General features: G+C 41.7%; 46 protein-coding genes and 7 tRNA genes (1 of these 53 running past the window's edge). 23 read left to right on the top strand and 30 right to left on the bottom strand.

Features of this window, described 5'->3' with window-relative positions; genetic code table 11:
• Together G6R09_RS13700 and rhtB are read right to left on the bottom strand one after the other, a co-directional pair.
• Positions 1-1,025: the 5' portion of an EAL and HDOD domain-containing protein gene (locus G6R09_RS13700; RefSeq protein WP_163923078.1), read on the bottom strand. The gene continues 202 nt to the left of window position 1, outside the view; the window shows 1,025 of its 1,227 coding nt (coding positions 1-1,025); its start codon is at positions 1,023-1,025; its stop codon lies beyond the left edge, outside the window.
• A gap of 76 nt (positions 1,026-1,101) precedes the next feature.
• On the bottom strand, positions 1,102-1,719 hold the full coding sequence (gene rhtB, locus G6R09_RS13695; RefSeq protein ID WP_065169223.1) for a homoserine/homoserine lactone efflux protein: 618 nt from the start codon (positions 1,717-1,719) through the stop codon (positions 1,102-1,104).
• Positions 1,720-1,918: 199 nt separating this feature from the next.
• On the opposite strand from rhtB, the gene G6R09_RS13690 reads away from it, so the two are divergent.
• The gene (locus G6R09_RS13690) at positions 1,919-2,887 is read left to right on the top strand and encodes an alpha/beta fold hydrolase (protein WP_065169222.1); all 969 of its coding nucleotides are present in this window, start codon (positions 1,919-1,921) and stop codon (positions 2,885-2,887) included.
• Positions 2,888-3,052: 165 nt separating this feature from the next.
• Positions 3,053-3,856, top strand: coding sequence for a Cof-type HAD-IIB family hydrolase (locus tag G6R09_RS13685; protein WP_163923075.1), 804 nt, complete (start codon positions 3,053-3,055; stop codon positions 3,854-3,856).
• A 76-nt stretch (positions 3,857-3,932) separates the two neighbouring features.
• Here the strand turns inward: G6R09_RS13685 and G6R09_RS13680 are convergent, their stop codons facing one another.
• Complete coding sequence (locus G6R09_RS13680) at positions 3,933-4,391, bottom strand: EVE domain-containing protein (protein ID WP_065169220.1); 459 nt, start codon at positions 4,389-4,391, stop codon at positions 3,933-3,935.
• A gap of 61 nt (positions 4,392-4,452) precedes the next feature.
• Here G6R09_RS13680 and G6R09_RS13675 point away from each other — a divergent pair, with 61 nt between their 5' ends.
• The 5 genes from G6R09_RS13675 to adiA all read left to right on the top strand — a co-directional run bounded on the left by G6R09_RS13675 (position 4,453) and on the right by adiA (position 10,698).
• The gene (locus G6R09_RS13675) at positions 4,453-4,872 is read left to right on the top strand and encodes a hypothetical protein (RefSeq protein ID WP_065169219.1); all 420 of its coding nucleotides are present in this window, start codon (positions 4,453-4,455) and stop codon (positions 4,870-4,872) included.
• A gap of 81 nt (positions 4,873-4,953) precedes the next feature.
• Positions 4,954-5,535: a tRNA-uridine aminocarboxypropyltransferase gene (locus G6R09_RS13670; protein ID WP_065169218.1), complete on the top strand. Its 582-nt coding sequence runs from the start codon at positions 4,954-4,956 to the stop codon at positions 5,533-5,535.
• A gap of 131 nt (positions 5,536-5,666) precedes the next feature.
• Positions 5,667-6,134, top strand: coding sequence for a glycine zipper 2TM domain-containing protein (locus G6R09_RS13665; RefSeq protein WP_065169217.1), 468 nt, complete (start codon positions 5,667-5,669; stop codon positions 6,132-6,134).
• 719 nt (positions 6,135-6,853) lie between these two features.
• The gene (potE, locus tag G6R09_RS13660; protein ID WP_107204551.1) at positions 6,854-8,179 is read left to right on the top strand and encodes a putrescine-ornithine antiporter; all 1,326 of its coding nucleotides are present in this window, start codon (positions 6,854-6,856) and stop codon (positions 8,177-8,179) included.
• 218 nt (positions 8,180-8,397) lie between these two features.
• Positions 8,398-10,698, top strand: a complete 2,301-nt coding sequence (adiA, locus tag G6R09_RS13655) for an arginine decarboxylase (protein WP_163923073.1) — start codon at positions 8,398-8,400, stop codon at positions 10,696-10,698.
• A 355-nt stretch (positions 10,699-11,053) separates the two neighbouring features.
• Here the strand turns inward: adiA and G6R09_RS13650 are convergent, their stop codons facing one another.
• The 6 genes from G6R09_RS13650 to ftnA all read right to left on the bottom strand — a co-directional run bounded on the left by G6R09_RS13650 (position 11,054) and on the right by ftnA (position 15,710).
• Positions 11,054-11,263 carry a hypothetical protein gene (locus G6R09_RS13650; RefSeq protein ID WP_065167986.1) on the bottom strand — a complete coding sequence of 70 codons (210 nt, stop codon included), beginning with the start codon at positions 11,261-11,263 and terminating at the stop codon, positions 11,054-11,056.
• Between the two features lie 347 nt (positions 11,264-11,610).
• Entirely contained in the window at positions 11,611-11,817 is a 207-nt protein-coding gene (locus G6R09_RS13645) for a cold-shock protein (RefSeq protein WP_036789206.1), read from the bottom strand.
• Between the two features lie 381 nt (positions 11,818-12,198).
• The gene (locus G6R09_RS13640) at positions 12,199-13,386 is read right to left on the bottom strand and encodes an NAD(P)/FAD-dependent oxidoreductase (RefSeq protein WP_065167987.1); all 1,188 of its coding nucleotides are present in this window, start codon (positions 13,384-13,386) and stop codon (positions 12,199-12,201) included.
• Positions 13,387-13,532: 146 nt separating this feature from the next.
• On the bottom strand, positions 13,533-14,642 hold the full coding sequence (locus G6R09_RS13635) for a mechanosensitive ion channel family protein (protein WP_163923070.1): 1,110 nt from the start codon (positions 14,640-14,642) through the stop codon (positions 13,533-13,535).
• A gap of 125 nt (positions 14,643-14,767) precedes the next feature.
• The gene (gene uspB / locus G6R09_RS13630; protein ID WP_065167989.1) at positions 14,768-15,106 is read right to left on the bottom strand and encodes a universal stress protein UspB; all 339 of its coding nucleotides are present in this window, start codon (positions 15,104-15,106) and stop codon (positions 14,768-14,770) included.
• A gap of 73 nt (positions 15,107-15,179) precedes the next feature.
• Positions 15,180-15,710, bottom strand: a complete 531-nt coding sequence (gene ftnA, locus G6R09_RS13625; RefSeq protein ID WP_163923068.1) for a non-heme ferritin — start codon at positions 15,708-15,710, stop codon at positions 15,180-15,182.
• Positions 15,711-15,964: 254 nt separating this feature from the next.
• Here ftnA and G6R09_RS13620 point away from each other — a divergent pair, with 254 nt between their 5' ends.
• Positions 15,965-16,387, top strand: coding sequence for a universal stress protein (locus G6R09_RS13620; RefSeq protein WP_065167991.1), 423 nt, complete (start codon positions 15,965-15,967; stop codon positions 16,385-16,387).
• A 136-nt stretch (positions 16,388-16,523) separates the two neighbouring features.
• Positions 16,524-17,414 (top strand): carboxylate/amino acid/amine transporter, encoded by an 891-nt coding sequence (locus G6R09_RS13615; RefSeq protein ID WP_065167992.1) that lies wholly within the window; start codon positions 16,524-16,526, stop codon positions 17,412-17,414.
• Between the two features lie 60 nt (positions 17,415-17,474).
• On the opposite strand, the gene fre is transcribed toward G6R09_RS13615, so the two are convergent.
• The 5 genes from fre to trxA all read right to left on the bottom strand — a co-directional run bounded on the left by fre (position 17,475) and on the right by trxA (position 22,436).
• Positions 17,475-18,185 (bottom strand): NAD(P)H-flavin reductase, encoded by a 711-nt coding sequence (gene fre, locus G6R09_RS13610; protein ID WP_163923066.1) that lies wholly within the window; start codon positions 18,183-18,185, stop codon positions 17,475-17,477.
• A gap of 9 nt (positions 18,186-18,194) precedes the next feature.
• Positions 18,195-18,458: a 2Fe-2S iron-sulfur cluster-binding protein gene (locus tag G6R09_RS13605; protein WP_163923064.1), complete on the bottom strand. Its 264-nt coding sequence runs from the start codon at positions 18,456-18,458 to the stop codon at positions 18,195-18,197.
• An 88-nt stretch (positions 18,459-18,546) separates the two neighbouring features.
• Positions 18,547-20,412, bottom strand: coding sequence for a 4-hydroxy-3-polyprenylbenzoate decarboxylase (gene ubiD / locus G6R09_RS13600; protein ID WP_163923224.1), 1,866 nt, complete (start codon positions 20,410-20,412; stop codon positions 18,547-18,549).
• Positions 20,413-20,645: 233 nt separating this feature from the next.
• Complete coding sequence (gene rho / locus G6R09_RS13595; RefSeq protein ID WP_060999724.1) at positions 20,646-21,911, bottom strand: transcription termination factor Rho; 1,266 nt, start codon at positions 21,909-21,911, stop codon at positions 20,646-20,648.
• A 198-nt stretch (positions 21,912-22,109) separates the two neighbouring features.
• Positions 22,110-22,436 (bottom strand): thioredoxin TrxA, encoded by a 327-nt coding sequence (gene trxA, locus G6R09_RS13590; protein WP_060999723.1) that lies wholly within the window; start codon positions 22,434-22,436, stop codon positions 22,110-22,112.
• Between the two features lie 112 nt (positions 22,437-22,548).
• Here trxA and rhlB point away from each other — a divergent pair, with 112 nt between their 5' ends.
• Together rhlB and gppA are read left to right on the top strand one after the other, a co-directional pair.
• On the top strand, positions 22,549-23,859 hold the full coding sequence (rhlB, locus tag G6R09_RS13585; protein WP_060999721.1) for an ATP-dependent RNA helicase RhlB: 1,311 nt from the start codon (positions 22,549-22,551) through the stop codon (positions 23,857-23,859).
• A gap of 19 nt (positions 23,860-23,878) precedes the next feature.
• A complete protein-coding gene (gene gppA / locus G6R09_RS13580; RefSeq protein WP_163923062.1) occupies positions 23,879-25,369 on the top strand; it encodes a guanosine-5'-triphosphate,3'-diphosphate diphosphatase in 1,491 nt (496 codons plus the stop codon).
• 108 nt (positions 25,370-25,477) lie between these two features.
• Here the strand turns inward: gppA and prlC are convergent, their stop codons facing one another.
• Entirely contained in the window at positions 25,478-27,520 is a 2,043-nt protein-coding gene (gene prlC, locus G6R09_RS13575) for an oligopeptidase A (protein WP_163923060.1), read from the bottom strand.
• Between the two features lie 213 nt (positions 27,521-27,733).
• Here prlC and G6R09_RS13570 point away from each other — a divergent pair, with 213 nt between their 5' ends.
• Together G6R09_RS13570 and gorA are read left to right on the top strand one after the other, a co-directional pair.
• Positions 27,734-28,573, top strand: a complete 840-nt coding sequence (locus tag G6R09_RS13570) for a 23S rRNA (adenine(2030)-N(6))-methyltransferase RlmJ (RefSeq protein ID WP_163923058.1) — start codon at positions 27,734-27,736, stop codon at positions 28,571-28,573.
• 195 nt (positions 28,574-28,768) lie between these two features.
• Positions 28,769-30,124, top strand: coding sequence for a glutathione-disulfide reductase (gene gorA / locus G6R09_RS13565; protein ID WP_163923056.1), 1,356 nt, complete (start codon positions 28,769-28,771; stop codon positions 30,122-30,124).
• Between the two features lie 72 nt (positions 30,125-30,196).
• On the opposite strand, the gene G6R09_RS13560 is transcribed toward gorA, so the two are convergent.
• The gene (locus G6R09_RS13560; protein WP_065167998.1) at positions 30,197-30,793 is read right to left on the bottom strand and encodes a hypothetical protein; all 597 of its coding nucleotides are present in this window, start codon (positions 30,791-30,793) and stop codon (positions 30,197-30,199) included.
• A gap of 222 nt (positions 30,794-31,015) precedes the next feature.
• On the bottom strand, positions 31,016-31,408 hold the full coding sequence (locus G6R09_RS13555) for a cupin domain-containing protein (RefSeq protein WP_065167999.1): 393 nt from the start codon (positions 31,406-31,408) through the stop codon (positions 31,016-31,018).
• Between the two features lie 550 nt (positions 31,409-31,958).
• On the opposite strand from G6R09_RS13555, the gene G6R09_RS13550 reads away from it, so the two are divergent.
• The gene (locus G6R09_RS13550; RefSeq protein ID WP_163923054.1) at positions 31,959-33,323 is read left to right on the top strand and encodes a YjiH family protein; all 1,365 of its coding nucleotides are present in this window, start codon (positions 31,959-31,961) and stop codon (positions 33,321-33,323) included.
• A 64-nt stretch (positions 33,324-33,387) separates the two neighbouring features.
• Here G6R09_RS13550 and G6R09_RS13545 read toward each other — a convergent pair whose 3' ends face one another.
• The 9 genes from G6R09_RS13545 to G6R09_RS13505 all read right to left on the bottom strand — a co-directional run bounded on the left by G6R09_RS13545 (position 33,388) and on the right by G6R09_RS13505 (position 40,402).
• Positions 33,388-34,329 (bottom strand): ABC transporter permease, encoded by a 942-nt coding sequence (locus G6R09_RS13545; protein WP_060999706.1) that lies wholly within the window; start codon positions 34,327-34,329, stop codon positions 33,388-33,390.
• A gap of 3 nt (positions 34,330-34,332) precedes the next feature.
• Positions 34,333-35,310: an ABC transporter permease gene (locus G6R09_RS13540; protein ID WP_065168001.1), complete on the bottom strand. Its 978-nt coding sequence runs from the start codon at positions 35,308-35,310 to the stop codon at positions 34,333-34,335.
• Positions 35,311-35,388: 78 nt separating this feature from the next.
• A complete protein-coding gene (locus G6R09_RS13535; protein ID WP_163923052.1) occupies positions 35,389-36,948 on the bottom strand; it encodes an ABC transporter substrate-binding protein in 1,560 nt (519 codons plus the stop codon).
• Positions 36,949-37,016: 68 nt separating this feature from the next.
• Positions 37,017-38,735 carry an ABC transporter ATP-binding protein gene (locus tag G6R09_RS13530; RefSeq protein ID WP_163923049.1) on the bottom strand — a complete coding sequence of 573 codons (1,719 nt, stop codon included), beginning with the start codon at positions 38,733-38,735 and terminating at the stop codon, positions 37,017-37,019.
• 1,078 nt (positions 38,736-39,813) lie between these two features.
• Positions 39,814-39,890: transfer RNA gene (locus G6R09_RS13525), tRNA-Pro, on the bottom strand.
• Positions 39,891-39,943: 53 nt separating this feature from the next.
• Positions 39,944-40,019 (bottom strand) — tRNA-His (locus G6R09_RS13520).
• Between the two features lie 9 nt (positions 40,020-40,028).
• A tRNA-Pro gene (locus G6R09_RS13515) sits at positions 40,029-40,105 on the bottom strand.
• A gap of 108 nt (positions 40,106-40,213) precedes the next feature.
• Positions 40,214-40,289 (bottom strand) — tRNA-His (locus tag G6R09_RS13510).
• A gap of 36 nt (positions 40,290-40,325) precedes the next feature.
• Positions 40,326-40,402 (bottom strand) — tRNA-Arg (locus tag G6R09_RS13505).
• Between the two features lie 260 nt (positions 40,403-40,662).
• Between G6R09_RS13505 and G6R09_RS13500 the strand changes: the two genes are divergently transcribed.
• Positions 40,663-41,070, top strand: coding sequence for a cytochrome c5 family protein (locus G6R09_RS13500; RefSeq protein WP_065168004.1), 408 nt, complete (start codon positions 40,663-40,665; stop codon positions 41,068-41,070).
• Positions 41,071-41,151: 81 nt separating this feature from the next.
• Here the strand turns inward: G6R09_RS13500 and rep are convergent, their stop codons facing one another.
• A complete protein-coding gene (gene rep / locus G6R09_RS13495; protein WP_065168005.1) occupies positions 41,152-43,167 on the bottom strand; it encodes a DNA helicase Rep in 2,016 nt (671 codons plus the stop codon).
• 307 nt (positions 43,168-43,474) lie between these two features.
• On the opposite strand from rep, the gene G6R09_RS13490 reads away from it, so the two are divergent.
• The 6 genes from G6R09_RS13490 (at position 43,475) to G6R09_RS13465 (ending at position 53,182) form a co-directional block, all read left to right on the top strand.
• Entirely contained in the window at positions 43,475-44,620 is a 1,146-nt protein-coding gene (locus G6R09_RS13490; protein WP_163923046.1) for an efflux RND transporter periplasmic adaptor subunit, read from the top strand.
• A gap of 15 nt (positions 44,621-44,635) precedes the next feature.
• The gene (locus G6R09_RS13485; protein ID WP_163923043.1) at positions 44,636-47,776 is read left to right on the top strand and encodes an efflux RND transporter permease subunit; all 3,141 of its coding nucleotides are present in this window, start codon (positions 44,636-44,638) and stop codon (positions 47,774-47,776) included.
• A 242-nt stretch (positions 47,777-48,018) separates the two neighbouring features.
• Positions 48,019-48,585 (top strand): TetR/AcrR family transcriptional regulator, encoded by a 567-nt coding sequence (locus G6R09_RS13480; RefSeq protein ID WP_163923040.1) that lies wholly within the window; start codon positions 48,019-48,021, stop codon positions 48,583-48,585.
• A 27-nt stretch (positions 48,586-48,612) separates the two neighbouring features.
• A complete protein-coding gene (locus G6R09_RS13475) occupies positions 48,613-49,716 on the top strand; it encodes an efflux RND transporter periplasmic adaptor subunit (protein ID WP_065168009.1) in 1,104 nt (367 codons plus the stop codon).
• A 16-nt stretch (positions 49,717-49,732) separates the two neighbouring features.
• Complete coding sequence (locus G6R09_RS13470; protein WP_065168010.1) at positions 49,733-52,810, top strand: multidrug efflux RND transporter permease subunit; 3,078 nt, start codon at positions 49,733-49,735, stop codon at positions 52,808-52,810.
• Between the two features lie 105 nt (positions 52,811-52,915).
• Positions 52,916-53,182 carry an accessory factor UbiK family protein gene (locus tag G6R09_RS13465; protein WP_065168011.1) on the top strand — a complete coding sequence of 89 codons (267 nt, stop codon included), beginning with the start codon at positions 52,916-52,918 and terminating at the stop codon, positions 53,180-53,182.
• A 72-nt stretch (positions 53,183-53,254) separates the two neighbouring features.
• Here the strand turns inward: G6R09_RS13465 and ilvC are convergent, their stop codons facing one another.
• Positions 53,255-54,739 carry a ketol-acid reductoisomerase gene (gene ilvC / locus G6R09_RS13460; RefSeq protein ID WP_065168012.1) on the bottom strand — a complete coding sequence of 495 codons (1,485 nt, stop codon included), beginning with the start codon at positions 54,737-54,739 and terminating at the stop codon, positions 53,255-53,257.
• Positions 54,740-54,875: 136 nt separating this feature from the next.
• Here ilvC and ilvY point away from each other — a divergent pair, with 136 nt between their 5' ends.
• Together ilvY and G6R09_RS13450 are read left to right on the top strand one after the other, a co-directional pair.
• The gene (gene ilvY, locus G6R09_RS13455) at positions 54,876-55,745 is read left to right on the top strand and encodes an HTH-type transcriptional activator IlvY (protein WP_065168015.1); all 870 of its coding nucleotides are present in this window, start codon (positions 54,876-54,878) and stop codon (positions 55,743-55,745) included.
• A gap of 58 nt (positions 55,746-55,803) precedes the next feature.
• A complete protein-coding gene (locus tag G6R09_RS13450) occupies positions 55,804-57,009 on the top strand; it encodes an NAD(P)-binding domain-containing protein (RefSeq protein ID WP_065168013.1) in 1,206 nt (401 codons plus the stop codon).
• 466 nt (positions 57,010-57,475) lie between these two features.
• Here the strand turns inward: G6R09_RS13450 and G6R09_RS13445 are convergent.
• Positions 57,476-57,552 (bottom strand) — tRNA-Trp (locus G6R09_RS13445).
• Positions 57,553-57,589: 37 nt separating this feature from the next.
• Positions 57,590-57,666 (bottom strand) — tRNA-Asp (locus tag G6R09_RS13440).
• Between the last annotated feature and the right edge of the window lie 5 nt (positions 57,667-57,671).

The raw sequence follows: 57,671 nt of genomic DNA, 5'->3' as shown, positions 1-57,671 counted from the left end.
TTAGGCTGTAGCTTTAACAACACTAATAATTCCGCTAACGAGCTGTCTAATAACGCATCCAATAATGAAAACATTCCAGCTAAAAACGCCTGTTGTGACGGTAGTGTCAAGGCACTGCAATCAACCAACTTTTCACACATTTTTGCTCGCTGTAACGATAATGCATATAAGGCTTTAGGCTTATCAAGTGCCGCATGTGCTGTTGCCACGACTCCAACAAACATTCGCAGTTTTTCTTCACCTAAATACACTAACGCCTGATGAAATGAACTGATCGGCTCAACCAATCTACGGTTGGTTTGATTGACATAGCGCAGCAATAAATAAGACAGTGATACGTCACTACTAATAATGTTTTCGATCTCAGCAAAATTAACCGGTTCACTGCTGATTGCTTGTAATAATTGAATAGTCGTTAATTCAGAGGCCGCAACTTTACGTCGTTTAACAAGTTCAGGACGACTAAAGTAGTAGCCTTGAAAAAGATCAAACCCCGCATTGAGCGAGGTTTGAAAATCGGTATAGGTTTCAACTTTTTCAGCTAAAAATTTCACGTTCAGATGACGATTATTACGCACAAAATCGCACGCTTTTTCCAAGCCAAGCATCAATAAATCAAGTTTAATAATATGCACATAGCGAAAAAAACGCTGCCATCTAACATCATACTCAAAATCATCGAGTGCAATAATATAGCCCTTGTGATGCAAATGCTTAATCGCTAAAAACAACTCATCATCAGGCGTGCAGGTTTCTAGAATTTCAATCACCACTTTATTTTTTGGCAGTAAAAGTGGCATTAAACTTACCAAACAATGTTGCGGAAAATTAATAAAATTGCGTTGACCACGATAAGCATAATCATCACCAATAGCCATATAGTTTTCGACCACAAGCCGACAGGTTGCCTGATCTGCATCAATATTAGGAAAGGCGTTGTACTCACCATCACGAAATAATAATTCATGACCCATCGTTTGTTGACGACGATTAAAAATAGGTTGGCGAGCAACATAAGAAAACATGTGAAAAATACCTTTCTATCACAGTGATTAATGGTTTATTTCAATGGAAATAAGTGACATCTGCTGAGGTTGAGCTTTATGCACGAGCTAAAGCAAGTAGTGCGCCACAACCAATAAACATCGATCCAAAAATACGGTTAAGACGTGTCATTACTGTTGCTGAGCGAATATAACCGGTAAAACGAGACGCTAAACAGACATAAAACAGCATTACTCCAGCATCAATGATCAGTGTCGTCGTGCCTAAAATTAATAACTGCGGTAATTGTGGTTGCGTGGTGTCAATAAATTGTGGAAATAACGCCACCAGAAACACAATCGTTTTGGGATTGGTAAGGTTCACTAATACTGCGCGTTGAAATAAACACTTACTTGTTACTGATCTATCAACATCCTCTATCGCTAATGTACTATGTTCACGCCACTTCTGAATACCTAACCACACCAAATACCCGACGCCGATCCATTTAATCAATGTAAACGCTAACGCTGACTGCGCAACTAATGCGCCAAGCCCAACCCCCACCAATACAATGTGAACAGCCATACCTAATTGTAAGCCAACAATTGACGCTAAAGATTTACGCCAACCATACACCATACCATTGCTGATCGAGTTAACGGTGCCAGATCCAGGTGCAAAACTAAAGACAATGGCAGCAACGACATAGGCAAGCCAGATCTCAACATTCATTTAATATTCCCTTACTATTCAAACACTCAAAAGATGTCCTTATACCCTGAAACTCGATAATCAAGCAAATTATTGCTCGGTTACGCTCCCCACAATAAATAATGTATACTGGCAAAGATGATAATAAGCAATGAGATAGCTTATCAGTGCAAATATCATTCAAGACTTTGCCTCGTAGTTCACAACTTTCGGATACATTATGACCCACTCAACCTTGCCTTTTTCACAAGAAGCTAGCTTCAATACTATGATGGCAGGTCCAATTTCTGCATTATGGCAACAGCGGCATCAAGGCACATTGCAAGGTGTAAACCATTGCCAATTGAGTTGGGTAAGTTTAACCCCAGGACACAGTGATAAAGTCATCGTGGTCGTGAATGGCCGAATTGAGAGTTATTACAAATACCAGGAATTGTTTTTTGATTTAATCAATCAAGGCTACCATATTTACGCGCTTGATCATCGTGGTCAAGGTATGTCACAACGACTGGTTGCTGACACTGAAATGGGGTATGTCGACCACTTTGATGACTATGTTACCGATCTCCACCAGTTTGTAACTAACATCGTCAAGCCACAAGGCTATCAATATCATTACCTACTAGGCCACTCTATGGGAGGAGCAATCAGTAGTTTACTCCTCGCCCGTTACCCGACGATATTTGACCGAGCGGTACTAAGTGCACCAATGCATGGTATTCACCTTAAGCCGAGTTTACGGTTTATTGCTGAACCTCTGGCACGTCTTAATGATCATCTTCATCGCCAACCGACTTATGCACCAGGGCAACGTTGCTATTACCCCAAGCCATTTGCTAATAATCCGCTGACACACAGTGAAGTTCGCTTTCAATGGTTTAAACAACTCTATCAACAATACCCTCAAATTCGCTTAGGGGGAGCAAGCAATCGCTGGGTATGGCAAAGTATCGCTGCTGCTCGTGCAAGTATTAACGAAGCTCACAACATCACCACGCCAACCTTGGTATTACAAGGCAGTGCTGATCATATTGTTGATAATCAAGCCCACGTTCGTTTTTGCCAACAAACATCCTCCAGAAGTCGATTAGTCACTATTACTGACGCACGTCACGAATTATTATTTGAAAGTGATCAATATCGTAATATTGCTCTGACTGAAATTTGCAACCACTTTGCGTCCTCATAAGGCGTAAATAACGCCAAAAAGACTACGTCATCACAAAAATAAAAGCGGAAAAATTTATTACTCATATTAACCCCTTTTTATCTCTCATAGTGGTTTAGTATAAGCGACTCACATTAGATCTCGTTATCTTACCTTTCGCTATATTTCTATTTATTGAGAGCCTTCATGTATCAAATTGTTGCTTCAGATTTAGATGGCACATTGCTAAATCCCGATCATAAAATTGCGCCATTTACGCGTGATGTATTACAGCGCCTTGCCCAGAAAAATATCAATTTCGTGTTTGCAACCGGCCGTCATCATATTGATGTTGCAGAAATACGTGAAAAATTAGCCATTCCTGCTTATATGATCACTTCCAATGGCGCTCGAGTACATAACTGTCAGGGCGAGCTTGTTTTTCAACAAAATCTCAGTGCTGAAGTTATTCGTGGTGTGATCACCCTTGCTAAAGATGATCCAGACTTGCATATTCATATGTACCGTGGCGATCAGTGGCTACTCAATAATGACAATGAGCAATTAAAAGAATTCCACGATAGCTTTAGTTATCACTTATTTGATGCTAACAATCCACCCGTCGATGACGTGGCTAAGGTGTTCTTTACCCGTGAAGATGGCGATCATGAAGCACTGGTAAAATGGGAACAAATTTTTAATGCACATTTTGGTGACAAAGCCAATATTGCCTTTTCTACGCCATGGTGTCTTGAAGTGATGGATGCTGGCGTATCAAAAGGTCATGCACTTCAAGCTGTTGCAGAAGCTCTTGGCTATCAACTGGCTGACTGTATCGCATTTGGTGATGGTATGAATGACGCTGAAATGTTGGCCATGGCTGGAAAAGGGCTGGTCATGGGAACGTCGCATGAAAAGGTTAAATTAGCCCTGCCAAATAATGAAGTGATTGGCTCAAATGCCGATGAAGCCGTGGCTCATTATTTAGAGCAACATCTGCTAACACGCTAATTTGACTACGGCGTTATTGAAGAGAAATCATCCAAACAGTGACAGTCATAGCCATCTATGTTGTCACTGTTTTTGATTAAAATTGCCCCGTCATCGCTAATATCTGTTGCCACTCAGTAGCCGTTACTGGCATCACACTCAGCCGATTACCTCTTTTAACTAATGGCATTGCTGCTAATTCAGGCGTCTTTTTCATGCGCGCTAAACTCACTAAGCGTAAATGCTGCTGATATTCAATATCGACCATCACCCACGGTGAGTTTTCAGTGGTCGCTTTAGGATCGTAATAAGCACTTGTTGGCTCAAGTTGAAAATGATCAGGGTAAGCCTCTTTCACCACTGTCGCGATCCCAACGACACCAATATCTTTACAAGAAGAATGGTAAATCAGTACCTGATCACCACATTTAATCTCATCGCGGAGCATATTGCGTGCTTGATAATTACGAACCCCTTCCCATGGTGAAACTTTTTGGTGTTTTAAAGTGTCTATTGAAAAGGTATCTGGTTCGGTTTTAAATAACCAATACGCCATTTATTTCCCCTAATTGTGCTAATTTCAATGTAGAAATTGAGCCTACCATAGAGAGTACATAATGACATACCCACGCTTATCACTTGCGCTATTATTAGCAGCAACCACTTTATCAGGCTGTGCTAGCTGGATTCCGGCTGCGTTTAAAAGCGATCCCGCCGAATCGCAATGGGTAGGGAATTATAAAAGTGATACCGAGATGGGGCTAACCACACATCTTCACTTAAGTGATGATCATGCAGCAACCACAACTTATACCTACACTAATGGTGATCCTGATTTATTAGAAACTGGTCATTGGCAGGCAATTAACCCAACCAGTGTTAAGGTCACTATGACCACTCACCAAGGACGCCCACTTAATAGCGAACGTATTTATAGTTATGATCCCCACAGTGAACAACTTAGCACTCAACAAGAAACCGTCGATGGTCAAACCTATCAACTCGGTGTCGAAGGATTAATTCTACAGCGTCAATAATCGCTATTATGGTTCTCTATCGTGACTCAAAGGTGGCGTTATGCCACACTGCCACCTTTATCATTGATCACGAGAAAGAACATGGCTTGTCTGCGTTGCGGGTTTAAATTTAATTGTATTTGCGCTATCGAACCACAATTACAATCAGCCGCTGATTTTGTGCTACTAACTCATGCTCGTGAATCTAGCAAAGATACCAATACTGGCATATTAATGACGCGAACGCTGCCCAGTTGCCGTGTCGAAATGTGGCACCGTACTGAGCCACCGCAAGCATTATTGAATCAATTACAAGACCCTAGCTATCAAGCTTGGTTAGTCTTTCCTAGTGACGAGCAACACTTAGCGACACCGTTAACGCTACCAGCAACCAATAGCATCAAGCTATTGCTAATTATTATTGATGCCACCTGGCAAGAAGCACGTAAAATGGTACGTAAAAGTCCGTGGCTTAATCAATTACCCCGTATCGCACTAACCCCTGAAAACACATCATCTTATTCGCTGCGCCGTAACCAGCAACCCGGCCATCTTTGCACCTGTGAAGTGGGTGTTGAGTTATTAAAGCAACTGCACCAACCCCAAGCAGCACAACAACTACAAGATTACTTTACTCATTTTATTGCGATCTATCATGCCGACAAAAGTGGTCACGCAAAATAAGCTCACTAGTGCTTAAATCATGCTAATAGTTGTTTTTGTAATATCAGATTTACGGCTTTATTTTCTAAATAAAAAGGCTCAGATTAGCAATACTCAATTTTATACACTGTATTTTTAGCGAAGCTTATACCATGAAAACCAAAATCCTTGCCGTTGTCATCATCGCCTCAACTTTAGGCCTTGCTGGTTGTGCTGCCAACCCTTACGGCAATGCCTACAATGTAAATGATGCTCGTCAAATGCAACAAGTCTATTACGGTACCGTCGTACGTACCCAAGCGGTTACTCTAAACGGTAACGGTAATGGTATTGGTACATTAGCTGGCGGCGCGATTGGTGGTATTTTAGGTTCTGGTGTTGGTGGGGGAAAAGGTTCAGAAATCGCCTCAATTGGTGGAGCATTACTGGGTGGCTTCTTAGGGAATGAAGCGGGTAATCAAGCCACAAAACGTAACGGGGTTAACCTAACCATTAAAATGGACAGCGGTCGTACTGTGTCTATTGTGCAGCAAGTAAACCCGCAAGTAATGTTCCAAGCCGGCGAACGTGTCCAAGTTAATGAAAGTGCTGACGGCACTTCACGAGTGACGCCCGCTTAATCATCATTAACAGATCATTTCCTATAAGAAGGAGCGGTGGCTCCTTTTTTATTATTCAAATTCCTGCTTTTCCGCATGGCATCTTAGTGGTGCTATTAATCCATTAATGTTTCATCTCACTGCGTCAGTAAACGATCAAGGCTATTATTTATTGCCTTTATTACGGTTATTTTCAGTCTAAATAGCCATTATCTGCGCTCGTGCAGTATTATTTTAAAAAAACTTTATTCAGCCTAAAACATGTAACATCACAATTAATGCATAACTATTTTATGCTTATAGCACTCCCCCTCTAATTTGTATAACAAATCTTATCAGATGATAATCACAACTTACTGTTATTAATAATAATTTAATTTGTCACTATTATTATTTATTCATTTAATATTCATTTTGACGAAATTAAGCGATCGAATAACGATACTAGTTCTTCATTTACCCTCTAAATCTGCAACGTTTCTTTGCGGTTTTACGGTTTTTTTTTTATCAAAATAGCAGCATCATAGCACTCGTTAAATAACTAAACGGTGATGTAATTAAGTAATAATAATTAAGCCAGTTTATCTTTAACTTATTTTTTTGGTTACGTAAGACAGTCAAAAAAATAATTTAATGGTGACCCTTGGTTAGCATAATTTAATTCACATGACTTTATTTTCATTACGATAAATAAACTATACATATAGCGTTTATATCCTTCCTAATCACAGGTGAATATAATGTCATCGAATACTGACACTAAAAAAATGGGACTCGTTGGCTTAACTGTACTTGTTGCAGTTAACATGATGGGTTCTGGTATTATTATGCTACCAGCAAGCTTGGCGCAAGTTGGTGCAATTTCAATGTTATCTTGGGTTGTAACTGCGTTAGGTGCAATGTGTATTGCTTACACATTCGCTAAATGTGGTGCGTTTTGTAAACGCTCTGGCGGTATGTCAGCTTACGCAGAAGAAGCACACGGAAAATCATCTTTCTTCATCTCTTCTTACACTTACTACGTGTGTTTAGTTATTAGCTGTGTGGCGATTGCCGTTTCAGCGTTAGGTTACATCAAACCATTTATGCCTTGGCTTGATACACCGATACACACTTTCTTCGGTGTAGTTGCGATTCTTATCTTCACTATGGTGGCTAACTTTGGCGGTGCGAAAATCACTGGTCAAATCTCAGCGTTCACTGTTTGGGGTATCATTATTCCGGTTGCGGGTCTGTCTATCATCGGTTGGTGGTGGTTCGATCCACAAACATTCATGAATGCATGGAACCCACATCACGACACGACTATGCACTCTGTATCTTCTGGTATCGCACTGACTTTATGGGCTTTCCTAGGTATTGAATCTGCGGGTGCTAACTCTGATGCAGTTGAAAACCCAGAGCGTAACGTACCACTTGCAGTATTATTTGGTACAGGTTTTGCGGCAGTTATCTACATTGCGTCTACTGGTGTTATTCAAGGTATTATTCCTAACGCCGAGCTATCAGCATCAACAGCACCGTTTGGTTTAGTGTTCAGCCACATGTTTAACCCTATGGTAGGTAACATCGTTACTCTAGCTGCGGTTATCGCATGTATCGGCTCACTACTTGGCTGGCAGTTCACTAACGCACAGGTTTCTAAAGCAGCAGCAGATGAAGGTTTATTCCCTAAAATCTTTGCTAAAACTAACAAAGCAGGCGCACCAATTGCAGGTATGTTAATCATGCTAGCAGCTGAGATCTTATTAGCAGTGATGACTATCTCTCCTAACTTGATCAGCCAGTTCAACGCACTATTGAACCTTGCAGTATTCATTAACATGGTACCTTACATCCTATCTATGACAGGTTTGGAAGTACTACTTCGCAAGAACATGGTATCTAAAAAGCAATACCGCTTAGGTGCTACCGTGGGTACATTAGCTGTTCTTTACAGTATCTATGGTGTATATGCTTGTGGTGCAACCGCAGTATTTGGCGGTACTATCCTGATGCTACTTGGCTACATCTTCTATGGTTTCATCGCAGCTCGCGATACTAAACCAGAAGTAAAAGCAAACTAATTTAAAGATTTAATAAATTCGATAATAAAGAAATTTATTAATAATAAGCTAGAACGGAAATGGGAATAAATAATAAATACGCTAACCATTAATAACCTTATTAATAACCAGCCTTATTTATTCCCATTCTAAAATATTCGTACAGACCTTTATTACTTCATATTTTTTATGTCGCGGTAAAACACATCTGTCATCCATCATTTTATTCAGGCGTTATTATGAACAATAGTACTAATAATAAAATGCGTGCTCTCGTTATTGAGCACCAGAACATTACTCCAAACAGCTTTGCAGATCGTGCAACTAAATCACTGATTGCTGAACTACAAAACCGYACTATCGATATCATCACTGCCACTTCTTATGAAGATGCRCGTGCGGTTATCATGTCGACTCAAATCGATAGCTTAGTATTAGCACTAGAAAAAACTGAAGAGCAAATCGTTAACTCTAACGAAGAAGTTGATTTGTTAGCAGCACTACAAGCACGTCAATCTGAAGTGCCAGTATTTCTACTAGCAGAACGCGCGCGTACCTCTATTCTTAACAACCGCCAGTTAATGGAGCGTGTTGATGARTGTTATTCAGTACTAGAAGACACTGCTGATTTCGTTGCTGGCCGTATCGTAGCTTCAATGCGTCGTTACCGTGCCCAAGTGTTACCACCGTTCATGAAAGCGATGATGCACTACAACGATATCCATGAGTACTCATGGTCTGCKCCAGGTCACCAAGGTGGTATTGGTTTTACTAAGACCCCTGCTGGTAACCAATTCTTTGAATTCTTCGGCGAAAACTTGTTCCGTACCGATATGGGTATCGAACGTGCTGCACTAGGTTCATTACTTGACCACAGCGGCGCATTTAAAGATTCAGAAGTTGAAGCCGCTAAGATCTTCGGTGCTCAYCAGTCTTACTCTGGTATCGTAGGTACWTCWGGTTCAAACCGTACTATCATGCAAGCATGTATGAAAGATGACGACATTGCTATTTGTGACCGTAACTGTCACAAATCAATTGAACAAGGTCTGATCCTAACAGGCGCACGTCCAATCTACATGGTGCCTAGCCGTAACTGCTACGGTATCATCGGTCCAATCAGCAAARYTCAAATGAGCAAAGAAGGCATTGCGCTTAAAGCGAAAAATGCCGGTATTCCWTTCAACGCTGATGAGAAAAAAGCCAGCTACGCTGTAGTAACTAACTGTACTTACGACGGTTTATGTTACCACTCAGAAGTGACTGAAGCGCTACTAGGCGAAAGCTCTAGCCGTATTCACATGGATGAAGCTTGGTTTGGTTACGCACGTTTTAACCCTATCTACAAGGGTCACTACGCAATGCGTGGCGATGCGAAAGACCACACAGGTCCGACAGTATTTGCAACGCACTCAACCCATAAGTTATTGAATGCATTGTCTCAAGCATCATACATTCACGTTCGTAATGGTGAAAACGCGATCAACTTTGACCGCTTCAACCAAGCTTACATGATGCATACTTCAACATCACCACTATACGCAATCTGTGCGTCTAACGATGTTGCTGCGAACATGATGAAAGGTGAAAGTGGTTTATCGCTAACGAACGAAGTGAACCGCGAAGCGATCATCTTCCGTCAAAGTGTTCGTCAACTATTTAATGATTACACGGCTGAAAACGATTGGTTCTTCAAGCCTTGGAACGCTGAAACGGTTACAGAAATGAACGGCGACAAAGTTAATTTCGAGAATGCTTCTGTTGAGTCTCTAATGACTATTCAACAGAACTGGAAATTGACCCCAGGCGATAAGTGGCATGGCTTTGACGAAATCGACAATGACTGGTGTATGCTTGATCCAATCAAAGTTAGCTTGCTAACTCCGGGTCTTGATGACAACGGTAACTTCCTAGAAACAGGTGTTCCAGCAGCACTTGTTACTGCATACCTAGGTCGTTTCGGTATCGTACCAACCCGTACCACTGACTTCCAAGTCATGTTCCTATTCTCAATGGGTATTACTAAAGGTAAGCGTGACACCTTGATCAACACTCTGTTGTCATTCAAGCGTCACTACGATGCGAACTCTCCGTTAGAAACAATTCTACCTGAGTTGGTGGCATCTTCACCTGAAACCTATTCAGGTCTTGGTCTTAAAGATCTTGGTAACAGAATGTTTGAATACCTAGTACGTCATAACCCAAGCCAAGTACTGAACCAGGCTTACTCAAGCCTACCTGAGATGGAAGTCAAGCCACGTACTGCTTACCAGTTCGTCGTGTCTGATGACGTAGAGCTAGTGCCTTCTGACAAGCTTGTTGGCCGCGTTGCTGCGAACTCTGTTATTCCTTACCCACCAGGCATTCCAATGCTTATGGGTGGTGAAAACTTCGGTGACGAAACAAGTCCTCAAATCCAGTATTTGAAAGCACTAGAAGCATGGGATGCAGAATTCCCTGGTTTCGAACACGAAACTGAAGGCGCTGAGATAGAAGACGGTAAATACCACGTTCTTTGTATCAAAAAAGACGCACTATAATCGCCTAATACGATAATGTGATTGACTAATAAATCCCTCGTTGTATTACAGCGGGGGATTTTTTTTCATAAAGGAAGTGCAGGATATTCTGGGAATAAATATACAAAATAACAATATAATAGATATAAAAAATGCCGGCCTTAGCCAGCATTCTTTCATTTATTAATAAAGATAAATTATCGCACGATGCAATAACCTGAAATGATAATATTCATATAAGTAATCACACCTGCATTATCGTGATAATAATGCCGAATAACCATAAATGCGTTTATTACTTTATATTATTAAATAATGTCATTGGCGAGATAAGACATTTAATTAAAATCATTTCTTAATTAAATCCCCTGGGGTATTAATAAGAAATGTAGAAATTACCAATTACTTTATTGCTGCTATTTTTAATGTTACCTGCGGCTGTTTTTTCACAGTAACTAAATGATATATCTAGATTATCAACATTGCCGTTAATCAAAATATGGCGTTTTAATACATCACTATTGAGCTGATGAATATTAGCACTCCAGGTGCGCTGATTTTTTACTAAATTAAAGTTTACTATCATTATTAACCTCTTGGTTTTCATTTGTATTTACAGGGTTTTCTTGACGATTTTGTTGAAACCAAAATCGCTTACGACCTAATGAACGAGACATAAGTATCCTTAGTTTTTTATTAGCAGCAAAATATTCAGATGATAAAAGGCATCTAATATTATTCATACTAATTAAGTAGTTAAATTTTTATTTATAATAAAGTAACGAAGTAAATATGAACGTAACGACAAATACAGAAGCAGATGTTGGAAGTGTTTTATATTTCGATGATATTGTATAAATAATTTTTAAGTTAAGATGGTATTGCTAAAAGTGACGCAAACGGTACTGCGACCATTTGCGTCGACTTAAAATATTATAAAGCTACAACGTTTGCAGCTTGAAGACCTTTTTGGCCTTGCTCTACTTCAAAAGACACTTTTTGGCCTTCAGCAAGAGTTTTGAAACCTTCAGAAGCGATTGCACGGAAGTGAACGAATACGTCAGCGCCGCCATTGTCCTGAGTAATGAAACCGAAACCTTTCTCTTCGTTGAACCACTTAACGATACCAGTAGTAGACATAATGTGTCCCTTATATTTGATTAAAATTCATAACGATTTGTCGTAATTATATCACGACTGCACTGAAAGCTTGAATTATTGAATGTGACTATGAAGCTAAGGGAAACACTAAGGAATGCAACAATAACGAAGATATTCTGAGGGTTTTTCTTTTACTTGATGTTTTCATTAATAACTCTGAACAACAGAGCGTCATCATTATTATGTGGTTAGCAATTATTGTAAAGATTTATTTTCTAATCAACCCATAATAAATCATAAGCCACTGATATTACTTGATAGTTTTTTCGTAGCCATCAAGCAATATCAATAAAAAAACAGCATATTGGACGGATTTTGAGTATTTTAACAACTAAAAAAATAAATTTCAGCGGTTAAATATCACGCATTTTGTCCAGCGACATAGCCAGAACTCCACGCCCATTGGAAATTATAACCACCAAGCCAACCACTAACATCCATCACCTCACCAGCAAAAAACAAGCCTTTCACTTTCTTTGCTTCCATAGTTTTGGATGACAATTCATCGGTATCAACCCCACCTAAAGTCACCTCAGCTGTACGGTAGCCTTCTGTACCATTAGGCGCAATATTCCATTGATGGAAATAATTCGCTAGCTGTTCAAATTCTTTGTGGTTAAGTTGCTTTAACGGCTTATCAGTAATATCGCCACGCGTAATTAACACTTCAATTAAGCGCTTCGGTAACATACGCGATAAGGTATTTTTCAGACTTTGATTTGGATGCTGTTCACGCAATTCAAGCAATGTGTCAGCCAAATTAAGCATCGGTAATAAATCAATGGTCACCTTTTGCCCTGGCAACCAGTACGATGAAATTTGCAGAACGACAGGCCCAGATAAACCACGGTGCGTGAATAATAAATTTTCTTTAAAACTGGTGCCATTTTCGGTGGTGATCACCGCAGGTACTGCAATACCTGATAATTCTTCAAAAGCATCTTTATCTTGCTTATGTAGAGTAAACGGCACTAAACCAGCAGTCGTCGGCACCATTTTTAAGCCAAATTGCTCAGCAATTTGATAACCAAATGGCGTTGCGCCTAATTTAGGCATTGATAAACCACCGGTAGCAACCACCAGCGATTCGCAGCAGATCGTTTCACCGTTAACATTCAAACTAAACCCAGAATCTAATTGGGTAATAGCACTGATGTCAGCTTGATAACGTAAATTGATATTAGGCATATCACATTCCGCAACCAACATTTTAACAATGTCTTTTGCGGAGTCGAGACAAAATAATTGTCCATGCTCGCGCTCTTCATAATCAATTCCATGTTGGCACACTAAGCCGATAAAATCCCATTGGCTGTATTGTGACAATGCTGATTTAACAAAATGAGGATTACGACAAACATAATTATTAGCAGCCACATCATTATTAGTGAAATTACAGCGACCACCACCTGAGATTAATATCTTACGGCCCGGTTTCTTACCATGATCAAGCACTAACACTGAGCGTCCACGCTTACCCGCAGTAGCTGCACACATTAAGCCTGCAGCACCTGCACCAATAATTACTACATCATATTTGTTTGCCATGGATTTCAATTAGCCTTTAATGTCACTAAATAAACGCAAAAAGGATGCTAACGATTAGCATCCTTTTTCTATTGTCGCTGCTATTTTACCTGCCTATTGACGCAATACCAACCGCTATCCCATTACGGTAATTTATTCGATTAAAATCAAGCTTGTTGCTGGCTCTCAATTGCCGTTAATGCTGTGATTGCCGCAGTTGGCATATCTAAGGTGGTAGTAGGAAACGCAAAATCAGCACCATGTGAATGTACAATCGCAACAATTTGTAGCATCACATCTTGCTGTACCGCTTTGTATTTAACCCAATCAACGGTTTTGGTAAAGGTATACACCAGTATATTCAGTGATGATGGTCCATAGGTGTCAAAGCTAACAATTAATGTTTGTCGGTTTTCAATTTCAGCATGGTTTTGTAGCATCGTTTTAATGTCATCAACCACTAATCCCATCACTGCCGCATCACAATAACGTAAGCCAACACTTTGTTTAATCCGTCTATTTTGCATTCGTGAAGCGTTCTCAACCACCACCGAACTAAAGACAGAGTTCGGGACATACAACGGTCGTTTATCAAAAGTGCGAATGACTGTCATACGAAATCCGATCCGCTCAATGGTGCCTTCTATTTGGCGATCTGGGCTGCGAATCCAATCACCGACTTTAAACGGCCGATCAAAATAAATCATCATGCCACCAAAGAAGTTAGCCAGTAAATCTTTAGCCGCCATACCAACAACTAAACCACCAACACCACCAAAGGTCAGTAACCCCGACAAACTTAAGCCGAAGTTTTGCATCACAATTAAACTGCTCAATACCATCACAATTAAGCGTAATATTTTTGAAATAGCAGTAACGGTAGTGGCATCTCGATGGGGACGATTATCTAATATTGTCTGTTCAATATTGGTGATCAACCGCATCAGAATCCAAATAAAGACCCCAATCAATAATAAATGCCGCAATAACGCCAACAAGCCACTGGAATAAGAGGTTATATTATCGATCATAATCCCCAGTGACATCAGCCCTGGCCATACCCAAATACAGAGCGACACTGGCGCACGAACAGCATCAATTAGAGCATCATCCCAAATTAAATGGGTTTTACTCGCCATGGTCGCTAAGCGGCGAGAAATAAGTAACCACCCACCCCACAGCAATCCACTCAACAATAGTAATAAGCCAATGTTGTACATCCAATTAACGGACGCACCTTTTTCAAGCGATGACCACCAAAGTAAAAATTGATCCATAGCGATTTAGCTTCCGATACTCAACAGAAAAATGAAGTTATATTACTAGTAATGATATAGCACAGAACGAGGACGGCAAAGAAAGTGCCACTAGAACAGTGACACTCTAAACGGTAAAGCTGATATTAAAGTCCGAGGAAAGCGACGCTAAAAATAGCCACAAAAAAAGTAATCATAAACGTGCTGGCCAATACAAACAGTTTACGTACTTTAATGCACTTTGCCATAAACAGCGGATCGTGATGTTTTTTATACTGTTGGCTACGAATATAATGAAATAAGCGAATTTGTTTACTGACATTTCCTTGCGATGAAAAGAAACCACGCCCATCAACTTGTTGGTATAGTAATGGATCACAATCTCGCATTACCACCAACAAAGAACGTAATGTACTGATATATCTACAAGTATTAACAGTTGCCACCAAAAAAATCGCAACCAAAAGTGCATCACCACTGATCATAGTTATCCCCTCTTAAATATCACTTGCTTATAGGGATAAAAGGGCAGTGTATGACCACAACCCTCAACATCACTTAAGCTTGTGAGTCCATTACTGATGTTGGTACTGATTCACCTTTAGCCATCGCGGCGAGGTCTTTATCAATAAAAAATAGCGCTTTGCCATCTTCACCAACTAACTCAATTTTATCTAAAATGCCTTTGAATAATTTCTCTTCTTCATGTTGCTCTGATACATACCACTGTAAGAAATTAAAGGTTGAATAATCTTGAGTAGAAAATGCAACATGGGCTAATTCATTAATTTTTTTAGTGATTAGCTGCTCATGCTCGTAAGTTTCACGGAATACGGCACCTAAAGAGTCAAATTGATGTTTAGGCGCTTCGATTGTGCCTAAAATCGGCAACGCACCCGTTTCGCTTACATAAGTAAACAAACGTTGCATATGCTCCATCTCTTCAGCAGCATGCACACGTAAGAACGCCGCAGCACCTTCAAAGCCTTTATCTTCACACCATGCGCTCATTTGCAGGTATAAATTAGAAGAAAAGAACTCTAAATTAATTTGCTCGTTAAGATTTTCAACCATTGCCTTGGCTAACATTGCACTACTCCTGTTTGTTTAAGTGTAATCAAGACATTGTCACTGTGCATTGTTAAGAATGCAACAAATGGACAAAACGCCGTTATTAATATAATTACTATTAGTATAAACCACTAAAATAACAATAAAAATGAATCGACGATTACGGAAAATAATTAACCATTTCGTAATCTATAGATGCGACCTAATCGATATTTTTAAGTTTATACCAGTGCTAACATACAGCATTATTGTATTGCTATGGAGTGTAAGTGATGGTTTATAAACATATTCTCGCTGCTATTGATCTTTCTGAAGACAGCGCCTATCTGGTCGATAAAGCCGCTAAGCTAGCGCAATCATTGGATGCAAAACTATCACTGGTCCATATCGATGTTGATTACGCCGATCTCTACACTGGTTTGATTGATATAAATCTAGCAGAAATGCATGAACGCGCAGAAAATGATGCGCAAAATAGATTACACCAGCTAGCGAATGATGCCGGCTACCCTGTTGCACACACACTTGTCGGTAGCGGCGATTTAAGCGAAGAAATTTGTGTTGCGATTAAAGATCTTAATGTTGATCTGGTTATTTGTGGCCATCATCAAGATTTTTGGAGCAAAATTTTATCATCAACTCGCCAGCTTATTAGCCGTACTCCGGTTGATTTATTAATGGTGCCACTTAAATAGTTCCGCTTCATTACAGCAGTCGTTGTTATAACGACTGCTGATCATTGTTATTCCGCACTCTGTAATTATCATATTCCTGCTGCCGCAATTTAGTTACACTCTCATTACCCTTTATCAACACATCCTATTTGCGACGATGAAATACTTATCTGTAATTACCCTTCTATGGGCGTTTTCTTTTAGTTTGATTGGCGTTTATCTTGCCGGTCAAGTCGATGCTTGGTTTTCAGTACTCACCCGCGTTTGTTTAGCGGCAGTGGTTTTTTTACCTTTTTTACGCACCAAACATTTACACCCCAAACTCGCCCTCAAATTAATGGCTGTCGGCGCATTTCAACTCGGGTTAATGTATTGCTTCTACTACCAATCATTTCTATATTTAACCGTACCCGAAGTATTATTGTTCACTATTTTCACGCCAATTTATGTCACTCTGATCTACGATGCGCTGCATAAACAATTCTCGCCATGGTACTTACTCAGCGCAGTCATTGCGGTATTAGGTGCGGCAGTGATTAAATTTGAAGGCATCAATCAGCACTTTATTATCGGTTTTTTGGTGGTTCAAGGTGCTAACCTTTGCTTTGCGATAGGCCAAGTCGGTTACAAAAGAATTATCGAGCAAGAGCAGGCTGATATTCCACAGCACACCGTGTTTGGCTGGTTTTATTTAGGTGCTGTGTGTGTCGCTGTACCAATGTATCTATTGTTTGGTAATAGTGACAAGTTACCAACAACCTCATTGCAATGGGGAATTTTAGTTTATCTGGGTGTGATAGCTTCAGGGCTGGGCTATTTTATTTGGAATAAGGGCGCGACATTAGTTAATGCTGGCGCATTGGCTATCATGAATAATGCTTTAGTACCCGCAGGCTTAATCGTCAATATTGTGATTTGGAATCATAATGTCGATTACCCACGATTAATTATCGGCGGTGGAATTATATTATTGTCGTTATGGTTTAACGAAAGTTGGATAAAAAATAAAGTCGCAGCTCAACGCCAACCACAAAACCCGTCGTCATAGCCGCAATATAATCACCAAAAAGGCGCGATAATCGCGCCTTTTTAACACGTTGAAGCAGTCTTAAATAAACGCAAACGCATCAGCAAACATATGCTCACGTAACGCACCTTTTTCAGTACAGAAACGTTCACGCGCGGCACCCGCCATTTCAAAACGACCACACACATAAATATCATAGGCAGATAAACTTACAAAATCATCGGCAACGGCGTCCAATACATTACCAACTTTACCCTGCCAACCTTCTGGCGCTGTTTCTACCACAGGTACATAGCTAATATTGGCGTATTGCTGCGCTAGCGCCTGCATTTCATCATTCGCGTATAACTGGCACAAATCACGCCCACCCCAATAAATGAATATCGGTTGCGTTAAGCCACGGCTAATGCAGTTATCGACCATGCTACGAATATAAGAGAAACCTGTACCACCAGCAATCATCACTAATGGACGCTGACTTTCATGTCGCAACCATGCTTCACCATGCGCAGCTTCAATGGTTACTGGTTGCTGCTCTGTGAGGGCTTTTTTCATGGTTTCAACCACTTCTAACGCATAAGCATTATGCTCAGCAGCACCAATATGAAGTTCAAGCTCACCTTGACGACAAGGGCTGCTTGCAATCGAAAATGGGCGTTTATCTTTATCACCCATCACGGCTAATAAGTATTGGCCCGCTTTAAAATCGAGGGCTTGTAATGGCGTTAATAAAATACGGTATGTATTACATGCCAACGGTTCAACTGACTTTACTTCACATTGGATAGACATGGTTTTCCTCTAGTCTAACGATAATACCAAGTCACTTTCTACCTTCGCCAGACAAGCGAAAATCCAGCCTTGTGCCTGTTCTTGTGGCGTTAACATTGGCTCAAACTGATAGCTTATTTGGCCTTGCTGTTTACGGCACATACACATCGCACAAGCGCCAACCTGACAGCGATTAGGGAAAGCAATACCTGCGTCGAGCGCTGCTTGTAATACTGTTTGCTGCGCACTGGCAACAAAAGTAATGTTATTGGGCAACAGGCGTACTTGGTACATAAAAAAACTCTCAATTCAGGGCCATATTTTGCCCCTGAAACATAAAAATATCAGCTTATTGATTGTTACTAAAAATAACCATGAAAGCTTACTGATCCAGCGCCAATTGTGCCCACATGGCATCAACGCGCGCAACAATCTGGGGATCTTTAATAATCGGCGTACCCCATTCACGTTGGGTTTCTTCACCAATTTTATTGGTCGCATCAAAACCGATCTTTGAGCAACGATCTGTGGTCGCGGCAGTTAATACCGTATCACGACTTGGATCCATGCGGGTTGTAACCGCCCAAATAACATCATTCCAATCACGAACATTGACGTCGCCATCACAGATAATAATAAATTTGGCATCGGTGAATGTATTCAAACAAGCAGATACTGCGGCCATGATCTGCAAAGCTTCACCGGCAATAGTTTTATTGATACTCACAATAGCCATGCTGTGATCTGCGGCTTGTGGCGGTAAGTAACAGTCAATGATCGCCGGAAATTGCTGGCATAAGGCGGCTAATTCGGCCTCAATATTACACTCAGCATCCCTAAATCCTACCGATGAAGCTGCGGTATTTGCTAATTCTGCCGGCCATTTAATGGTGGCATCAATTCCCATTTTTGAGCCCAAGCCCACCACTGGCGACGCAAAGTCCAGTGAATCAATTGGGGTATTATCAATCATTAATGTGTCGCGAACCGGATCCATGCGCGTTGTCATGGCATTGATCACACTGTGCCAATCTCGTGCATTGACATCATCATCACACACAATCACAAATTTAGTGTACATGAACTGGCGTAAAAACGACCACACTCCCATCATGACCCGCTTAGCGTGACCAGGGTATTGCTTCTTCATTGTCACCACCGCCATGCGGTAAGAACATCCTTCCGGCGGCAAATAGAAATCGACAATCTCAGGAAACTGTTTATGCAAAATAGGCACAAACACTTCGTTTAACGCTACGCCAAGTACTGCGGGTTCATCTGGTGGACGACCCGTATAGGTACTGTGATAAATCGGATCGTTACGCATCGTAATGTGAGTGATGGTAAACACATGATGCCGTTCAACCTCATTGTAATAACCTGTATGATCGCCATAAGGGCCTTCATCGGCATATTCTTCAGGGTCGATATAGCCTTCCATTACGATTTCAGCACTGGCTGGCACTTGTAGATCATTACTGATGCTTTTAACCACTTCAGTACGACTACCACGTAATAAACCTGCAAATGCGTACTCAGATAGCGTATCAGGCACAGGGGTAACCGCACCAAGCACTGTCGCAGGATCGGCGCCAAAGGCCACTGTCACCGGAAATTTTTCTCCAGGATGGGCTTCACACCATTCACGCATATCTAACGCACCACCACGGTGAGCGAGCCAGCGCATAATCACTTTATTCTTGGCAATTTTTTGTTGGCGATATATGCCTAAATTTTGGCGTTTTTTATTTGGACCACGGGTAATGGTTAATCCCCACGTCAGCAACGGAGCGACATCACCTGGCCAGCAACTCATGACGGGGATTTTATCTAAATCAACCTCGTCACCTTGCCATATAATTTGTTGGCAAGCCGCTTTACGAAGCACTTTCGTTGGCATATTAAGCACTTGCTTAAATACCGGAATTTTATTAATTGCGTCACGTAAACCTTGAGGTGGCTCAGGCTCTTTTAAATAGGCTAACCATTCACCCACTTCACGCAATTGCTTAACATTGTCGCGCCCCATTCCCATCGCTACCCGTTGAGGGGTACCAAACAAGTTGGCCAACACTGGCATGTCATAACCTACAGGATTTTCAAACAACAATGCTGGCCCGCCAGCCCGCAAAGTGCGATCGCAAATCTCAGTCATCTCCTGATTAGGATCGACTGGCTGTTGAATACGTTGTAATTGACCTTGTTGCTCTAAATAAGCAATAAAGTCACGTAAATCCTTGTATTTCATGCGACTACCTGTAGCTAAACCAAGCCAACCAGTATCACTGATAATGGCTTGATGAGAATGATTTTTGCTAGTATAACCAGTTGTGGGACGGAAAACACCTGTCGACAAAAAAAAGAAAATACCCTTTATAATTCTGTGGTTTAACAACTGAACGTCATCAACAATGTTAAATTTCAACCAAAAAAAAACGCCACTCTAGAGTGACGTTTTTAATTCAATAACAACCAACTACATTATGATTTCTGACGACGCATTGCGTCAAAGAACTCTTCGTTAGTTTTGGTCATTGATAGCTTATCGATCAAGAATTCCATGCTATCGGTTTCACTCATTGGGTGAACGATCTTACGCAGGATCCACATTTTCTGTAGTTCATCAGCTTTTGCTAATAACTCTTCACGACGAGTACCAGAACGATTGATATCAATCGCAGGGAAAACACGCTTCTCAGCAATCTTGCGAGAAAGATGTAATTCCATGTTACCAGTACCTTTAAATTCTTCGTAGATAACTTCATCCATCTTTGAGCCAGTATCAACTAGCGCTGTTGCGATGATAGTTAAGCTACCGCCTTCTTCAACGTTACGTGCTGCACCAAAGAAGCGCTTAGGACGGTGAAGGGCGTTGGCATCCACACCACCTGTTAGTACTTTACCAGATGAAGGAATAACGGTGTTGTAAGCACGTGCTAGACGGGTAATTGAGTCAAGTAAGATAACCACATCTTTCTTGTGCTCTACTAGACGTTTTGCTTTTTCAATTACCATCTCAGCCACTTGTACGTGACGTGAAGCTGGCTCATCAAACGTTGATGCAATTACTTCGCCTTTCACAAGACGTTGCATCTCGGTTACTTCTTCTGGACGCTCATCGATAAGCAATACCATTAACTCACACTCAGGGTGGTTATGGGCAATACTTTGGGCAATGTTTTGCAGCAACATTGTTTTACCCGCTTTTGGCGGAGCAACAATCAGACCACGTTGGCCTTTACCAATCGGTGATGCTAAATCAAGAACACGTGCAGTGATGTCTTCAGTAGAACCGTTACCGCGCTCCATACGCATACGTGAGTTTGCATGCAGTGGAGTAAGGTTTTCAAAAAGGATTTTATTACGAGCGTTGTCAGGTTTATCGTAGTTTACTTCGTTAACTTTCAGTAGTGCAAAGTAACGTTCGCCGTCTTTTGGTGGACGAATCTTTCCGGCAATAGTGTCGCCAGTACGAAGGTTAAAACGACGAATTTGGCTTGGTGATACATAAATATCATCTGGGCCTGCAAGGTAAGAACTGTCTGCGCTACGCAGAAAGCCGAAGCCATCTTGCAAAATCTCTAGAACACCGTCGCCAAAAATATCCTCACCACTTTTAGCATGTTGCTTAAGAATGGAGAAGATGATGTCCTGCTTACGTAGGCGGGCCAGGTTTTCCAATCCTAAACTTTCGCTAAGTGATACCAACTTAGGAATAGGTTGGCTCTTGAGTTCTGTAAGATTCATAGTGGTGGGTTTCTTGTTTGTCAAAATCGGGGTTCTATATTAGTTGAGATAAGGATGACCAATAGGGCCTGGTCAAGAAATGAACGAAAATGTAATTTCTGTGCGTTACGTTAACACTAAACGTTCTCTTCGTCTAGCATAGTCGCTAGACAAACCATGCACAACTTAGAAATTGTGCATGGCTCGCAATTATATCACTTATAAGTTCGCTTCAAGGAACTCTTTCAGCTGAGTTTTTGATAACGCGCCAACTTTAGTTGCAGCAACTGCGCCATCTTTAAACAGCAATAACGTTGGAATACCACGAATACCAAACTTTGGCGGCGTCGCCGCGTTTTGGTCGATATTTAATTTACCAATCGTTAGTTTGCCTTCATATTCATCAGCGATTTCATCAAGAATAGGGGCAATCATTTTACATGGACCACACCATTCAGCCCAAAAATCAACGAGTACCGGGCTCGCAGCATTGACAACATCAGTATCAAAACTTTCATCGGTAAGCTGCACAATCTTATCGCTCATCTTCCACTCCAACAGTGATTTTGTTAGCTGATATTGAATTAACCAGCAAATCGTTATCCTATTTGAATGGAATACGTTTCGTATTGCAACCCTAAGCTGATATTCTATAGCAATGAAGACGACACATATCACAGAGCAGAAATTTGCCGAACTAGGGTTAAACCCCCTAGTGCTAAAAGGATTGGAAGAGAAAGGGTTTCATAATTGTACCCCGATCCAGGCCTTGGCATTGCCAGTTGTGCTCACTGGCCATGATATCGCGGGACAGGCTCAAACAGGTACGGGTAAAACCCTAGCCTTTCTGACCGCTACTTTTAACCACCTATTGGAGAACCCTGCACCAGCAGAGCGTAAAACCAACCAACCGCGAGCGATCATTATGGCGCCAACGCGTGAGTTGGCGATCCAAATTTTCAATGATGCATCATCGCTACTTGCGAGCACCGGCCTTAAAGCTGGCCTTGCTTATGGCGGCGAACCTTATGAAAAACAAAAACAAGTGTTTGATGAAGGTGTCGATATTCTGATCGGTACTTGCGGTCGTATTATCGACTTCTACAAGCAACGTGTTATTGACCTTGCAAGTATTCAAGTCGTTGTTCTTGATGAAGCGGATCGCATGTTCGATTTAGGCTTTATTAAAGATATTCGCTTCTTGTTCCGTCGCATGCCTGAGCCAAAAGCGCGTTTAAACATGCTGTTCTCTGCCACGTTATCATACCGTGTTAAAGAGCTGGCTTTTGAGCACATGAATAGTCCTGAAAGCGTTGTGGTTGAACCTGAACAAAAAACAGGCCACCGTATTAAAGAAGAGCTATTCTACCCATCAAACCAAGAAAAAATGCGTTTATTACAAACGTTAATTGAAGAAGAATGGCCTGATCGTGCGATTATTTTCGCCAATACTAAGCATCGTTGTGAAGATGTTTGGGGTCACTTAGCCGCTGACGGTCATCGCGTTGGTTTGCTTAATGGCGATGTACCACAGAAAAAACGTGAGCGTATTCTAGAAGAATTCACTAAAGGTGATATTGATATCCTTGTTGCAACTGATGTTGCTGCTCGTGGTCTACATATTCCAATGGTTACCCACGTATTTAACTACGATCTTCCTGATGATGCTGAAGATTATGTTCACCGTATTGGCCGTACTGGTCGTGCCGGTGAAAGTGGTCACTCAATCAGCTTCGCTTGTGAAGAATACGCAATTAACTTGCCTGCGATTGAAACCTATATCGAGCATGGTATTCCACAATCAAAATATGATTCTGATGCCCTTTTAGATGATTTACCTGCACCGATTCGCTTACAGCGTAATCCTCGTCAAGGTGGTCGTCGTAATAACCAGCGTCAAGGTCAAGGCCAGGGGCAGTCTCGTCAGCGTAATAATCGCCGTCGTCCGCCACAAAACAAACCAGCATAAAATAAGTTAAAGTATCTCTATGGAAAGAAATTCAGTATCACCGCTTTATGCCGCAATTGATTTAGGTTCAAACAGCTTTCATATGTGGGTTGTACGTGAAGTCAATGGCAGTGTTCAGACGCTCGCTAAAATCAAACGTAAAGTACGTTTAGCGGCGGGGTTGAATAATCACAACGAACTCAGCCAAGACGCGATTCAACGCGGGCTTGACTGTTTGGCTATCTTTGCCGAACGTTTGCAAGATATCAAACCTGATCATATCCGCATTGTCGGTACTGCCGCCTTGCGTACAGCGGTCAATGCTAACGAATTTCTTTCTCAAGCTCACAGTATTCTTGGCTATCCTGTGAGCGTGATTGCGGGTGAAGAAGAAGCACGTATTATCTATCAAGGGGTAGCGCATACCTCAGGTGGCAGTGATAAACGTCTGGTGGTCGATATTGGCGGCGCCAGTACCGAAGTCATTATCGGTGAAGGTTTTGATGCCAGTGCATTGACGAGCCTAAAAATTGGTTGTGTTACATGGCTGGAGCGTTATTTTAAAGATCGCTACCTTACCTCAGTTAACTTCGATGCCGCTATTAATGGCGCTAAAGAAGCGATTGAAGCCATTATTGAGCGTTACACTCAGCAAGGCTGGGAAACCTGTGTTGGCGCAAGTGGCACCGTGCAAGCATTACAAGAAATTATGCTCGCACAAGGCATGGATGAAATCATCACTCTGCCAAAACTTAAACGCCTTCAACGCCAAGCGATGCAATATGAACGCTTGGAAGATCTTGATATTGAAGGTTTAACATTAGAACGAGCGCTAGTTTTCCCTAGTGGGTTATCGATTCTAATCGCCCTATTTGAATCATTACAAATAGAATCAATGACCCTTGCTGGCGGTGCGCTACGCGAAGGCTTAGTCTATGAAATGATGGATCAAATGCGTCATCATGATGTGTGCTCACGAACAATTATGAGCATGCAACAGCGGTTCCAATTGGATCATCACCACGCAGATAACGTGAGTGATGTGGCATTAGCATTATTAGCCCAATGTTCAAATTGGCAACTGGAACCACCAGCAGAAAACCTCCTTCAAGCGGCAGCCAAATTGCATGAAATTGGCGCTAGCATTGAATTTAAAAAAAGTGGTGAACATGCGGCTTACTTAATTAAGCACATGGACTTACCTGGTTTCACTCGCGCACAAAAAAATCTTATTGCTGAGTTATTGCGTCGTCATAACGGCCCATTAACCAGCTTACCAGAACAACATGCGTTATCAGCGCCAAGTGCTGCTCGTTTACTGCGCTTGTTACGACTAGCGATTATTTTATGCCATCGCCGCGATCAAAGCTGTTTGCCTCCCTTTAGCTTACGTATGGAAGACAACAAATTGACTTTGTTATTATCGGCGAAATGGTTGATCAATAATCCGCTCACTCGTAGCGAACTGACCCAAGAAGCTACCCGTCAAACCGATATGGGCTGGCCAATGGTAGTAACGGCACAAGACTGATTAATAGCATTACAAGCTAGCGATGAGGGTTGCCCTCTTTGCTCTAGGATCAAAAAAGGCTCCCTAAGGAGCCTTTTTTATTAGTTACCGCTTGGTAATCAGCCAGCCTTAGCCGGTAATACCACTGTGACGCAGCATTGCATCTAATTGTGGTTCACGGCCACGGAAACGCTTAAACAGCTCCATTGGCTCTTCACTACCGCCTTTTTCTAACACACAGGTTAGGAAGTCGTTTCCGGTTTGCGGGTTAAAAATACCTTCTTCTTCAAAGCGTGAGAACGCATCAGCTGATAATAATTCAGCCCACAAGTAACTGTAATAGCCCGCACTGTAGCCACCAGCAAAAATATGACTGAAGCTATGAGGGAAGCGCCCCCACTCAGGGCTTGGCACCACTGATACTTTGTCTTTAACCTCAAATAAGGTCTCTAATACTTGCGCACCAACCTCGGGATCGTAGTTAGAGTACAAGCTGAAATCAAACAATCCAAACTCAAGCTGGCGTAAAATAAACATCGCTGATTGGAAATTCTTCGCCGCGAGCATTTTATCAAGCATCAGTTTTGGTAACGGCTCACCGGTCTCGTAATGGCCCGAAATAAACGCTAATGCCTCTTCTTGCCAACACCAATTTTCAAGAAATTGACTTGGTAGCTCTACTGCATCCCACGGCACACCATTAATGCCAGATACCGCAGCCACATCAATCTGGGTTAGCATATGGTGAATACCGTGACCCGTTTCATGGAACAAGGTCGTCACTTCGTTATGGGTAAACAGCGCTGGCTGATCGCCCACGGGACGGTTAAAGTTACAAGTTAGATACGCCACTGGTGTTTGTAGACTACCGTCGATACGTGTACGACGCACCACGCACTCATCCATCCATGCGCCACCACGCTTGTGCTCACGAGCATACAAATCTAAGTAGAAGCTACCGCGGAGTGTGCCTTGGCTGTCAAAGATGTCATAGAAGGTCACCGACTCGTGCCACACTTCCACACCTTGACGTTGTTTGATTTCAAGACCAAATACACGCTTTAGTACTTCAAATAAACCTGCAACTACCTTTTGTTCCGGGAAGTATGGGCGTAATTCTTCATCTGAAATACTGTAACGATGCTGCTTTAATTTTTCAGAATAAAACGCAAAATCCCACGGCTCTAATTGCTCAACACCGAACTCATTGCGAGCATAGTCACGAAGCTCAGTCACTTCACGCTCACCTTGCGGTTTAGCGCGATCAGCTAAGTCATTTAAAAAGCCCAGCACTTGATCGGTCGATTGTGCCATCTTGGTCGCCAGTGATTTTTCACCGTAATTGCTAAACCCTAATAAACTCGCGACCTCATGGCTAAGTTTAAGTTTTTCCGCAATAATTTCTGAGTTATCAAACTCACCCGCATTAGGACCACGATCAGAGGCGCGAGTACTGAATGCTTGATACATTTCAGCTCGTAATTCACGATTTTCACAATACGTCATCACTGGTAAATACGATGGAATATCAAGCGTAAACAAGTAACCTTGCTCACCTTTGGCTTCTGCATTCGCTTGTGCTGCTTGTAATGCAGATTCAGGCAAGCCACGCAGTTGCTCAACATCGGTGATCACTTTGCTCCATGCCATAGTCGCGTCTAAGACATTATTACTAAAGGTTGAAGCAAGTTCAGACAAACGCTTACTGATATCACCAAAACGCTGCTGTTGCTCTGCAGGTAAACCAATGCCTGATAACTCAAACGCTTTTAGCGCATCATTTACGGCTTTTTGTTGGGCTTGACCCAAATCAGCAAAATCGTCATTGGTTTGAATCATTTTATAGGCGTCATAAAGGCCTTTATGTTGTCCAACCCAAGTGGCGTAATCTGACAATAACGGTAAGCAGCTTTCATACGCTTGACGTAACTCAGGGCTATTTTTGACCCCATTAAGATGGCCAACCGGAGACCAAATACGTCCAAGACGATCATCTAATTCAGCCAATGGACGACAAATTGTGTCCCAGGTTGGCATTGGTAATTGAGATAGCACTGATTCAACGTTGTTGCGGCAATCAGTGATCGCTTGTTCAACCGCAGGTTTAATGTGCTCTGGTTTAATATGAGCAAACGGTGGCAAATCAGTCATCGTCAATAATGGGTTAGACATACGCTTTTCCTTTATTTTTATCTTATTATTAACATGCGCCCGCGATAGATAAATTTCAATCCTTTGCTCGGTTTAGAGTATAAAAAGGTAGAAATAGCGCATTTCCTCAATCTTGATAGTAGCAAAGGTTGGCACCATGGTTGGATATTGGTGAATAATTGACGATAATAGCCACTAGCACCCCTGCTTTAGATACCGATAGAGACTAATTTCATGCTGAGTTATCGCCACAGCTTTCACGCTGGCAACCACGCAGATGTGGTTAAACACATTGTTCAAAGCCTAATTCTGGATGCACTCAAGCAAAAAGATAAACCGTTCGTGTATCACGATACTCACTCAGGTGTTGGTCGTTACGATCTGCAAGATGAGCGCAGTGAAAAAACCGGTGAGTTTAAGCAAGGTATCGCCCGTATTTGGTCACGCGATGATATTCCAACCGAAATTAGCGCATATATTGAGGCAATTAAGGCCCTTAATGACAGCGATGAGTTACGTTACTACCCAGGCTCACCTAAGGTGGCACGTGCACAGATTCGTGATCAAGACCGCATGGTGTTAACCGAATTACACCCAAGTGATTTTCCATTATTGCTGCAAGAGTTTCGTGGTGATCGCCACGTTAAAATGTACCAAGAAGATGGCTTTGCACGTTTAAAAGCCAGCTTGCCACCCAAAGAACGTCGCGGAGTGGTGTTAATTGATCCTCCTTATGAGCTTAAGCACGAATACCAAGATGTGGTGAAAGCGATTAAGCAAAGCCATAAACGTTGGGCAACAGGTACTTACGCAATTTGGTACCCTGTGGTTTACCGCGAAACAATTGATAATATGCTTCAAGGCCTAAAAGATTTAGACATTCGCAATATTCTTCAAATTGAGCTAGGGGTTGAACCCGATACAGAAGAGCGTGGTATGACAGCCTCAGGCATGATTGTGATTAACCCACCATGGAAACTTGCGACTCAAATGGAACAAATCCTGCCATGGTTGCAACAAGCCATAGCACCGAATCATGGTCACCATAAAGTTGAGTGGATCGTACCGGAATAACAAACTAGCGTTACTTTTGCACAATAAACAGCCACATTTCTTGGTGGCTGTTACATTTATTGGGTTGCAATCATCATTTTCGATGATAAAGTAATTTATTAATCGGTTTTTCCGATTTTAAATCCTCGTCACTCAGCCCAATCTTGATTACACTAGGTGACAGTGAATATTCATAACATCTATTGGAGTAAAGTCATGGCAAAGCATTTTGATTACATCTGCATCGGTGGTGGTAGCGGTGGTATTGCATCAGCAAACCGTGCGGCAATGTATGGTGCTAAAGTAGCAATCATTGAAGCAAAAGCCCTTGGTGGTACTTGCGTTAATGTCGGTTGTGTACCTAAAAAAGTTATGTGGCACGGTGCTCAAATCGCTGAAGCTATGCACCTTTACGCGAAAGATTACGGCTTTGATGTTGATGTAAAAGGATTTAACTGGAGCAAACTGGTTGAAAATCGTGAAGCATACATCAGCCGTATTCATAGCTCTTACGACAACGTACTGGGTAAAAACAACGTTGAAGTGATCAACGGCTTTGCGACTTTTGTTGATGCCAAAACAATTGAAGTCAACGGTGAGCATTACAGCGCCGATCATATTTTGATCGCCGTTGGTGGTGAGCCAAGCATTCCAAATGTACCTGGCGCTGAATACGGTATTGATTCCAACGGTTTCTTTGAGCTTAATGAGCAACCTAAGCGCACAGCAATTGTTGGTGCCGGTTATATCGCCGTAGAAATCGCTGGCGTATTAAGTGCACTAGGTACTGATACTCACCTGTTTGTACGTAAAGAATCACCACTACGTAGCTTCGATCCAATGATTGTTGAGACCTTAGTTGAAGTTATGGCAGCTGAAGGTCCAACCCTTCACACTCACTCAACGCCTAAACAAGTGGTTAAAGAAGCTGACGGTTCAATTACATTGCATTTTGAAAACGGCGAGTCACACAATACCGACTTACTGATTTGGGCAATTGGTCGTCATCCAGCGACTGACAAAATCAACCTTCAAGCAACCGGTGTTGAAACCAATGCGCGTGGCTACATCAAAGTAGACCAATACCAAGCAACCAATGTTGAAGGTATCTACTGTGTGGGTGACATCATGGAAGGTGGTATCGAGCTAACACCAATTGCGGTTAAGGCTGGTCGTCAATTATCTGAGCGTCTGTTTAATAACAAGCCAGAAGCCAAGATGGATTACACCTTAGTACCTACGGTTGTGTTTAGCCACCCGCCAATCGGCACCATTGGTCTAACGACCCAAGAAGCGATTGAGCAATACGGCGAACAGAATGTCAAAGTCTACCAATCAGGCTTTACAGCAATGTATACCGCAGTCACCAGTCACCGTCAGCCATGTAAAATGAAATTGGTATGTGCTGGTGCAGATGAGAAAGTGGTTGGTCTACATGGTATTGGTTATACCGTTGATGAAATGATTCAAGGTTTTGGTGTGGCAATGAAGATGGGCGCGACGAAAGCCGATTTTGATAGCGTAGTTGCTATTCACCCAACCGGCTCTGAAGAGTTTGTTACCATGCGTTAATCGCACTAACGCTTGATATTAAGCTGGCTTATCCTTTTTTAGAAATTGGATAACCAGCTTTTTTTTGGGCGATTAACCGTGGTGGTGGTGATGTCCATCTTCATGGTTATGACCACAACCACATGTTGGTGCAATCACTGTTTGAATTGGGGTTAGCGTAATTTTTGCTAATAATTCTTCTGTGCTGACGGTATTTAATAAATGCATATTTTCAGCATTAACCGCCATAGGATCTTCAATCGCACGCTGGGTTTGCATTACCGCAACCACTTGTTCAGTCACAGCCGCAGGTAATGACAACTCACGGATCACTTTAAGTTCATTGTTAGCTGTATCTAATGCCATCATTGATAATGCTAGTGTTGGTGTCGTTGGCTGCTGAAAATATTCAGCGGGGATCGCTGCCGCATTAAATTGAATATCAAACGCAAGCTCTGCCAATTTAAAGACGACTAAACAACCACCATTATCAGTTTTCATCAACCCAAACTCAGCGGTGGCTTCTGCCATCATCTGCTGCTCGTCTGCGGTGATACCGTTTAAACCGATAAAAACAATATTGCTCATATCATTGCGGAACATCTCAATAACGGCGCCATCGCCGGCAACAAATGGATGTTCATCAATGATCTGACCGACATGAAATTGCTGATTTGAATGTGCTGTCATAGTGGTGTACCTCATCGTTATTTATGCTCAATCGTTTCAGTTTACACCAAATCAATCAGCAGTTATGTTATCAATTTATTATTAACCATTACTCATAAAATAACAATACAACAAAAATCCAAAACACTATTACCTAATGGTAACAATACTCCGAATTAAGATGCAAAAAAAAAGCCCTAACAAAAAGTTAAGGCTTTAATATATAACAATTAATTTTATTTTTTATTGTGCTGGGGCGAAATCTGCTGCTGCTGCACGGTGAGCGGTATAAATTGCTTCGCCATCGCTTTCTGCATCAAAGATAACCTTAACATCAGGGCTAAATAAAATAACATCACCAACTTCAGCAACATATTTAGTGCCTGCTTCATCACGCACAACAATTTTACCTTTGGTGATTACCTTGTACTCAACAGAATCGTAAAAGTATTCAAATTCAACCCCAGGTGCCATTGTGAAATGACCAATGGTTAATGCATTGCTGTTATTGGTTACAGCAACTTCAGCCATATCACTTTTTAAACCTTCAACTTCAAGTAATTTGCTTAGATCGTTAAGCTTAAAAGAACCTGATTTGATCAGTGTAATACCTGGCTTAGTTGTTAATGTTGTCATCAGTAGCGCCTTATTTTTATAGTAAGACCACAGTCAATACGGTGATCTTATTGGGTACAGATGATCAAATTACCATGACAGCAATTGGATCTATTATTGGATTTGGGTGTAACAAAAATTAATGTCGGTTATTATTAGAGGCTACGTAATAACCCCTGCCGACTATCTATTTATGAACATCATCTTGAGTGATGTTTTCTGATGCCACAAGTGTAACTCAGCACTTAAAATCAACAATAGCTTAAAAATATAAATACTATTACCACACGGTAACAATCAATACCATGTTCACTGCAAATGTTATTAATCGCTCTTTTGTTTTAAAAAGTCAGCCCTCCATACTTAAAGCAGAAAAATAGCAGCCTCGAATAAAAAACCCAAATAATCGCATAATTAACCAACTTTTTTAGTTGTAGACTATTCCATCTATTCAATAAAAAATGTAATCTTCGACTCCTTATTTATAGAATAATAGTGAATAGTTATTCTATTAGACCTCGGGGACACCCCCATTAATTCGGCCGTATCTACCAGTAGGTTATAAACAAATATGCATCAACAAGCAGCAGCGCCACCAAAAAACATCAACAACTGGCTAATGTTTATCATTCCATCGTTAATTGGAGTGTTTTTATTTATGGCACCGATTAACTTTGATGGTGATATCACTATTCCCATCGCTGTATTAGCAAAAACGATTCAAAGCCATTTTGAAAATTCATTAACATCGATTGTGACTGCTGTTATCAGTTTTACCGCTGTGATGTCTATTATCACTAAACTGTTTAAGCCCAGCTTTATTGTTCGCAATAGCTTTATTAATGGCTTACTCAACCCATCGCTAATGTGGTTTATCGTCCAACAGCTGGGTGCTGCTTTTGCGGTAATGACCTACTTTAATATCGGCCCGGTGATGTTTCGTAACGACGCCACGGGTGGCTTAGTGCTCAATAATTTATTGCCAGTATTATTTTCAGTGTTTATTTTTGCGGGCTTATTACTGCCGCTATTGCTCAATTTTGGACTACTGGAATTCTTTGGCACCCTATTTACCCGTATCATGCGCCCTATTTTTGGCCTACCAGGTCGTTCATCAGTTAACTGTATTGCATCATGGTTAGGCGATGGCTCAGTGGGAGTATTACTGACCAGTAAGCAGTATGAATCAGGCATGTATACTCAACGCGAAGCTGCTGTTATTGGTACCACATTCTCAGCGGTATCAATCACGTTTAGTTTAGTGGTGATTGCTCAAGTAAATTTAGAGCATATGTTTGCCCCATTTTACTTAACGGTATGTTTAGCAGGTTTAGTAGCAGCAATCATTGTGCCGCGTCTGCCACCATTATCACGTAAGAAAAATGTCTATATCAATGGCACCACAGAATCATCTCACGATGAAACAGTACCAGCAGGACACAATGTTTTTTCTTATGGGCTTGAGCAAGCACTTAAAAAAGCCGCAGAAGTAAAAAGCATCCCTGCAATTGCACTTGATGGACTTAAAAACGCGGTTGATATGGTGTTTGGCGTGCTGCCAGTGGTAATGGCGATTGGTACGGTGGCATTAGTGGTTGCGGAAAATACCCCAATTTTCGATTACCTTGGTATGCCATTTATTCCGTTCCTAGAATTGCTGCATATTCCTGAAGCAGAAGCGGCATCTAAAACTATCGTGGTTGGTTTTGCAGATATGTTCTTACCATCAATTTTGGCATCAACCATTCAAAGTGATATGACCCGCTTTATTATTGCAGCGATGTCAGTGACTCAATTGATTTACATGTCTGAAATTGGCGCACTATTAATTGGTAGTAAAGTACCGGTTAAAGCATGGGAATTATTTGTGATCTTTATTTTGCGTACACTAGTAACGTTACCAGTGATTGCATTAATGGCTCATTTGATTTTCTAACCCACTGTTAGTAAAACAAAAGGCGACCACACGGTCGCCTTTTTACTAGCTAAACATCAGCCTATTAGCCTTTGTAAATCTTGGGATTAAACACATCCCGTAGCCAATCACCGAGCAAGTTAATCACTAATACTAAGGTAATTAATACAATGCCAGGGAAGGCGGTGATCCACCATGAGCCTGAGAAAATATAGTTAAAACCAATACTGATCAGTGAGCCTAATGACGGCTGATCCACCGGTAAACCTAAGCCTAAAAATGAGAGTGCCGCTTCTGACATAATTGCATTGGCAACCTGCACTGTAGAAATCACTAAAATCGGTGACAAACAGTTCGGCAAAATATGACGGAACATGATTCGTGGCGCGCGAAAGCCCATCACTTTGGCCGCTTCAACATACTCTTTCTTTTTCTCTGCCAATACTGAGGCACGTACCGTTCGCGCATACTGTGGCCATTCAGCAAAGCCAATGATCACCACTAGCATGATCACTGCATACTGAGCATAGGTCTCTGCCCCTAACGCAGTGCGGAAAATTGCCGAGACAATGATCGCCACCATCATGGTTGAAAATGATAGCTGCACATCAGCAATACGCATCAGCAAGCTATCAATCCGCCCACCAAAGTAACCCGCAGTTAAGCCGACAATGACACCAATGGTTAATTGCAATGCCACTGCTAACAAACCAATCGTCAGTGATAATCGCATCCCATATAAAATGGTCGAATAAATATCTCGGCCTTGATCGTCGGTACCTAACACAAAGCTTTGATCGCCATCCTCCATCCATGCTGGCGGTAACTCCGAATCCATAATATCGATTGACGATAAATCATAAGGATTGGTTGGTGCGATAAAAGGCGCAAATAGTGCCGCAGTAGCAAAACTAATAAAAACAGCAAAACAAACCATTGCTACTTTATCTTTGAGAAAATAATAAACAATGTCGGAATTTTTAAAACGCTGCCAACGACTTGGTGCAACGGTGCTAATACTTTCCATGACTTATGCTCCCTTGCCCGTCAAATCTACTGTTGGGTTAACCAAGCCATAAAGCAGGTCAACAATGGTATTCGTTACCACAAAAATAAGGCCGACAAAAATCACATAAGCGGTGATCAACGGCGTATCAACTCGATTAATGGCATCTAAAAATAATAGTCCTGTGCCTGGCCACTGAAATACACTTTCGGTCAAAATGGTGTAGGCAATCATGGTACCAATCTGCACCCCACCGACAGTTAATACCGGCAACATGGTGTTCTTCAATGCATGCTGATAATAGACCTTATTCATTGGCAAACCTTTTGCCTTGGCGAACTTAATGTACTCCGAGCTTAAAACTTCCAACATTTCAGAGCGTACTAAACGAATAAACAATGGCAGCATAATCGAAGCTAACGCGATACATGGCAGCACTAAATGTTTGAGGCCATCGACGGTAAAGAAACCTGACTCCCAACCTAAGTAATTTGCGGTTTCACCGCGTCCAAATGACGGTAACCACCCAAGTTCAATCGAGAACACATACATCAACATGATCGCGGTTAAGAACACCGGTATTGAAATACCAATACTACTAAACGCCATTACCGCTTTAGTAAACACGCTCCGTGGATGAATAGCGGAATATACCCCGAGTGGAATCGACACTAAAATAATGATCACTGTCGCACCAAACACTAACTCTAAGGTGGCTACTAATTTATCTAAAATCACCTCTGTTGCTGGACGCTTAAAGGTGTATGAGGTGCCTAAATCCCCTTGAATGGCATTGCTAAGAAAACGACTGTATTTAGTCACAAATGGATCGTTAAGACCTAAGTCATCACGTAATTGTTGACGTTCAGCTTCTGATACCGATTGGCCGACGAGCTCTCGTAACGGATCGCCAAGGTTATCCTGAATGGCAAATGCCACCAGACTGATCACAAACATCACTATCAGTGCCTGAAACAGGCGTTTGACCAGAAACGAAAACATTCCCTGCCCCTTTTAATTCATCCTGAAAAAATGCCGGAGCAAGCCCCGGCACTCGTATTTAGCTATGGCTTACTAAGGTTATTTCTCGTCAACCACCAGATCACCAAAGTATGGTTGTTCCATTGGGTTCACGATATCGGCTGCATGAACATTGGTGCGCGCACCCCATGCAATACTTTGCCAATGTAATGGCACAAATGCCGCTTCGTTATATAGCGTCGCTTCTACTTGTTTTAACATTGCGGCACGCTTAGCAGGATCAGTTTCAACATTGGCCTCAGTCACTAACTTATCGACCTCTGGGTTAGAATAAAAACCACAGTTATATTGGCCTTTACCTGTTTTTTCGTTACGAGTCATAGTCAAAAACTCGGTCATGTTAGCAGAGTCTTCCGTATCTGCATGCCAACCAATCATCATCATATCAGCAGCACATTTATCAAACTCAGGCCAGTACTGCGCCTTAGGTAAGGTTTTCAAATCAACCTTAATCCCAATTTTTGATAGCATAGCTGCGGTTGCTTGAGCAATTTTGGCATCGTTCACGTAACGGTTATTTGGCGCTAACATGGTCAATGTAAAGCCATTTTCATAACCAGCTTGTTTCATTAATTGCTTGGCTTTTTTAACATCATAACGTGGCACTAACGCACTATCATGACCTTGATAACCCGCTGGGCTTTGTTGGCCAGCAGCGGTTGCAAAACCTTTCATAATTTTTTTCACAATGCCTTCATTATTAATCGCATGCACGATTGCTTGACGGACACGGACATCTTTTAATGCTGGATTGCTATTTTGGTTCATTTGAAAAGAAATAATACGTGTACCCGGTAAGGTTACTAAATCAACCCCATCAGCACTTTTAAGACGCTTATGATCATTTGGTGCGACATGGTCAATCATGTCGACACCACCTGAAAGTAGCGCCGCAACACGAGTGGCATCTTCTTTAATCGGCAAGAGCGTAATGGTATCAACGTTACCTTTCGAATCTTTATCCCAGTAATCAGCAAAACGGGTAAATTCAACTTTTACCCCTTGCTCTCGCTGGGTTACCGTAAAGGGGCCAGTACCAGAAATATTGGTTGAAGCAAATGAATTACCATGCTTAGCAACTTCGGCTTTGTCTTTACCATCAGCGGTCTTACCGCTGTAAAATTTGCTGTCCATTGGGAAAATGTAGGTCGCAGTTTGAAGTACCAATGGGTAAGCACCTTTGGAGATAATATCGACGGTATAGTCATCGACTTTTTTCATTGCAGAATATGGTTCAAAAATGGCTTTAAAATCTGGTGATGACTGCAGACGATTAAAGGTCCAAATTACATCGTCAGCGGTCAGGGGATTACCTGAGTGAAATTTCACCCCTTGACGTAATGTAAATCGAAAAGTATTGGCATCAATGCGCTGCCAGCTTTGTGCTAGACGCGGCTCAAAATCCATTTGCTGAGTAAAACGTACTAGCGGATCAAACACCATGTGCGATAGCTGTAGTGTGCCGCCAGATAGTTGCTCATGAGGATCAAGTGATACTGGATCTGACGCATAACCTAACTTTAAATCTGCCGCGGTAACGCTAAAACTCAAACCTGCAGCAATCAATGCTAGTGCTAATTTATTCTTGATGGTTTTCATTGCATAACTCCTTTATGCCCAAGCGCTGTCGCTTAGTATTTATTTTATTTTTCCTTGATAACAACCGCTTAAGCACGTTGCTGAGGTTTGATTTCTAACCCTTTAAATTCAGGCATTAACGAAATCAAATGCTGACTATATTGATGCTGTGGTGCGGTAAATAATTGTTCCGTTGCAGCGACTTCTAACAATGTTCCTTGTTGCATCACGCCGATTCGATCACACATTTGACGAATAACCGGTAAATCGTGACTAATAAACAACATCGTCAAATTAAGTTCATCTTGTAGATCTTTTAATAGGTTTAGAATCTGGGCTTGTACCGAAACATCCAGTGCCGATGTTGGCTCATCACAAATCAATAATCGTGGTCGAGTTGCCAATGCGCGTGCAATCGAAATCCGCTGACGTTGGCCGCCTGAAAACTCATGCGGAAATTTAATGCCTGCTGCGCGTCCTAAACCAACATGATCCAATAAATCATTCACTATCTGACGGGTTTGGGCCTCATTATGAGTTAACTTATGAAATCGAATCGGTTCAGCAATAATGTCAAAAATGCGCATTCTAGGATTCATTGAGGTATACGGGTTTTGAAACACCATTTGCATTTGACGACGCAGAGGACGCCGATCCGCCTCACTTTTTAGCGCAGTCAGATCAATACCTTCAAAACGTACTTTGCCGCTATTAGGTGGATACAAACCAGCAATCACTCGTGCAATAGTTGATTTACCAGAACCTGACTCACCAACTAAGCCAAACGTTTCGCCTTCAGCAATATCAAAACTGACATCATTATTGGCTTGCACATATTCACGTCGACTTTCAAACAATGAATCTTTGGTAATAAAGCGTAAGTTAATGTTTTCAACCTCAAGCAACGCCCCTTCATAAGCCCGCTGATCTTGGCTTTGTCCTAACCAATGATTTTTGACATCTAATGCAGGTGCTTGTTGAGCATCTTCAATATAAGTCACCAATGGAAAACGTTTCAGTTTTATATCAGAGCGAGGAACGGCTGAAATTAAACTTTGAGTATAAGGATGTTGTGGCCGACGCAGCACTTGCTCGGTGGTTCCCATTTCGACTAAATCACCACGATACATCACCGCGACCCGATCAGTGACATTTGATACCACGCCCATATCATGAGTAACCAACATACAACCCACATTTTTCTGGACGCATAAATCACGGATCAACGTTAATATTTGATCTTGAATCGATACATCCAATGCAGTAGTTGGCTCATCAGCAATAATTAAATCTGGCTCACCCGCTAACGCAATAGCAATCACTACCCGTTGACGCATACCACCTGAAAATTGGTGCGGATATTGTTTAATCCGTAGTTGAGGTTCTGGAATGCCCACTTGTTCCATCAATGCCAATGCACGTTTAACTGCTTCAGCTTGTGACACCTTCAAGTTAGTAATAATGGTTTCAGTTAATTGCTGCTCAACCGTAAACAAGGGGTTTAATGAGGTCATTGGATCTTGGAAAATAAACCCAATTTTTGAGCCTCGTACTTGACGCATTTGCTCAGGCGTTAACCCTGAGATTTTATTGCCATCGAGAAAAACCTCACCACTGGCAATTTGTCCAGGAGGGCTTAATAAATCAATCACGGCATTACCTACCGTCGATTTACCTGCACCAGATTCTCCAACAACACCGACAATTTCACCGCGCTCAATGGTGAATGACAATGATTTTACTGCTGCATGGGTACCATGACGCGAGGGATATTCTATACGAAGATTTTTTACTTCTAATAATGCCATTATCAGACTCCACCACTGGCAGCATCCTGCCGATCTGAAAAATTAAATCCTTTTCATGCCAATACTATTGTCTGATTGCATGCCTTCCATTCAATCTGTCAAAAATATTACAAAAAAGCAACAATACAAAGTAAAAAACTATCATTAATTGTATTTATTGAATATTTATATTATAAAAATGCATCTATAAACAATAGGGAACTAAACAAATAGCAGTTCATAACACACTGAATAAACAATAAACAAGCCAATAAACCACCACAAAAAACCACTCAACTGTAATAATTAAAAATAATCATCATGAATATATTTTCAAAAAAAACCACACCCCCAATTAACATTTATTAAACAAAATATCGCTTTTAAAAAAATACATAGTGATAAAAACCACTACAAAAATAAAAATCAGCGTATAAAACTAGATACAAACTAAATATCAACACTTAAAACAATGGTCGTTACAGCATATTTGCGCGGCTTTTAAGCATTTGCTAACGGTTATGGCTGTGTGATGATTTTCATTTCCTACCGACGAAAAAAAACCTGAATCTTTCGATTCTGGTTTCTTAATGGTGGTCGGTGAAGAGCTAGATTCTAATATAGGTGAACCCTCACCCTCTGGCTTTAAACCAATGATACCGATTTACTTTTATACCGACGAAAAAAAACCTGAATCTTTCGATTCAGGTTTCTTAATGGTGGTCGGTGAAGAGCTAGATTCTAATATCAGCGAACCCCCGCCCCTCTGGCTTTAAACCAATGATACCGATTTACTTTTATACCGACGAAAAAAAACTGAATCTTTCGATTCTGGTTTCTTAATGGTGGTCGGTGAAGAGCTAGGTTCTAATATCAGCGAACCCCCGACCCTCTGGCTTTAAACCAATGATACCGATTTACTTTTATACCGACGAAAAAAAACCGTATCTTTCGATTCAGGTTTTCTTAATGGCGGTCGGTGAAGAGCTAGATTCTAATATCGGTGAACCCCCGACCCTCTGGCTTTAAACCAATGATACAAATTTACTTTTATGCAGACGAAAAAAAACCGTATCTTTCGATACGGTTTTCTTAATGGTGGTCGGTGAAGAGGGATTCGAACCCCCGACCCTCTGGTCCCAAACCAGATGCGCTACCAAACTGCGCTATTCACCGACAATGTTTAGGCTTACAAGGCCAAGGTCTCTAATACAAGATAACCTGAATAATGGGGTGGCTAACGAGGCTTGAACTCGCGACAACCGGAATCACAATCCGGGACTCTACCAACTGAGCTATAGCCACCATTGTAAGTGGTCGGTGAAGAGGGATTCGAACCCCCGACCCTCTGGTCCCAAACCAGATGCGCTACCAAACTGCGCTATTCACCGACTAAATCTTTCTACGTGATGCATTATCACGAAATAATTCTGTGTGCTTGTAAAACAAGCGGGCTTTAAAAGCCAACATGCTGATTGGGAGATCAACACATTATAATATGGGGTGGCTAACGAGGCTTGAACTCGCGACAACCGGAATCACAATCCGGGACTCTACCAACTGAGCTATAGCCACCAATGTTTTGTTACCTTTGCCAATACGACCGGATGATGGTGCGCCCGAAAGGATTCGAACCTTCGACCTTTGGCTCCGGAGGCCAACGCTCTATCCAGCTGAGCTACGGGCGCCTTGCCCTATCGACGGAGGTGAATATTACGGATCAGAACGCAACTCGGCAAGTGTTTTTTTTTATTTTTATTCTGCTCGCTGCATTTATCAACAAATCGACGTTGATTCGTGTCATAGATAGTACAACATCGAATTTGGTCATTGAATACAGTTGCTATACTTACAATATTGCAACATCTACTTACGGTGTAAATCACACGCTGGGTAAACCACGTTGAATCACCCCCGAATACAACTGGACGTATATAAAGGTAAATAAATGGATCTATTTTTACGACCGTGGCTAATCGCTATTTGTACAGGTATCGGCTTATCAACCACCGTTATTGCCGCTGATATGTCTACCACAGCAATCAGTGAGCGCATAAAGCCTGTAGGAAGTGTTCACCTTGAAGGCTCCACCCCTGTCGCTGTCGCAACGACCTCAGCCCGAACAGCTCAGGCTATTTATGACCAATATTGTGCCTCGTGTCATAACAGTGGCTTAATGGGAGCACCAAAAAAAGGTGATGCTGATGATTGGGCTGCCAGAGTCAGCCAAGGAGATGCGGTTCTTGCTAAGCATGCAATTGAAGGTTTTAACGCTATGCCAGCCAAAGGAACGTGCATGGATTGTAGTGATGATGAAATTGTTGCAGCCATTAACTATATGATCAAACCCAACTAACAGCAGTGATTAATCAGCCAGTATATTGCAGCCAAAGTCAGGGGGATCGCTCCCCCTGCATAATAATCAGTCAATTAAGCGCTATTTTTTAAATAGATTACGAATATTGGCAATATGGGCTTGGCCTTTTTGCATTCGCTCTTCGGCAGTGACCGGTTTACGTTCGTTTTCCCACTCTAAATCATCCTGCGGTAACTCGTATAAGAATCGACTCGGCTCTGGCTTGATCAGCTCACCATATTGACGTCGTTCTTTACACAGCGTGAACGTTAGCTCTCGTTGCGCGCGGGTGATCCCCACATAAGCCAATCGGCGCTCTTCATCAACATTATCTTCATCAATACTGGTTTGATGCGGCAAAATGCCCTCTTCAGCACCGACTAAAAACACATATGGAAACTCTAGCCCTTTTGATGCATGTAACGTCATTAGCTGTACTTGATCAGCATCAGTGTCATCTTCCCCACGCTCCATCATGTCGCGCAGAGTTAAACGCTGTACCACTTCTTTCAGAGTCTTAACTTCATTGTCATAGTTATCACCTTCCAAATCAGCGGTGATCCAACTGTAGAGATCGGAGACATTTTTCATTCTCATTTCTGCAGCTTTAGGACTGGCAGATGTTTCGTAGAGCCAATCTTCATAATGAATATCACGCACCAATTGGCGTACAGCCGCCACAGTATCACCACGTTCCGCGTTATCAGTTAACTGATTAATCCAATGGGTAAAACGTTGCAGAGACTCCAACCCACGGCCAGAAAGGTGCTGCTCAAGCCCCATTTCAAAACTGGCAGCAAATAAACTTTTTCCGCGCATATTGGCGTACGTTCCCAACTTTTCGAGCGTAACTGGACCAATTTCACGTCGTGGCGTATTCACAATCCGTAAAAAAGCATTATCGTCATCAGGATTAGTTAATACTCGCAGATAGGCCATCATATCTTTGATTTCAACCCGTGAGAAAAACGAAGTACCACCCGAAATTTTATACGGAATTCGGTTTTGCATCAGCGCTTTTTCAAATAATCGCGATTGGTGGTTACCGCGGTATAAAATCGCATAATCTTTATAAGCGGTATTATTCATAAACCGATGCGCAATTAATTCACCCACCACTTTTTCAGCTTCATGCTCTTCATTCTTAGCCGTCAACACTTTCAACATCGCCCCATCAGGGATCGCTGAAAACAGGGCTTTTTCAAATAAGTGCGGGTTATTAGCAATAAGAATGTTTGCCGTTCGTAGAATACGACTGGTCGAACGATAATTTTGCTCAAGTTTAACCACTTTAAGATTGGGAAAATCTTTATTGAGTAAGGCTAAGTTTTCTGGCTGCGCGCCACGCCACGAATAAATCGACTGATCATCATCACCAACCACAGTAAATCGGGCTCGCTCACCAACCAATAGCTTGACGAACAAATACTGACTGGTGTTGGTATCTTGGTACTCATCCACCAGCAAATAGCGAATTCGATTTTGCCAGCGTTGACGCACTTCTTGATTATCACGCAACAATAATACTGGCATTAAAATCAGATCATCAAAATCAAGCGCATTATAAGCCTTCATCTGCCGTTGATACATTTCATAACAATGGGCAAATAATTGATCACGTTCAGTTTGAGCACGGCCAGCAGCATCAACTGGCGCTAACATGTCATTTTTCCAATTCGAAATTGTTGACTGCAGTTGCTTTAATAAATCTTTATCGCCATCGAGCTCTTCTTCGGTCAATTCCTTTAATAACGCCATCTGATCTTGATCGTCAAACAATGAAAAATTGGCTTTTAAGCCTAAATATTTACATTCTCGACGCACGATATTCAGTCCTAAGGTATGGAAAGTTGACACCATTAACCCTTTGGATTCTTGACGACCTAATGTTTGGCCGACACGCTCTTTCATTTCACGTGCAGCTTTGTTGGTAAAGGTCAATGCCGCAATGTTACGCGCCTTATAATCACATTGCTGAACCAAGTAAGCGATTTTATTGGTAATAACACGAGTTTTACCTGAGCCGGCGCCGGCTAACACTAAGCACGGTCCGGAAACGTATTTAACTGCTTCTGTTTGCCTTGGGTTCAGTTTCATTAGTTATCCTGACGTCATTAAAAACGGGCGCATTTTAACGCGCTTTGATTACAACTCTATTCACTTTTGCTCGAATGGCATTGTCGCAATTCATCAACATTTATTCCAAGTTCATTACTTAAAGCAACTGAATCACTAGATCTGTGCTAGACATATTGATGTATAGGTTAGATAAATCACAACCAGTTGCACCAAATTCTTAACTGAATTAAATGTTAATTATATAAAAGTAAATAATAGTTACATTACTGTTAAATAATGAAATAATATTTAACAGTTCTCATATTGCTTAAATTTAGGAGATTTCATGCGAAAAATCGCAGCCATTGCTACTATTGTCAGTTTGACATTAGGGATATCAGCTTGTGACCAAAGTGAATCCAAAAAGCCAACCCAACAAGCAGCAAAAAGTGTGGCTGTTGGTACACTTAGCGTTACTTCTCATCCACAAGCTATTCACGTCGAACTTCCTGGCCGTAGTAAAGCTTACCTTGAAGCTGAAGTTCGTCCTCAAGTATCAGGCATTATCACTGAGCGTAGCTTCAAAGAAGGCAGCAGCGTCAGTAAAGGCCAATCATTATATAGTATCGACTCAGCACCTTATAACGCTGCCTACCTCAGCGCTAAAGCCAGTTTAGCTCAAGCACAAGCCAATCTAGATTCAGCAAAGGCACTGGCTCAACGCAGTGAAACTTTGGTTAACCGTGGCGCTATCAGCAAACAAACTTATGATGATAATAAAGCAAAATATAAAGTTGCTCTCGCTGGCATTGAAGTCGCAAAAGCCAGTGTTAACAAAGCGAAAATAGATCTTAATTATACCAAAGTTAAAGCCCCTATCGCGGGTCGTATTGGTCAGTCATCAGTCACACCAGGTGCACTCGTCAGCGCGGGGCAGGCACAAGTGTTAGCGACCATTCAACAACTGGACCCGATCAATATCGATATTGCCCAATCGAGCACGCAATTATTACGTCTAAAATCAGCCCTTAAACAAGGTCAGCTGCAAGCCAGTAATAATGCTGATGTCGAATTGATCCTTGAAGATGGCAGTGTTTACTCACATCACGGCACACTCCAGTTTGCTGAAGTGAATGTCGATCCTAATACTGGATCTGTCACCCTACGTGCTGAATTCCCTAATCCTGACGGCGTGTTACTGCCTGGCATGTATGTCCGTGCAGTGCTAAATACCGGCACCGATCCTAAGGCCATTATGATCCCGCAAAAAGCCATTACTCGCAACAGTAAAGGCCAAGCGATTGCTATGGTTGTTGGCGCTGACAACAAAGTGGAATCACGTACAGTCACGACTGCTGAAGCGATTGATAATCAATGGCGAATTACCAGTGGACTTAAAGATGGCGATCAAGTGATCGTTGATGGTTTACAAAAAATCCGTCCAGGGGTTGTGGTTGAACCGACGCCAATGACTGTCACTCACTCACAATAATAGGGAAAGTAAACTATGGCTCGTTTCTTTATCGATCGCCCTATTTTTGCTTGGGTGATCGCGATTATCGTCATGCTAGCTGGCGTACTGTCCATTTTAAAATTACCGGTTTCTCAGTACCCTAGCATTGCACCACCCACAGTTGTTATTAGTGCTAGCTACCCCGGCGCTAATGCGAAAACCATGGAAGATACCGTTACTCAAGTTATCGAACAACGGATGACAGGTATTGATAACCTGCGCTACTTATCGTCCACCAGTGACAGTTTTGGTAATACCCAAATAACCCTGACCTTTAATGCTGAAGCTGATCCTGATATTGCTCAGGTTCAGGTTCAAAATAAGTTGCAATCAGCATTACCCCTGCTGCCACTAGAAGTGCAACAGCAAGGCGTAAAGGTTAACAAAGCCAGCTCAAGCTTTTTGATGGTGGTCGGATTCTATTCCGAAGATGGTTCAATGGATAAAAACGACATTTCGGACTACATCAGTTCCAATGTTGCCGATCCAATGAGTCGTGTGCCAGGTGTTGGTGAGATTCAAACGTTTGGTGCTCAATATGCGATGCGTATTTGGCTTGATCCGCTTAAGCTAACAAAATATAACCTCACTAGTATTGATGTTATTAATGCCATTAAAGAACAAAATGCTCAGGTTTCAGCAGGTCAACTTGGTGCCTCACCATCGTTACCAGGCCAAGAGCTTAACGCAACCGTCTCCGCTCAAAGCCGTTTAAAAACTCCAGCTCAGTTTGAAAAAATCATTCTGAAATCCGATCCTTCGGGCGCAAAAGTGTTATTAAAAGACGTCGCTCGAGTTGAACTTGGCGCTGAAAGTTATGCTGTGCAGGTGTTCTATAACGGTAAACAAGCCAGTGGTATTGGTATTAAACTCGCCACAGGGGCCAACGCCTTAGCCACAGCAGAAGCCGTTAAAGCAAAGATAGATGAGCTTAAACCGTTCTTTCCTGAAGGATTACAAGCGGTTTATCCCTACGACACGACGCCATTTGTCGAAAAATCCATTGAAGGCGTAGTTCACACGTTATTTGAAGCAGTGGCATTGGTATTTATTATCATGTTCCTGTTCCTCCAAAATTTCCGTGCCACCTTAATTCCAACCATTGCCGTTCCAGTGGTGTTATTAGGTACATTTGCAGTGTTATCACTGGCGGGTTATTCAATAAATACCCTCACTATGTTTGCAATGGTACTTGCTATCGGCTTGCTGGTTGACGATGCAATTGTGGTGGTAGAAAACGTTGAACGGGTCATGCACGAGGAAGGCTTAGGTCCTGTTGAAGCGACGCGCAAATCAATGGATCAAATTACGGGCGCACTGGTAGGTATCGCATTAACACTCTCCGCGGTATTTGTTCCAATGGCATTTATGTCAGGCTCTACCGGAGTTATTTATCGCCAATTCTCGATAACCATAGTAACTGCAATGTCATTATCGGTAATGGTAGCAGTGATCCTTACACCCGCTCTGTGTGCAACGATGCTTAAACCTGTGGCTCATGGTAGCAATGACAAAGGCTTCTTTGGCTGGTTTAACCGCACCTTTGATAACTTAACCAACCGTTACGAAGCTAGCGTTGCGGCAATGATTAAGCGCTCAATTCGAGTGATGTTTATCTTCCTTGGCTTAACCGTGGCTGTGGGTTGGATCTTTATGCGCATGCCAACTTCGTTCTTACCAGATGAAGACCAAGGAATTTTATTTAGTCAGGCAATATTGCCGGTTAACTCAACCCAAGAGCAAACACAAAAAGTCATGGACCAAGTGTCTGATTACTATTTAACTCAAGAGGCTGATAGTGTCGCCAGTGTATTTAGTGTCTCGGGCTTTAGTTTTGCCGGTAACGGTCAAAACATGGGTATGGCCTTTGTCGGCTTAAAAGATTGGTCTGATCGCCAATTGCCTGGCATGGATGTTAAATCGATCGTGAATCGCTCGATAGGTTATTTCCAAAAAATCAAAAATGCGATGGTGTTTTCGTTTGCACCACCAGCAGTGATCGAGCTTGGTACCGCCAGTGGTTTTGATTTCTACCTTCAAGATCGCAGTGGTCAAGGGCATGACAAGTTAATTGCAGCACGTAATCAATTACTGCAATTAGCCGCTGAAAACCCTAATTTGGTTGGCGTTCGTCCTAATGGTCAAGAAGATGCGCCTATGTATCAAATTAATATTGATCAAGCCAAAATACGTGCACTAGGAATCGATATTAATTCCGTCAACAAAGTGCTCGGTACTGCATGGGGTAGTTCTTATGTTAACGACTTTATTGATCGCGGCCGAGTAAAGAAAGTCTTTGTTCAAGGTGATGCTCAATACCGCATGAAACCTGGCGATCTTGATAGCTGGTATGTACGTAATAACCAAGGTGAAATGGTGCCATTCTCGGCCTTTGCTACCGGTGAATGGCAATATGCGTCACCGCGTCTAGAACGTTTCAACGCCACTCCTGCTGTGAACATTCAAGGCAGTGTGGTTAATGGTTACAGTACAGGCCAAGCGATGCTTGATATTGAAGCAATGGTCAAAAAGTTACCACCAGGGTTTGGGGTTGAATGGAATGGCTTATCGTATGAAGAACGCCTCTCGGGTAACCAAGCACCAATGCTATACGCGTTATCTATCTTGGTGGTGTTCTTAGTACTTGCTGCGCTGTATGAAAGCTGGTCAGTGCCTTTTGCTGTAGTACTAGTAGTACCGCTTGGGATCATTGGTGCGCTGCTAGCAATGAATGCGCGTGGTATGCCTAACGATGTCTTCTTCCAAGTAGGCTTATTAACCACCGTTGGTTTGGCTACCAAAAATGCCATTTTGATTGTGGAATTTGCTAAAGAATACTACGAAAAAGGCGCTGGACTGGTTGAAGCCACTCTGCATGCGGTACGTGTGCGTTTGCGTCCAATTATCATGACCTCGCTCGCGTTTGGTCTTGGTGTGGTGCCATTAGCCATCAGTACCGGTGTTGGCTCAGGTGGTAAAAATGCCATTGGTACTGCGGTACTTGGCGGCATGTTGAGTTCAACCTTCTTAGGTATTTTCTTTATTCCAATTTTCTTTGTGGTAGTAGAACGTATCTTTAGTCGTGGAAAAACCAAACCAACATCTGACAGTACACCACCAACGCAACCACATTAATCGCTCAGTAATCTAGCACCATATCAGCCCGTATCTATCTTGATACGGGCTTTTTATTACTTTTTTACTTGAAAAAACGGCCCTATCACTGCTAATAAGCATATTGGTACTTATGGGAACCTTGCAATATTCTTAATAATGATACAAAAGCTTAAATAAGACTTGCGAATCAATCATCAAATCCTACAATAGCCCAGTGAATGAACATTCATTCATTCTATTTGTACCGAATATAAGCAGTTATGACAGATAAAAAAGAGCGCATATTAACAGCAACTGAAAAACTTTTAGCCACCCATGGCTTTCATGGTCTATCAATGCAGATGGTTGCTAAAGAAGCTCAAGTTGCAACAGGCACTATTTATCGCTACTTCGGTGATAAAGATGATCTACTATTCCAACTACATGAATATATTTTAGGTTATATCGCGAACAAAATTAGCCAAAATATTAACGATAGTATGTCACTTAAACAGCGTTACCGTACGATGTGGCTCAATTTGTGGCAAATGTCAGTAAGTGGTAATGCACCGTTAATCAATCAAGGGCAATTTCAGAATTTGCCCCGTAAAAATGCCCATGAAAGAAAAGTATTAAATAAACACCTTTTTAGCTGCGTCAATCAAATGTTTGACGAAGGTAAAGCCTGCAACCTATTTAAACCGCTTGATAATGAAATTTTAAGCACACTTAGCCTTGAGACGAGTTGTTATTTAGCCCGTCGAAAAATCAATGATGGATTAGAGATCACTGATAGCGAATTAAATGCCGCTATTAATGCCTCTTGGGACGCCATTATTCAGCATTAACATTGTAATTCCGGAGCATACCTCATAATGAAAAAATGGATCGTGATGTTACTTCTTGCTCTTCTGTTATTTGGAAGTGTAATTGGTTTCAATCTTTTTAAAGAACATAAAATAGCTGAATATATGGCTAATATGCCGGAAGCAAACTATCCGGTAACAGCCACTACCACCAAAGCTGAAAACTGGCATCCAGCACTACAGGCAATTGGTTTTATTGAACCAATGCAAGGTGTAACCCTAACTTCAGAAGCGGCTGGTGTGATCAGCAAAATCAATTTTGAATCAGGCCAAAAGGTAAAAGCTGGGCAATTATTGGTATCAATAAACTCCAATGTTGAACAATCAAGCCTACAAAGTACTGAAGCAAAACTACCGTCAGTAGAAGCTTCTTACCTACGTTACAAAGATCTTTACCGCAAAGGTTCAGTATCAAAATCTAGTCTTGATGAAGCGAAAGCAAATTACCTTGCATTAGTGGCTCAAATCAAATCATTAAAAGAATCTATTCAACGTCGTAATATCAGCGCACCTTTTGCCGGTGAAATTGGTCTACGTAATGTTTACTTAGGTCAATATATTCAACCTGGTACTAAAATTATTCGTTTAGAAGACACCACGACGATGCGTTTCCGCTTTACAGTTCCGCAAACGGATATTTCTAAAATCAAAATCGGCCAAACCGTTGATATCAACATCGATGCTTATAAAGATACTAACTTTAAAGGTCTAATTACTGCGATTGAACCTGCGGTTAACGCGCAAACAGGTTTGATTCAGGTACAAGCTGATATTCCTAACAGCGGCGGCATGCTGCGCAGTGGTATGTTTGCACGTGCTCGTGTTATTCAACCTGTTATTGCTGATCAAATCGTGGTTCCTCAAACCGCCATTACTTACACCCTTTATGGTGATACGGTATATGTACTGCGCAACGTTGATGGCAAATTACGTGCGATGCAGACTGTGGTAACTACGGGTCTAAACAAAGGTAACAAAGTACGCATTCTTTCAGGCTTAAAAGCTGGAGAGCAGATCGTAACTAGCGGCCAAATTCGTCTTAGCAACAAGTCATTAGTGCACATCGTTGAAAATGACGCACTGAAGGCTCCTGCTGAAATCCCATTGCTGTAACTGGAGAACGCTCAGGATGCGCTTTACTGATATATTCATCAGACGCCCGGTACTAGCAATTTCGATCAGTTTAATGATCGCATTGCTAGGTCTACAGGCGATTTTCAAAATGCAGGTTCGGCAATATCCGGACATGACTAACACTGTAGTAACCGTCAGTACGGCTTACTACGGTGCTAGTGCTGATCTTATTCAAGGGTTTATCACTCAACCACTTGAACAAGCCATTGCTCAGGCCGATAATATCGACTACATCACCGCCCAAAGTACTATGGGTATGTCGACCATTACTGTGCAAATGAAATTGAACACCAATCCAAATGCTGCTTTGGCGGATATCCTTGCCAAAGTAAACTCAGTACGGGCTCAATTACCTAAAGAAACGCAAGATCCAACTATCGCCCTTTCTACAGGTGGCGGTACTGGCGTGCTCTACCTTGGTTTCACCAGTAAAACACTAAACTCAAGCCAAATCACCGACTACATCGAACGAGTAGTTAAACCACAGCTATTTACGGTAGGTGGTGTGGCAAAAGTAGACATGTATGGTGGTGTACCTTTCGCACTGCGTGTGTGGCTTGATCCACAAAAAATGGCAGCATTTAACTTATCTGCCAGTGATGTAACTCAAGTACTACAAGCTAACAACTACCAATCAGCTGTCGGTCAAACCAACAATGATTTCGTGCTTTACAACGGTAGTGCTAACACTCAATCAAATAGCCCTGAGTCACTAGAGAAACTGGTTGTATCAAGTGATAACGGTCAAGTGATCCGTTTAGGTGACATTGCCAAGGTAACCTTATCGCGAAGCAGCGATAGCTACCGTGCAACCGCCAATGGTCAAGAAGCGGTTGTCGGCGCGATTGAAGCGGCACCAAGTGCTAACCCAATCAATATCGCTAAAGATGTTATCAACCTACTACCAACCATTGAACGTAACATGCCAAGCACCATCAAAATGACGGTGATGTATGACTCAACAATTGCGATTAATGACTCTATTCATGAGGTTATTAAAACCATTCTTGAAGCGGCATTAATTGTATTAATCGTTATTGCATTGTTTATCGGTTCACTACGTTCAGTCATCATTCCAATCATTACGATTCCATTATCGTTGATTGGTGTAGCACTGGTGATGCAACTGTTTGGTTTCTCATGGAACCTGATGACATTGCTGGCTCTGGTATTGGCTATCGGCCTAGTGGTCGATGATGCGATCGTGGTACTAGAAAACGTTGAACGACATATTAAGCTGGGGCAAACACCATTCAGGGCCGCCATTATTGGTACCCGTGAAATCGCAATACCTGTTATTTCAATGACCATTGCATTAGGTGCAGTATATGCGCCGATTGCATTAATGGGCGGCTTAACTGGTTCATTATTTAAAGAGTTTGCGTTAACTCTTGCAGGTGCGGTATTTATTTCAGGAATCATTGCTTTAACATTATCACCAGTAATGTGTGCAACCTTCCTTAAACAAAATGAAGCACCAAATAAATTTGAATTAATGGTTCACGGTTTTCTTGATCGCTTAACACTACGTTATGAGAAAATGCTAGGTGGCATCATGCACATGCGTTCAGTGGTGATCGTATTTGCAGTGTGTGCTTGTGCAAGCTTACCGTTCCTGTTTAAGTTTATTCCAAGCGAACTCGCCCCTGCTGAAGATAATGGCGTAGTGGTGTTTATGGGTACCGCTCCTGCCAACGCTAACCTTGATTTTATTGAAGATACAATGAATCAAGTCAATAAGGTCCTGACTGAGCAGAAGAGCGTGCAATATGCACAAATTTTCTCAGGTATTCCATCAGCTAACCAAGCGTTTGGTCTTGCAACATTGAAACCGTGGAGCCAACGCGATCAAAGCCAAACTGAAGTTGCGAATGAAGTAACGAAAAAGATTAAAGATATTCCACAAATGGCTGTCACTGCTTTCCAAATGCCAAGCCTTCCAGGCGCAGGTTCAGGTTTACCAGTGCAGTTTGTTATCACCACACCTAACAACTTTAAGAGCCTCTACCAAGTGGCTTCTGAAATGTTGGCGAAGGTTAAAGATAACCCAATGTTCGTCTACTCAGATTTAGACTTGAAGTATGACTCTGCGACCATGAACATTAATATCGATAAAGATAAAGCCGGTGCTTATGGCGTTACCATGCAAGCAATTGGTAATACGTTAAGCACGATGTTAGCCGGTGGTGATATTAACCGTGTTGATATCTTAGGTCGTTCTTACAAGGTGATCCCACAAGTAGAGCGTAAAGATCGTTTTAATCCTAAAGATTTAAACAATTACTACGTCAAAACCAATAGTGGTGATCTAATTCCACTGGGTAGCTTAGTGACCATTAAAGTCACCCCAGCACCACCAACATTACCAAGCTTTAACCAACAAAATGCGGCAACCATCGGCGCAGTATTAGCCCCTGGTACCTCAATCGGTGAAGCGGTAAATTGGTTAAATACTGAATCAGCAAAAGTGTTACCAAAAGGCTACGGCCATGACTACTTAGGTGAAAGCCGTCAGTACGTTACGGAAGGTAATGCGCTATACGCTACATTTGGTCTAGCATTGGCAATTATTTTCTTAGTACTTGCGATTCAATTTGAATCATTACGCGATCCATTGGTGATTCTCGTATCGGTACCATTAGCTATTTGTGGTGCGCTGATTGCCCTCGCATGGGGCGCAACAACACTCAATATTTACTCGCAAATAGGTTTGATAACCCTCATAGGCTTGATAACCAAACACGGTATATTAATTTGTGAAGTTGCCAAAGAAGAACAGCTTTACCATGGTAAGAACCGCATGGATGCTGTTATGGAAGCCGCGAAGATCCGTCTTCGTCCAATCCTAATGACAACATGTGCGATGATTGCAGGTCTAGTACCACTGTTATACGCATCCGGTGCTGGTGCAGCATCACGCTTCAGTATTGGTATTGTTATCGTTGCCGGTTTATCTATCGGTACGTTATTTACTTTGTTTGTATTGCCAGTTATTTATACGTTCTTGGCAAGTGAACATAAGCCATTACCAGTATTTGTTGAAGAAGATGATGGTTTAGACAACCACTTCTAATTAAGCCATGAAAAAAAGGGCGCTGAATCATCAGCGCCCTTTTCTTTTCACTACAGCGCCGATTACAATAACTCACAACGATTTTCGCAACGGAGTAAGCGGATCATGTTTGATTCAAAGAAACTTGAACAAGTAGCTAAACAAATTCAAGACGCAATGCCAAAGCCGGTTAAAGATCTTGGTAATGACGTTGAACAAAAAGTACGTCAAGTGATCCAATCACAACTTGGTAAATTGGATGTTGTCACTCGTGAAGAGTTTGACGTTCAAACCCAAGTGTTATTACGCACTCGTCAAAAGCTGACTGAGCTTGAGCAAAAACTAGCAGCATTTGAAGCTAAGCTTAATACTGATGACAATAATAATGCTTAACTCGCTGTTATAGCATCGACAAAAAAGCCCAGTCAAAAACTGGGCTTTTTTTAATTAGTATTTATAGTGAGTTTAACCACCAACGGCAATATGCTTCATGTCTTTCATGTAACCACGTAATTGCTTACCGATTACCTCAACCGGATGATTACGTAATGCTTCATTGACCTCAATTAACTTTTGGTTATCAACAAAGTTAGTTGTTGCAGCTAACCCTTTACCAATCACATCAGTATTAACGGTTGCCATAAAGTGATCACGTAATAGCGGTGTCGCCACATTAGCAAATAAGTAGTTACCGTACTCAGCAGTATCAGAAATAACCACGTTCATCTCATACAGACGCTTACGGGCAACAGTATTGGCAATCAAAGGCAGCTCATGTAATGACTCATAATACGCCGACTCATCAATAATGCCTGATGCTGTCATCGCTTCAAAGGCTAACTCAACCCCTGCGCGTACCATTGCTACCATCAAGATGCCATTATCAAAGTATTCTTGCTCTGAAATTTGAAGCTCTGATGTCGGATAGTTTTCAAATTGTGTTTCAGCGGTTTCACCACGCCAGCCTAATAACTCAGCATCATCATTAGCCCAATCAGCCATCATCGTACTTGAGAAGTGACCTGAAATAATGTCATCCATATGTTTGTTATATAGTGGACGCATAAGATCTTTTAGCTGCTCAGATAAATCAAACGCGGCAACTTTAGCTGGGTTTGAAAGACGATCCATCATATGAGTAACGCCGCCAAACTTCAGCGCTTCAGTGATCGTTTCCCAACCAAATTGAAGTAATTTACCTGCATATTCTGGTGCAATACCATCAGCCAGCATTTTTTCATAACAAACAATTGAGCCAGCTTGCAGCATGCCACATAAAATAGTTTGTTCACCCATCAAGTCAGACTTCACTTCAGCCACAAACGATGACTCAAGCACACCCGCACGATGACCCCCAGTTGCCGCAGCCCATGCTTTAGCAATTTCAAGACCATCAGCTTGTGGATCGTTTTCAGGATGAACAGCAATCAAGGTTGGTACACCAAAACCACGCTTGTATTCTTCACGCACTTCCGTGCCTGGACACTTAGGTGCAACCATTACGACAGTTAAATCTTTACGGATTTGCATGCCTTCTTCAACGATATTAAAACCGTGAGAGTAACCCAATGCTGCACCTTGCTTCATCAGTGGCATCACCGTTTCAACCACATTGGTGTGTTGTTTATCTGGTGTCAAATTTACCACCAAATCAGCATTCGGAATCAGTTGTTCATAGCTACCCACTTCAAAACCATTATCACGCGCATTTTTAAATGATGGACGTTGCTCATCAATAGCAGCTTGACGCAGTGCATACGCAACATTCAAGCCTGAGTCACGCATATTAAGGCCTTGGTTAAGACCTTGTGCACCACATCCGACAATAACAACTTTTTTACCCTTAAGGTAATCCGCTTCATTCGCAAACTCAGCACGATCCATAAAACGACAACGGCCCAGTTGATCTAACTGCTGGCGTAAATTTAAGGTATTGAAATAATTAGCCATAACAACAAACTCCGTGAAAAATATTAATCCTTGGTTCGATATTTATTTATCGAATAGATTGATAGTAGATCAAGTAACTTGTTGCGCAAAGTGATATATTCACAACAATCAATTGCAAATTATGCAACATAAGCCAATGAACATTAAAAACTTGCAACTTTTTCTTCACCTCAGTGATTCGCTAAGTTTTCATCATACAGCACAATCAATGCACATCAGTCCATCGGCCCTTAGTCGTGTTATTCAACGTCTAGAACAAGAATTAGGACAAAGCTTATTCAATCGCGACAATCGCCATGTTGAGCTTACTATGGCAGGGAAAAAACTCATTCCTGTCGCATCCACGATTGTTGCTAACTGGCTATCACTGAAAACGGAATTAAACAGTGATAACTCAATACTTCAAGGAAAGTTGAAAATATTTTGTTCAGTAACCGCGAGTTATACCCATTTGCCTACAATATTAACGGCTTTTCGCCAACGTTATCCGCAAATAGAAATTCAGTTATTAACCGGAGACTCTGCACTCGCGATTGATAAAGTTCTGACTGATGAAGTAGATGTCGCAATTACTGCTAAACCAGAACAACTTTCAACTAAATTAACTTATATAGAATTAGATCATATTCCAATGTCAGTGATCTCGCCTACTATTGCGCCGCCAACGATTCAACAGTTATTAGATCAAGGTCCCAACTGGCAAGCGCTGCCTTTTGTTCTTGCAGAATCAGGTCCTGCAAGATCGCGGGCTAATACGTGGTTTAAACAAAAAAAGATTTCACCACCTATTTATGCACAAATTTCTGGCCATGAAGCCATTGTCAGTATGGTTGCTTTGGGCTGTGGTATTGGGATTGCACCTGATGTTGTTATCAATAACAGCCCAATGAGTGATAAAGTGCAGCGTTTTCCTGCTGAGTTGATTGCACCATTAAGTTTAGGTCTTTGTTGTAAACAATCACGCCATCAAGAAAATGTATTAAAAGCATTACTTCAATTATTTTAACATTGTTATATCAATGCCTTGCCTCCGCTAATTTATTGCATTGAAAAAGGAAATTTTCATGACACACGCAATTTTAACGCATTCATACTGTTCAGACTTTTATGCTGAACACGGCTACCAATTTTTAAAAAAAGTCGCTCAAGATTTTCCAGTCCCACCCAATCTGGTGATCTTTTCAGTGATGCACTGCTATGAAGGATCTTTACCGTACATTAATGTGTTAGCACAAATAGCCCATCCGTTAGTTTTCATACCCAAAAATGCCACTGCAGATGCCAATCCAGAGCTATTACACACCATCAATCAAATACCTAACTGTAACGTCGTCAATCCTAGCTACAATAAAGAGTCTCTTCGTGATCCTCTTCATTGTGAAATGCTTATTCGTCAATATATCACTCCCGACAGCCCTTTTTTAATCCTTGATCATGGTGGCTACTTTGCCAATGCCAGTGAGCACTTATGCCGTGTGTTTCAGCAACAATTAGTCGGTATTACTGAATTAACAGCCAATGGTTTATACAAGTATTGTAATAAAAATATCGAAAAACCATTGGTTACCGTATCTCATTTAAGTATCAAGACACCAGCAGACACAGAAGCCTCCGAATGCATTGTTCATTATTCTGATCAAATATTGCGAGAAGAGTTTGGATTAAAAATTAATAATGCTGGTTTTTTAAGAGTAGGCGTTATTGGAGCAGGTAACCTTGGACGTGGAATAATCAAGCATCTACAAAACAAAGATATTTGTAATCTTCACATTTTTGACCAAGATCCTCGCCGACTAACGCAATTTCCACGAGATGGCGTCCATGTTTGTTCACTTGAACATCTAGTACAACAATGCAATATGGTATTTTGTTGCACGGGTAATGGAGCATTAAGTGCAGAAGTATTTGACCATTTAACTCAGCCTCTTTTCATTACCACAGTAACTTCTGCTGATGACGAACTTAGGCTACCTGAGTTAATCAATCAGGGTGTATTAACCGAGGTTAGTTGCAACCAATTAGTCAAAGAGTACCAAACCCGTAATGGTATTTGTGTTTACCTGCTTGCTGGCGGCGAATCTGCTAATACCCCCTTTAAAACAGGGATGGGTGACCCTACGCTGTATTTGTTTGAAGCTGCACATATGATGGCAGGGTTACTATTACTTAATCACCCACACCAATTTACTGATGGTATTCAAGCATTATCTGATGACGATGAAATAATGATCGCCCAGCAATGGCTAACGCATTTTTATAATTATAAATAAATTAACCACACTCAAAAAACGCCCCAATAGATATTGGGGCGTTTTTATATATGGATCAGCTCTTCTCTTCTTAGTCTCTCGAACTCGCTGCTGTACCAGTTAACGCTACACCCAATATCCATAAGAATACAGACGTAAAAAAGCCCCGACATTACTGTCGAGGCTTTCTTGAATATGGTAGGGGTTATGATATTCAAACTTCACAACACGCGCTGATTTTTGGAAAGGCGAATCCGCTGCTCTGCCAATTGGAACTACGCCCAATATCCATAAGTATACAGACGTAAAAAAGCCCCGACATTGCTGTCGAGGCTTTCTTGAATATGGCAGGGGTTACGATATTCGAACTTCACAACACGCGCTGATTTTCGGAAAGGCGAATCCGCTGCTGTGCTAATTAACGCTACAGGTATAAATTACAGATAGCAAAAAGGCTCATATCTTTCGATATGAGCCTTCTTTAATATGGCAGGGGTGGAGAGATTCGAACTCCCAACACGCGGATTTGGAATCCGCTGCTCTGCCAGTTGGAGCTACACCCCTGTAGTTATTTTAAAGACTTAACTGTGTCTAAATAAAATGGCGGAGCGGACGGGACTCGAACCCGCGACCCCCGGCGTGACAGGCCGGTATTCTAACCAACTGAACTACCGCTCCACACG

It is taken from the genome of Photobacterium sp. Alg240-V54, assembly GCF_900537155.1.
GTDB lineage: Bacteria > Pseudomonadota > Gammaproteobacteria > Enterobacterales > Vibrionaceae > Photobacterium.
The sequence above is the reverse complement of the archived record's forward strand: the minus strand, read 5'-3'. Positions and strand labels throughout refer to the sequence as shown.

What these genes read in the sequence shown, in the direction of transcription:
- G6R09_RS13475 (WP_065168009.1), top strand. Translation starts at nt 48,613, where the DNA reads ATGAAAAAATGGATCGTGATGTTACTTCTTGCTCTTCTGTTATTTGGA.
- G6R09_RS13620 (WP_065167991.1), top strand. Translation starts at nt 15,965, where the DNA reads ATGGTTTATAAACATATTCTCGCTGCTATTGATCTTTCTGAAGACAGC.
- G6R09_RS13545 (WP_060999706.1), bottom strand. Translation starts at nt 34,329, where the DNA reads ATGGAAAGTATTAGCACCGTTGCACCAAGTCGTTGGCAGCGTTTTAAA.
- gppA (WP_163923062.1), top strand. Translation starts at nt 23,879, where the DNA reads ATGGAAAGAAATTCAGTATCACCGCTTTATGCCGCAATTGATTTAGGT.
- G6R09_RS13645 (WP_036789206.1), bottom strand. Translation starts at nt 11,817, where the DNA reads ATGTCTACTACTGGTATCGTTAAGTGGTTCAACGAAGAGAAAGGTTTC.
- G6R09_RS13685 (WP_163923075.1), top strand. Translation starts at nt 3,053, where the DNA reads ATGTATCAAATTGTTGCTTCAGATTTAGATGGCACATTGCTAAATCCC.
- G6R09_RS13570 (WP_163923058.1), top strand. Translation starts at nt 27,734, where the DNA reads ATGCTGAGTTATCGCCACAGCTTTCACGCTGGCAACCACGCAGATGTG.
- uspB (WP_065167989.1), bottom strand. Translation starts at nt 15,106, where the DNA reads ATGATCAGTGGTGATGCACTTTTGGTTGCGATTTTTTTGGTGGCAACT.
- G6R09_RS13690 (WP_065169222.1), top strand. Translation starts at nt 1,919, where the DNA reads ATGACCCACTCAACCTTGCCTTTTTCACAAGAAGCTAGCTTCAATACT.
- prlC (WP_163923060.1), bottom strand. Translation starts at nt 27,520, where the DNA reads ATGTCTAACCCATTATTGACGATGACTGATTTGCCACCGTTTGCTCAT.
- ilvY (WP_065168015.1), top strand. Translation starts at nt 54,876, where the DNA reads ATGAACATTAAAAACTTGCAACTTTTTCTTCACCTCAGTGATTCGCTA.
- G6R09_RS13550 (WP_163923054.1), top strand. Translation starts at nt 31,959, where the DNA reads ATGCATCAACAAGCAGCAGCGCCACCAAAAAACATCAACAACTGGCTA.
- G6R09_RS13490 (WP_163923046.1), top strand. Translation starts at nt 43,475, where the DNA reads ATGCGAAAAATCGCAGCCATTGCTACTATTGTCAGTTTGACATTAGGG.
- G6R09_RS13465 (WP_065168011.1), top strand. Translation starts at nt 52,916, where the DNA reads ATGTTTGATTCAAAGAAACTTGAACAAGTAGCTAAACAAATTCAAGAC.
- G6R09_RS13670 (WP_065169218.1), top strand. Translation starts at nt 4,954, where the DNA reads ATGGCTTGTCTGCGTTGCGGGTTTAAATTTAATTGTATTTGCGCTATC.
- G6R09_RS13540 (WP_065168001.1), bottom strand. Translation starts at nt 35,310, where the DNA reads ATGTTTTCGTTTCTGGTCAAACGCCTGTTTCAGGCACTGATAGTGATG.
- ftnA (WP_163923068.1), bottom strand. Translation starts at nt 15,710, where the DNA reads ATGTTAGCCAAGGCAATGGTTGAAAATCTTAACGAGCAAATTAATTTA.
- G6R09_RS13635 (WP_163923070.1), bottom strand. Translation starts at nt 14,642, where the DNA reads ATGGATCAATTTTTACTTTGGTGGTCATCGCTTGAAAAAGGTGCGTCC.
- rhtB (WP_065169223.1), bottom strand. Translation starts at nt 1,719, where the DNA reads ATGAATGTTGAGATCTGGCTTGCCTATGTCGTTGCTGCCATTGTCTTT.
- ilvC (WP_065168012.1), bottom strand. Translation starts at nt 54,739, where the DNA reads ATGGCTAATTATTTCAATACCTTAAATTTACGCCAGCAGTTAGATCAA.
- G6R09_RS13640 (WP_065167987.1), bottom strand. Translation starts at nt 13,386, where the DNA reads ATGGCAAACAAATATGATGTAGTAATTATTGGTGCAGGTGCTGCAGGC.
- potE (WP_107204551.1), top strand. Translation starts at nt 6,854, where the DNA reads ATGTCATCGAATACTGACACTAAAAAAATGGGACTCGTTGGCTTAACT.
- G6R09_RS13555 (WP_065167999.1), bottom strand. Translation starts at nt 31,408, where the DNA reads ATGACAACATTAACAACTAAGCCAGGTATTACACTGATCAAATCAGGT.
- G6R09_RS13650 (WP_065167986.1), bottom strand. Translation starts at nt 11,263, where the DNA reads ATGATAGTAAACTTTAATTTAGTAAAAAATCAGCGCACCTGGAGTGCT.
- rho (WP_060999724.1), bottom strand. Translation starts at nt 21,911, where the DNA reads ATGAATCTTACAGAACTCAAGAGCCAACCTATTCCTAAGTTGGTATCA.
- G6R09_RS13470 (WP_065168010.1), top strand. Translation starts at nt 49,733, where the DNA reads ATGCGCTTTACTGATATATTCATCAGACGCCCGGTACTAGCAATTTCG.
- trxA (WP_060999723.1), bottom strand. Translation starts at nt 22,436, where the DNA reads ATGAGCGATAAGATTGTGCAGCTTACCGATGAAAGTTTTGATACTGAT.
- rep (WP_065168005.1), bottom strand. Translation starts at nt 43,167, where the DNA reads ATGAAACTGAACCCAAGGCAAACAGAAGCAGTTAAATACGTTTCCGGA.
- gorA (WP_163923056.1), top strand. Translation starts at nt 28,769, where the DNA reads ATGGCAAAGCATTTTGATTACATCTGCATCGGTGGTGGTAGCGGTGGT.
- G6R09_RS13675 (WP_065169219.1), top strand. Translation starts at nt 4,453, where the DNA reads ATGACATACCCACGCTTATCACTTGCGCTATTATTAGCAGCAACCACT.
- G6R09_RS13530 (WP_163923049.1), bottom strand. Translation starts at nt 38,735, where the DNA reads ATGGCATTATTAGAAGTAAAAAATCTTCGTATAGAATATCCCTCGCGT.
- G6R09_RS13605 (WP_163923064.1), bottom strand. Translation starts at nt 18,458, where the DNA reads ATGTACCAAGTACGCCTGTTGCCCAATAACATTACTTTTGTTGCCAGT.
- G6R09_RS13450 (WP_065168013.1), top strand. Translation starts at nt 55,804, where the DNA reads ATGACACACGCAATTTTAACGCATTCATACTGTTCAGACTTTTATGCT.
- G6R09_RS13560 (WP_065167998.1), bottom strand. Translation starts at nt 30,793, where the DNA reads ATGACAGCACATTCAAATCAGCAATTTCATGTCGGTCAGATCATTGAT.
- ubiD (WP_163923224.1), bottom strand. Translation starts at nt 20,412, where the DNA reads ATGAAATACAAGGATTTACGTGACTTTATTGCTTATTTAGAGCAACAA.
- G6R09_RS13500 (WP_065168004.1), top strand. Translation starts at nt 40,663, where the DNA reads ATGGATCTATTTTTACGACCGTGGCTAATCGCTATTTGTACAGGTATC.
- G6R09_RS13680 (WP_065169220.1), bottom strand. Translation starts at nt 4,391, where the DNA reads ATGGCGTATTGGTTATTTAAAACCGAACCAGATACCTTTTCAATAGAC.
- G6R09_RS13665 (WP_065169217.1), top strand. Translation starts at nt 5,667, where the DNA reads ATGAAAACCAAAATCCTTGCCGTTGTCATCATCGCCTCAACTTTAGGC.
- fre (WP_163923066.1), bottom strand. Translation starts at nt 18,185, where the DNA reads ATGTCTATCCAATGTGAAGTAAAGTCAGTTGAACCGTTGGCATGTAAT.
- rhlB (WP_060999721.1), top strand. Translation starts at nt 22,549, where the DNA reads ATGAAGACGACACATATCACAGAGCAGAAATTTGCCGAACTAGGGTTA.
- G6R09_RS13615 (WP_065167992.1), top strand. Translation starts at nt 16,524, where the DNA reads ATGAAATACTTATCTGTAATTACCCTTCTATGGGCGTTTTCTTTTAGT.
- G6R09_RS13535 (WP_163923052.1), bottom strand. Translation starts at nt 36,948, where the DNA reads ATGAAAACCATCAAGAATAAATTAGCACTAGCATTGATTGCTGCAGGT.
- G6R09_RS13485 (WP_163923043.1), top strand. Translation starts at nt 44,636, where the DNA reads ATGGCTCGTTTCTTTATCGATCGCCCTATTTTTGCTTGGGTGATCGCG.
- G6R09_RS13480 (WP_163923040.1), top strand. Translation starts at nt 48,019, where the DNA reads ATGACAGATAAAAAAGAGCGCATATTAACAGCAACTGAAAAACTTTTA.